Source organism: Pacificoceanicola niger (assembly GCF_048553275.1).
GTDB lineage: Bacteria > Pseudomonadota > Alphaproteobacteria > Rhodobacterales > Rhodobacteraceae > Pacificoceanicola.
Genome location: NZ_JBLZMW010000001.1, coordinates 334,648 through 391,775, shown reverse-complemented (window position 1 = coordinate 391,775; position 57,128 = coordinate 334,648). Strand labels below are relative to the sequence as shown.

At 62.0% G+C, this 57,128-nt stretch carries 48 protein-coding genes and 1 riboswitch (2 of these 49 only partly in view); of the genes, 19 read left to right on the top strand and 29 right to left on the bottom strand.

Translation table 11 applies throughout. The features are described 5' to 3' along the window. The 5 genes from ACN2XU_RS01845 to ACN2XU_RS01825 all read right to left on the bottom strand — a co-directional run. Positions 1-923, bottom strand: the 5' portion of a protein-coding gene (locus ACN2XU_RS01845; RefSeq protein WP_419408678.1) for an ABC transporter permease. Its footprint begins 61 nt before the window's first position; only the first 923 of its 984 coding nucleotides appear in the window; its start codon is at positions 921-923; the stop codon falls past the left edge of the window. Further along, a complete protein-coding gene (locus ACN2XU_RS01840; RefSeq protein WP_419408677.1) occupies positions 920-1,900 on the bottom strand; it encodes an ABC transporter permease in 981 nt (326 codons plus the stop codon). Before ACN2XU_RS01840 ends, ACN2XU_RS01845 begins: the two co-directional genes overlap by 4 nt. Beyond that, a complete protein-coding gene (locus ACN2XU_RS01835) occupies positions 1,897-3,390 on the bottom strand; it encodes a sugar ABC transporter ATP-binding protein (RefSeq protein ID WP_419408824.1) in 1,494 nt (497 codons plus the stop codon). Before ACN2XU_RS01835 ends, ACN2XU_RS01840 begins: the two co-directional genes overlap by 4 nt. 121 nt (positions 3,391-3,511) lie before the next feature. Further along, positions 3,512-4,516 carry a rhamnose ABC transporter substrate-binding protein gene (gene rhaS, locus ACN2XU_RS01830; protein WP_419408676.1) on the bottom strand — a complete coding sequence of 335 codons (1,005 nt, stop codon included), beginning with the start codon at positions 4,514-4,516 and terminating at the stop codon, positions 3,512-3,514. Positions 4,517-4,550: 34 nt separating this feature from the next. After that, entirely contained in the window at positions 4,551-5,351 is an 801-nt protein-coding gene (locus ACN2XU_RS01825) for a DeoR/GlpR family DNA-binding transcription regulator (RefSeq protein WP_419408675.1), read from the bottom strand. Between the two features lie 189 nt (positions 5,352-5,540). Here ACN2XU_RS01825 and ACN2XU_RS01820 point away from each other — a divergent pair, with 189 nt between their 5' ends. Further along, on the top strand, positions 5,541-7,643 hold the full coding sequence (locus tag ACN2XU_RS01820; RefSeq protein ID WP_419408674.1) for a bifunctional rhamnulose-1-phosphate aldolase/short-chain dehydrogenase: 2,103 nt from the start codon (positions 5,541-5,543) through the stop codon (positions 7,641-7,643). Between the two features lie 58 nt (positions 7,644-7,701). Beyond that, a complete protein-coding gene (locus ACN2XU_RS01815) occupies positions 7,702-8,940 on the top strand; it encodes an L-rhamnose isomerase (RefSeq protein WP_419408673.1) in 1,239 nt (412 codons plus the stop codon). A gap of 92 nt (positions 8,941-9,032) precedes the next feature. On the opposite strand, the gene ACN2XU_RS01810 is transcribed toward ACN2XU_RS01815, so the two are convergent. Then, on the bottom strand, positions 9,033-10,685 hold the full coding sequence (locus ACN2XU_RS01810; RefSeq protein ID WP_419408672.1) for an ABC transporter permease: 1,653 nt from the start codon (positions 10,683-10,685) through the stop codon (positions 9,033-9,035). A 121-nt stretch (positions 10,686-10,806) separates the two neighbouring features. On the opposite strand from ACN2XU_RS01810, the gene ACN2XU_RS01805 reads away from it, so the two are divergent. Beyond that, positions 10,807-11,688: a lysophospholipid acyltransferase family protein gene (locus tag ACN2XU_RS01805; protein ID WP_419408671.1), complete on the top strand. Its 882-nt coding sequence runs from the start codon at positions 10,807-10,809 to the stop codon at positions 11,686-11,688. Between the two features lie 78 nt (positions 11,689-11,766). Here ACN2XU_RS01805 and ACN2XU_RS01800 read toward each other — a convergent pair whose 3' ends face one another. Together ACN2XU_RS01800 and ACN2XU_RS01795 are read right to left on the bottom strand one after the other, a co-directional pair. Next, complete coding sequence (locus tag ACN2XU_RS01800) at positions 11,767-14,841, bottom strand: FG-GAP-like repeat-containing protein (RefSeq protein WP_419408670.1); 3,075 nt, start codon at positions 14,839-14,841, stop codon at positions 11,767-11,769. Between the two features lie 131 nt (positions 14,842-14,972). Beyond that, positions 14,973-15,380, bottom strand: coding sequence for a hypothetical protein (locus tag ACN2XU_RS01795; protein ID WP_419408669.1), 408 nt, complete (start codon positions 15,378-15,380; stop codon positions 14,973-14,975). Between the two features lie 221 nt (positions 15,381-15,601). On the opposite strand from ACN2XU_RS01795, the gene ACN2XU_RS01790 reads away from it, so the two are divergent. Beyond that, positions 15,602-17,221, top strand: a complete 1,620-nt coding sequence (locus ACN2XU_RS01790) for an alpha-glucosidase (protein ID WP_419408668.1) — start codon at positions 15,602-15,604, stop codon at positions 17,219-17,221. Positions 17,222-17,322: 101 nt separating this feature from the next. Here ACN2XU_RS01790 and ACN2XU_RS01785 read toward each other — a convergent pair whose 3' ends face one another. The 9 genes from ACN2XU_RS01785 to ACN2XU_RS01745 all read right to left on the bottom strand — a co-directional run bounded on the left by ACN2XU_RS01785 (position 17,323) and on the right by ACN2XU_RS01745 (position 30,215). After that, positions 17,323-19,713: a glycogen/starch/alpha-glucan phosphorylase gene (locus ACN2XU_RS01785; RefSeq protein ID WP_419408667.1), complete on the bottom strand. Its 2,391-nt coding sequence runs from the start codon at positions 19,711-19,713 to the stop codon at positions 17,323-17,325. A 74-nt stretch (positions 19,714-19,787) separates the two neighbouring features. After that, on the bottom strand, positions 19,788-21,872 hold the full coding sequence (glgX, locus tag ACN2XU_RS01780) for a glycogen debranching protein GlgX (protein WP_419408666.1): 2,085 nt from the start codon (positions 21,870-21,872) through the stop codon (positions 19,788-19,790). Positions 21,873-21,876: 4 nt separating this feature from the next. After that, positions 21,877-23,301: a glycogen synthase GlgA gene (glgA, locus tag ACN2XU_RS01775; RefSeq protein WP_419408665.1), complete on the bottom strand. Its 1,425-nt coding sequence runs from the start codon at positions 23,299-23,301 to the stop codon at positions 21,877-21,879. Further along, positions 23,298-24,554, bottom strand: coding sequence for a glucose-1-phosphate adenylyltransferase (gene glgC, locus ACN2XU_RS01770; RefSeq protein WP_419408664.1), 1,257 nt, complete (start codon positions 24,552-24,554; stop codon positions 23,298-23,300). Before glgC ends, glgA begins: the two co-directional genes overlap by 4 nt. A 23-nt stretch (positions 24,555-24,577) precedes the next feature. Beyond that, positions 24,578-26,545, bottom strand: coding sequence for a 1,4-alpha-glucan branching protein GlgB (gene glgB / locus ACN2XU_RS01765; RefSeq protein ID WP_419408663.1), 1,968 nt, complete (start codon positions 26,543-26,545; stop codon positions 24,578-24,580). Positions 26,546-26,744: 199 nt separating this feature from the next. Next, positions 26,745-27,371, bottom strand: a complete 627-nt coding sequence (locus tag ACN2XU_RS01760) for an alpha/beta family hydrolase (protein WP_419408662.1) — start codon at positions 27,369-27,371, stop codon at positions 26,745-26,747. Between the two features lie 4 nt (positions 27,372-27,375). Then, entirely contained in the window at positions 27,376-28,293 is a 918-nt protein-coding gene (locus ACN2XU_RS01755; RefSeq protein WP_419408661.1) for an MYG1 family protein, read from the bottom strand. A gap of 954 nt (positions 28,294-29,247) precedes the next feature. Continuing rightward, a complete protein-coding gene (locus ACN2XU_RS01750) occupies positions 29,248-29,559 on the bottom strand; it encodes an ETC complex I subunit (protein WP_419408660.1) in 312 nt (103 codons plus the stop codon). Positions 29,560-29,753: 194 nt separating this feature from the next. Beyond that, positions 29,754-30,215, bottom strand: coding sequence for a hypothetical protein (locus tag ACN2XU_RS01745; RefSeq protein ID WP_419408659.1), 462 nt, complete (start codon positions 30,213-30,215; stop codon positions 29,754-29,756). A gap of 496 nt (positions 30,216-30,711) precedes the next feature. Here ACN2XU_RS01745 and uvrB point away from each other — a divergent pair, with 496 nt between their 5' ends. From uvrB to ACN2XU_RS01725, 4 genes are all read left to right on the top strand, one after another. After that, entirely contained in the window at positions 30,712-32,904 is a 2,193-nt protein-coding gene (gene uvrB, locus ACN2XU_RS01740) for an excinuclease ABC subunit UvrB (protein WP_419408658.1), read from the top strand. Between the two features lie 753 nt (positions 32,905-33,657). After that, positions 33,658-33,993 (top strand): hypothetical protein, encoded by a 336-nt coding sequence (locus ACN2XU_RS01735; protein WP_419408657.1) that lies wholly within the window; start codon positions 33,658-33,660, stop codon positions 33,991-33,993. Positions 33,994-34,091: 98 nt separating this feature from the next. After that, positions 34,092-34,277, top strand: coding sequence for a PLD nuclease N-terminal domain-containing protein (locus ACN2XU_RS01730; protein WP_419408656.1), 186 nt, complete (start codon positions 34,092-34,094; stop codon positions 34,275-34,277). 196 nt (positions 34,278-34,473) lie between these two features. Next, complete coding sequence (locus ACN2XU_RS01725; RefSeq protein ID WP_419408655.1) at positions 34,474-34,860, top strand: VOC family protein; 387 nt, start codon at positions 34,474-34,476, stop codon at positions 34,858-34,860. A gap of 4 nt (positions 34,861-34,864) precedes the next feature. On the opposite strand, the gene ACN2XU_RS01720 is transcribed toward ACN2XU_RS01725, so the two are convergent. Next, positions 34,865-35,416, bottom strand: a complete 552-nt coding sequence (locus tag ACN2XU_RS01720; protein ID WP_419408654.1) for a hemerythrin domain-containing protein — start codon at positions 35,414-35,416, stop codon at positions 34,865-34,867. A 30-nt stretch (positions 35,417-35,446) separates the two neighbouring features. After that, positions 35,447-35,860: a universal stress protein gene (locus tag ACN2XU_RS01715; protein ID WP_419408653.1), complete on the bottom strand. Its 414-nt coding sequence runs from the start codon at positions 35,858-35,860 to the stop codon at positions 35,447-35,449. Positions 35,861-36,148: 288 nt separating this feature from the next. Between ACN2XU_RS01715 and ACN2XU_RS01710 the strand changes: the two genes are divergently transcribed. The 4 genes from ACN2XU_RS01710 (at position 36,149) to ACN2XU_RS01695 (ending at position 39,463) form a co-directional block, all read left to right on the top strand. Then, on the top strand, positions 36,149-36,841 hold the full coding sequence (locus tag ACN2XU_RS01710; protein WP_419408652.1) for a winged helix-turn-helix transcriptional regulator: 693 nt from the start codon (positions 36,149-36,151) through the stop codon (positions 36,839-36,841). 155 nt (positions 36,842-36,996) lie between these two features. Continuing rightward, positions 36,997-37,707 (top strand): DUF484 family protein, encoded by a 711-nt coding sequence (locus ACN2XU_RS01705; protein ID WP_419408651.1) that lies wholly within the window; start codon positions 36,997-36,999, stop codon positions 37,705-37,707. Between the two features lie 74 nt (positions 37,708-37,781). Next, positions 37,782-38,708, top strand: a complete 927-nt coding sequence (locus tag ACN2XU_RS01700) for a tyrosine recombinase XerC (protein WP_419408650.1) — start codon at positions 37,782-37,784, stop codon at positions 38,706-38,708. A 152-nt stretch (positions 38,709-38,860) separates the two neighbouring features. Continuing rightward, positions 38,861-39,463: a glutathione S-transferase gene (locus ACN2XU_RS01695; protein WP_419408649.1), complete on the top strand. Its 603-nt coding sequence runs from the start codon at positions 38,861-38,863 to the stop codon at positions 39,461-39,463. Between the two features lie 47 nt (positions 39,464-39,510). Here ACN2XU_RS01695 and ACN2XU_RS01690 read toward each other — a convergent pair whose 3' ends face one another. Beyond that, positions 39,511-40,176 carry an outer membrane protein gene (locus tag ACN2XU_RS01690; protein ID WP_419408648.1) on the bottom strand — a complete coding sequence of 222 codons (666 nt, stop codon included), beginning with the start codon at positions 40,174-40,176 and terminating at the stop codon, positions 39,511-39,513. A 214-nt stretch (positions 40,177-40,390) separates the two neighbouring features. Here ACN2XU_RS01690 and petA point away from each other — a divergent pair, with 214 nt between their 5' ends. Genes petA through ACN2XU_RS01675 form a run of 3 tightly spaced genes read left to right on the top strand, consistent with a single transcriptional unit; the run spans position 40,391 to position 43,118 of the window. Then, entirely contained in the window at positions 40,391-40,954 is a 564-nt protein-coding gene (gene petA / locus ACN2XU_RS01685) for a ubiquinol-cytochrome c reductase iron-sulfur subunit (RefSeq protein WP_419408647.1), read from the top strand. 12 nt (positions 40,955-40,966) lie between these two features. Beyond that, entirely contained in the window at positions 40,967-42,304 is a 1,338-nt protein-coding gene (petB, locus tag ACN2XU_RS01680; RefSeq protein WP_419408646.1) for a cytochrome b, read from the top strand. Between the two features lie 19 nt (positions 42,305-42,323). Beyond that, positions 42,324-43,118, top strand: a complete 795-nt coding sequence (locus tag ACN2XU_RS01675) for a cytochrome c1 (RefSeq protein ID WP_419408645.1) — start codon at positions 42,324-42,326, stop codon at positions 43,116-43,118. A 127-nt stretch (positions 43,119-43,245) separates the two neighbouring features. On the opposite strand, the gene ACN2XU_RS01670 is transcribed toward ACN2XU_RS01675, so the two are convergent. Genes ACN2XU_RS01670 through thiB form a run of 3 tightly spaced genes read right to left on the bottom strand, consistent with a single transcriptional unit; the run spans position 43,246 to position 46,413 of the window. Further along, on the bottom strand, positions 43,246-43,953 hold the full coding sequence (locus tag ACN2XU_RS01670) for a thiamine ABC transporter ATP-binding protein (RefSeq protein WP_419408644.1): 708 nt from the start codon (positions 43,951-43,953) through the stop codon (positions 43,246-43,248). Next, positions 43,946-45,457: an ABC transporter permease family protein gene (locus ACN2XU_RS01665; RefSeq protein WP_419408643.1), complete on the bottom strand. Its 1,512-nt coding sequence runs from the start codon at positions 45,455-45,457 to the stop codon at positions 43,946-43,948. Before ACN2XU_RS01665 ends, ACN2XU_RS01670 begins: the two co-directional genes overlap by 8 nt. After that, the gene (gene thiB, locus ACN2XU_RS01660; RefSeq protein WP_419408642.1) at positions 45,433-46,413 is read right to left on the bottom strand and encodes a thiamine ABC transporter substrate binding subunit; all 981 of its coding nucleotides are present in this window, start codon (positions 46,411-46,413) and stop codon (positions 45,433-45,435) included. The genes ACN2XU_RS01665 and thiB overlap by 25 nt, the downstream gene beginning before the upstream one ends. Before the next feature lie 46 nt (positions 46,414-46,459). Then, positions 46,460-46,570: riboswitch (TPP riboswitch) on the bottom strand. A 91-nt stretch (positions 46,571-46,661) separates the two neighbouring features. Here thiB and aroC point away from each other — a divergent pair. After that, the gene (gene aroC, locus ACN2XU_RS01655; RefSeq protein ID WP_419408641.1) at positions 46,662-47,768 is read left to right on the top strand and encodes a chorismate synthase; all 1,107 of its coding nucleotides are present in this window, start codon (positions 46,662-46,664) and stop codon (positions 47,766-47,768) included. Between the two features lie 19 nt (positions 47,769-47,787). Here the strand turns inward: aroC and ACN2XU_RS01650 are convergent, their stop codons facing one another. Both ACN2XU_RS01650 and ACN2XU_RS01645 read right to left on the bottom strand, forming a co-directional pair. Further along, positions 47,788-49,776: a methyl-accepting chemotaxis protein gene (locus tag ACN2XU_RS01650; protein ID WP_419408640.1), complete on the bottom strand. Its 1,989-nt coding sequence runs from the start codon at positions 49,774-49,776 to the stop codon at positions 47,788-47,790. Positions 49,777-49,901: 125 nt separating this feature from the next. Next, positions 49,902-50,777, bottom strand: a complete 876-nt coding sequence (locus ACN2XU_RS01645; protein ID WP_419408639.1) for a DMT family transporter — start codon at positions 50,775-50,777, stop codon at positions 49,902-49,904. Between the two features lie 132 nt (positions 50,778-50,909). On the opposite strand from ACN2XU_RS01645, the gene ACN2XU_RS01640 reads away from it, so the two are divergent. Next, positions 50,910-51,362 carry a YbjN domain-containing protein gene (locus ACN2XU_RS01640; RefSeq protein WP_419408638.1) on the top strand — a complete coding sequence of 151 codons (453 nt, stop codon included), beginning with the start codon at positions 50,910-50,912 and terminating at the stop codon, positions 51,360-51,362. 127 nt (positions 51,363-51,489) lie between these two features. Here ACN2XU_RS01640 and ACN2XU_RS01635 read toward each other — a convergent pair whose 3' ends face one another. From ACN2XU_RS01635 to ACN2XU_RS01620, 4 genes are all read right to left on the bottom strand, one after another. Further along, positions 51,490-52,605 carry a site-specific DNA-methyltransferase gene (locus tag ACN2XU_RS01635; RefSeq protein ID WP_419408637.1) on the bottom strand — a complete coding sequence of 372 codons (1,116 nt, stop codon included), beginning with the start codon at positions 52,603-52,605 and terminating at the stop codon, positions 51,490-51,492. Between the two features lie 90 nt (positions 52,606-52,695). Beyond that, a complete protein-coding gene (gene rnhB, locus ACN2XU_RS01630) occupies positions 52,696-53,325 on the bottom strand; it encodes a ribonuclease HII (RefSeq protein WP_419408636.1) in 630 nt (209 codons plus the stop codon). A 211-nt stretch (positions 53,326-53,536) separates the two neighbouring features. Next, complete coding sequence (groL, locus tag ACN2XU_RS01625; protein ID WP_419408635.1) at positions 53,537-55,183, bottom strand: chaperonin GroEL; 1,647 nt, start codon at positions 55,181-55,183, stop codon at positions 53,537-53,539. Positions 55,184-55,252: 69 nt separating this feature from the next. Beyond that, positions 55,253-55,540, bottom strand: coding sequence for a co-chaperone GroES (locus ACN2XU_RS01620; RefSeq protein ID WP_419408634.1), 288 nt, complete (start codon positions 55,538-55,540; stop codon positions 55,253-55,255). Between the two features lie 271 nt (positions 55,541-55,811). On the opposite strand from ACN2XU_RS01620, the gene ACN2XU_RS01615 reads away from it, so the two are divergent. Together ACN2XU_RS01615 and ACN2XU_RS01610 are read left to right on the top strand one after the other, a co-directional pair. Next, positions 55,812-56,300, top strand: coding sequence for a GNAT family N-acetyltransferase (locus ACN2XU_RS01615; protein WP_419408633.1), 489 nt, complete (start codon positions 55,812-55,814; stop codon positions 56,298-56,300). Between the two features lie 303 nt (positions 56,301-56,603). Then, positions 56,604-57,128 carry the 5' portion of a DMT family transporter gene (locus tag ACN2XU_RS01610; RefSeq protein WP_419408632.1) on the top strand. Its footprint extends 396 nt past the window's final position, so 525 of the gene's 921 nt are visible here — the first part of the coding sequence; it begins with the start codon at positions 56,604-56,606; its stop codon lies beyond the right edge, outside the window.

Genomic DNA, 57,128 nt, shown 5'->3' with positions numbered 1-57,128 from the left:
ATAAAGATGCTCATCACGATTCCGGGCACGTTGAGCAGGCCAAGGCCGAAGGTCACGAGCCCCATGACAAAGGCTGCGATCACCACGCCGGGAATGCTGCCCGATCCGCCAAGGATATTCACCCCGCCAAGCACCACCATCGTCACCACTTCAAGCTCCCAGCCGACGGCAATCGACGGGCGCGTCGAGCCCAGCCGTGAGGTCAGGCAAACCGCAGCGACACCGGCCATAAGCCCCGTCAGCAGGAAAAGAATGAACTTCACACGGCCGACCCGGATGCCACTGAAGAGTGCCGCCGTCCGATTGTTGCCAATGGCATAGACCATCCGCCCAAAGTTCGTCCGGTGCAGAAGCACGCCGTAAATCACCGCCAGAATGGCGAACAACACCAGTTCAACCGTGATGACCCAGAACACGTACCCCTGTCCGAACCACGCGAAATCAGAGGGATAGCCCTTGTAGACCTGATCGCCGAGGACGATGTAGCTGATCCCGCGAAACAGGCTCATTGTGCCGATCGTCACCACGATCGAGGGCAGGCCGAGGCCGGTAACCAGCACACCGTTGAACGCCCCGCACAGAAGGCCCACCCCCAGTCCGATCAGCACCAGAACCGGTACGCCGACCTCCATCTGTGCCGCCGCTCCCATCGCCGTCGAGGCCAGCGCGATGATTGACGCCACGCTGAGGTCAATCTCGCCGGCGATGATCAGCATCGCCATGGCGAAGGCGATCATCGCCTTTTCGGTGAAGTTGAACGTCGCATCGGAAAGGTTCCACGCGTTCAGAAAGTAGGGCGAGGCCAGGGAATTGGCGATGAAGATCGCCACAGCCACGGCAAGCAAAAGGCTTTCCCAGCGTTTCAGCAGCCGCGCGGCGCGGCTCTCCAACCGATCCGGAATATGTCTTGCGACATCGCTCATGCCGTGCCCTCCGCGCGCTTAAGGATAATCCGGCCCTTTGCCCGGCCGCTCTTGGTGTTGAAGGCCACGGCAATAACAATGGCGGCACCGGAAATCGCCAGCTGCCAAAACGGCGAGATGCCGACAACGGGCAGCGCATTCTTGACGATGCCAAGGAACAGCGCGCCGAGGATGGTGCCAAGGATCGTTCCGGCGCCCCCGGCGATGGAAATCCCGCCGATCACACAGGCCGCGACCACCTCAAGTTCAAACCCCCCGGCGATGTCCACATAGGCCACCGAGTAGCGCGCCACCCAAAGATAGCCTGTCAAACCGGCCAGGGTGCCCGACAGGACAAAGGCCCAGAACTGCGTCTTGCCCACGTCCAGCCCGGTATAGACCGCCGCACCGGGATTGCCGCCAACCGCATAAAAGGCCCGCCCGAGCGGCGTGCGCGCGATCATGACTACAAAAAGCGCAGCCGCGACGATCGCGATCCAGCTCAGCACTGGCAGCCCGAGAATGACCGCCCGTGGAAAGCCTGTGAACGCCGCGCTCATCTCATGGCTGTTCACCCATTCCCCGCCGGAAATCACAAAGATGAATCCTCGGTAGATCGTCATGGTGCCAAGCGTCACCACAATCGGCGGGATCGACAGACGCCAGACGAGCAGCCCGTTGACCGCACCCATCATGGCTCCCATCGCCAGCGCCAGAACCAGGATCACCGCCAAGGGGACGCCGGGATAGGCGGCGTTCAGCATGGCACAAACCATGCCGGTCAACGCCAGGTTCGCCGCAACCGAAAGATCGATACAGCGCGTCAGGATAACCACGGTCTGCCCCAGCGCCAGAAGCAGCAAGGGCGATGTGTCGTTAAAGACATTCACCAGATTCGCCGGTGCGATGAACGCCGGAAACCGTGTGGCGATCACCACCAGCAGCACCGCGATTACCCCGACAAGGAGCGCCTCGCGCGATTTCAAGAACCCGCTCATCCCTTACCCCCGATCCCGGCCGCATGGCGCACCAGCACCTCCGGCGTCAGTTCATCCCCGGACAATTCCGCCGCAATCAGCCCTTCGCGCATCACGATCACCCGGTCGGACATGCCCAGCACCTCCGGGATTTCCGAACTGACCATGATCACGGCCAGCCCTTCCGCCGCGAGTTCCGCCATGAAGGCATGCACGGCGGCCTTCGATCCGATGTCGATGCCCTTGGTCGGCTCATCAAGGATGATCACCCGCGGTTTCGTCGCCAGCCATTTGGCAATGACCACCTTTTGCTGATTGCCGCCGGACAGATTGCCGACGTCCTGATCGAGCGCCGCCGCCCGCAGGTCGAGCCGTTCGACATAGGCCCGCGCCAGCGCAAACTCTTCCGCCAATTGCAAAAACCCGTTGCGCGAGGTTTGGACCAGCGAAGGCAACGTCACGTTTTGAAAAATCGGCAAGCCAATGACAGCGCCCTGTTTGCCGCGATCCTCCGGGACGTAGACAATGCCGTTTTCGATGGCTTCGGCAGGCGATCGGATCACCCGTACATTGCCATCAATGCGCACCGCGCCCTTCGATGGCCTGGTTATGCCGAACAAGGCCTGCATCAGCTCCGATCGCCCGGCCCCGACCAACCCGTAAAATCCGAGAATTTCGCCCTGTTTGAGGTTGAAATTGATCTCGTCGAATTCGGTCGGATGGGCATAGCCCACCACTTTCAGGACCTCGTCGCCAACCACATGGTCGCTCTTGGGGAAAATCTGATCCACGTCGCGCCCGACCATCAAACGGACCAGTTCCGCCTCATCGACATCGGCCATCAGCCCGGAGCCGACATGCTGGCCGTCGCGAAACACCGTGTACCGATCCGCAATCCGGAAAATCTCGTCGAATTTATGGGAAATGAACAGGATCGCCCGCCCCTCGGCCTTCAGGCGACCAACCAGCTCATAAAGCTCTTCGATCTCTTTCTGGCTCAGCGCGGCGGTGGGCTCATCCATGATGACCACCCGCGCATCCACGGACAAAGCCCGTGCAATCGCCACCAGATGCTTGCTCGCAATCCCCAGTTCGCGCAGCGGCGTCATGGGGTCCAGGGGCGCGTCGATCCGCTTGAGAATCTCCGCAGCCTTCCGCCGCATCTCCGCCCAGTCGATCAGCCCGAACCGCCCGCGCGGCGCATGACCGATAAAGATATTCTCGGCCACGCTCAGCTCATCGAACAGCACCGTTTCCTGATGGATCGCGGTGATCCCGGCCTGTGTCGCATCCTGCGCTCCTGCGAAATGCACCGCCGCGCCATCCACCGCGATCTCGCCGCCATCGGGACGGTAGATTCCGGTCAGCACTTTGACGATGGTCGATTTTCCGGCGCCGTTCTCACCGACAAGCGCCGTCACCTGTCCGGGATACAACTTCAGTGACACGCCATCGAGCGCCTTGACCCCGGGAAAGGTCTTGGTGATCCCGGACAGGCGCATCACGGGCATGACCCCATCCAGCGCCACCCGGTCAGAGGGTGCGGTTTGCAACATCAAAGTGCCTGTCTGCCCTGTCTTGAAATCGGGTGCCCCGGGGCAGCGCACCGCCCCGGAGATTTGGGTCAAAGGATCAGAAGATGTCCTTGAACGCTTCGATATTCGACGCATCGTAAACGAACGGATCCGCCATCGCGCCTTCGTTGTTGTCATCAAGCGTGAGCGCGCCCATGCGGCCCATCGGGATCTCTGCACCCGGCTCGGCCGTCGCCTTTTCCGTGGCGAGATTATAGGCCAGCATCGTCGCCGAATAGCCCAGGTCAATCGGGTTCCAGATCGCAAAGGACTTCGATGCGCCGCTCTCGATCGCACCGGCCATTTCGGACGGCAGGCCAAGCCCGGTCACGTTGACCTGACCAATCTTGCCCGCATCCGCCACCGCCTGCGCGGCAGCCACGATGCCCACAGAGGTCGGCGCAATGATCGCGTCGAGGTCCGGATAGGTCTGCATCAGGCCCTGCGCCTCGCGATAGGATTTGTCCGCAAGATCATCGCCATAGACAGTCCCGACAACCTCGATGCCCTCGTAGTTGCCCATGACCTTGTTCATCTCTTCGATCCAGATGTTCTGGTTCGTGGAGGTTGTGGTCGCGGAGAGCACCGCCACCTGGCCACCCTCGGGCAACTCATCCGCAGCCAGCTTGATGATCATATTGCCGATCAACGGGTTGGACGACGGGTTAAGGTGCAGCTGACGGCCCTCCGGCGCCACGCCGCTGTCCCAGGAAATCACCGTGATCCCACGCTGCATCGCCTTCTTCAGCGCCGGAACAAGCGCGTCTGTGTCGTTCGCCGACACGGCAATCGCATCCACCTGCTGCGCGATCAGGCTGTTGATCACTTCGATCTGGCCCTCTGCGGTGGTGTCGGTCGGACCGGTATAAATGATCTCGACGTTGCCAAGCTCCTTCGCCGCCTCTTCCGCGCCTTCGGCCGCCGCTTCAAAGAAGCCGATGCCCAAAGCCTTGACCACCAGCGCAATGCGCACCGGCTCGTGGCTTTCGGCAAAGGCTGCGCCGCTGGCCAACATCAGCGATGCAACTGCAGCGCCCCCGAACAATCTTCTTGAAATACCCATGATGTCCTCCCTGATGAGCAATGATCTGAACCGTTTACGCGGTCCCCTGTTCCGCCGCGGCGCCCTCCTGCGCCACGATCAGCTTTACATCCGCCGCCTCCAGCATCGCTGCGGCGCGGTCGGAAATCTTGTCGTCCGTGATCACCACGTCGATCTTTTCGAGCGGGCACAGGACAAGCGATGAGCGATTTTCGAACTTCGAGCTGTCCACCAGAACAACGAGTTCATCCGCCTGTCCGATCAACTTCTGTTCCGCCTGGATCAGCAGCGGATCGGCCTCCATCAACCCGATCGGCCCCAACCCCTGTGCGCCCATGAACATGCGGCGGGCATAGAAGTTCCGCGTCACGTCATTGTCGAAAGGGCTCAGAATGATGTTCTGCTCGCGGTAGATGGCACCACCGGACAGCATGATGGTATTCTTCGAATGCTTGAGCAGATGCTCGGCAATCGGGAAAGAGTTGGTAAAGACCTGAAGTCGCCGCGACGCCAACGGATGCACCATCTGGAACGTTGTCGTCCCGCCGTTGATGATGATCGGCTCACCATCCTCGCACAGATCGACCGCCGCGCGCGCAATCGCCTGCTTCTCACGGGTTTTCATGGTCTCGTTGACCGAAAAAGGCCGCCCCGCCAGCGGCGCGAATTGCGGCGGTGTGATCGCTTCCGCTCCGCCGCGCACCCGGCGCAGCTTCTTTTGCATATGAAGCTGCGCGATGTCACGCCGGATCGTTGCCTCGGAGACCCCGGTCAGGTTGCACAGGTCCACCACGGTCACGACCGGACGGTCCTGAACCGCCGATAAAATGATCCTGTGGCGCTCTTTCTCGTGCATGGTGTCCTCCCCTTGATGCGTCAGACTGTCCAGATTCGCCCCACACGTCAATCATTTTCTCTCAAGTTCAATCATTTTGCGCCGCAACATGATTGTTTATGATCGTTATTGATTGACATTCTGACGCACTCCGCGCAACTTTGCGCCGAGGATTATCATAGGGGCCATCGCGCCCGGCGGGAGGACTTCATGCTGAAAACAAATGAAAATCAGCGACTTGTGAATGCGTGGGACGCAGAGACGGCAGCCGGGATGAGCGAATCCGAGAAATTGCTCTACCGCTCGAACCTGCTCGGCTCTGACAAGCGCATCACCAATTATGGCGGCGGCAACACCTCCGCAAAGGTCATGGAGCGCGATCCGCTGACCGGCGAGGCGGCCGAAGTACTCTGGGTCAAGGGTTCCGGCGGCGATGTCGGCTCCATCAAGATGGACGGTTTTGCCACGCTCTACATGGACAAGCTGCGCGCACTGAAGGGTATCTACCGCGGTGTCGACTTTGAGGATGAGATGGTCGGCCTCCTGCCGCATTGCACATGGAACCTGAACCCCCGTGCGGCTTCCATCGACACGCCGCTGCATGCCTATGTGCCGAAAAAGCACGTCGATCACATGCATCCGGACGCGATTATCGCCATCGCCGCCTCAAAGAACTCGCGCGCGCTGACGCAGGAGATTTTCGGTGACACCATCGGCTGGCTGCCGTGGAAACGACCGGGGTATGAACTCGGGCTCTGGCTGGAGAAATTCTGTCTTGAGAACCCGGAAGCCAAGGGGGTTGTCCTTGAATCCCATGGGCTTTTCACCTGGGATGATGATGCCCGCGCCTGCTACGACCTGACGCTCGACGTCATTCAAAAGGCCATGGATTGGTTCGCGACGCGGACGGCGGACACGCCTGCCTTCGGGGGCGCAATCCACGAAAGCCTGCCCGGAGAGGAGCGCCGCGCCATCGCGGCCCGGCTCATGCCCGCCATCCGCGGCTTTGTCTCCGGCAATCAGCACATGGTCGGCCATTTTGACGATTCAGACACGGTTCTGGATTTCGTCAATGGCAGGGAAATGGCCGCGCTCGCCGCGCTCGGCACATCCTGTCCGGATCACTTCCTGCGTACCAAGATCCGTCCGTTGGTCGTGGATTTCGATCCGGCAAAAAACAATCTCGACGCGGTGCTGGACGGCTTGCCAGAGCAAATCAAAGCGTATCGTGAAGACTACGCCGCCTATTACGAACGCTGCAAACATGCCAACAGCCCGGCGATGCGCGACCCGAACGCCGTGGTCTACCTGATCCCCGGTGTCGGGATGATCACCTTTGCCAGGGACAAGGCCACCGCGCGCATATCCGGCGAGTTTTATGTCAACGCGATCAACGTGATGCGCGGCGCATCCGCCGTCTCCGAATACCGCGGCTTGCCGGAACAGGAGGCTTTTGACATTGAGTACTGGCTTCTCGAAGAAGCAAAGCTGCAACGCATGCCGGCGCCAAAATCGCTGGCCGGTCGCGTGGCGCTGGTCACTGGCGGGGCGGGTGGCATCGGTGCCGCGACAGCGGCACGATACCTCTCCGAGGGCGCCTGTGTCATGCTTGCCGATATTGACGAGAGCACGCTCGCCGCGACCTCAGAGGCGCTCAGCGATCGTTTCTCGAAAGACGTCGTCCGGACGGTTTCGATGAACGTCACCAGTGAAGAGGAAGTGATCCGGGCGTTCGAAACCTGCGCGGTGGAATTCGGCGGCGTCGATATCCTGGTCTCCAATGCAGGCATCGCCTCCTCGGCCCCGGTCGAGCAGACCAGTCTTGCGCTTTGGAACAAGAACATGGACATCCTGAGCACCGGCTATTTCCTGGTGAGCCGCGAGGCGTTCAAATTGATGCGGGTGCAGGATATCGGAGGCTCCGTGGTGTTCGTCGCCTCCAAGAATGGCCTCGCCGCCTCTCCGAACGCCTCCGCCTATTGTACCGCGAAGGCCAGCGAAATTCACCTCGCGCGCTGCCTGGCTCTGGAAGGGGCAGAGGCGGGCATTCGTGTGAATGTGGTCAATCCGGACGCCGTGCTGCGTGGCTCCAAGATCTGGGAAGGCGAGTGGCTCGATCAACGCGCCTCAACCTACGGCACCGACAAGGAGGGGCTGGAAGAGATGTACCGCAACCGCTCGCTGCTCAAACGATCGGTCCTGCCGGAAGATATTGCCGAGGCCGCCTATTTCCTGGCGTCGGACAAATCGGCGAAATCCACCGGAAACATCATCAACGTCGATGCGGGCAATGTGCAGGCCTTTACCCGCTAAGCGGGACAGTCCGTAGGGCGGGGCTTTGCCCCGCACCCCCTCTGGGAGGAGATCCACCATGACTTATGAAAGCGCCAAGGCGCAATTCGCCGACTGGGGCGTCGACACCGAAGCCGCCATTGCGGCACTGACGCAGATTCCGATTTCCATGCACTGCTGGCAGGGCGACGACGTTGCCGGATTTGAAGCCAGGACCGGCACCTCCGGCGGCGGCATTCAGGCAACCGGCAACTTCCCGGGCCGCGCCCGCACGCCAGACGAGCTGCGCGCCGATCTCGATTTTGCCTATGGTCTTCTGCCCGGCAAACACCGGCTGAACCTGCATGCGATGTACATGGACACGGACGAGACACCGGACCGTGACGAAATCGAAGTGCGCCACTTCCAGCCCTGGCTCGACTGGTCGCAGACGTCGGGCGTCGATCTCGATTTCAACCCGACCTTCTTCGCCCACGCCAAGGCCGACGATAATCTGACGCTGGCACATCCGGACAGGGGCATCCGCGATTTCTGGATCGAACATGGCAAGCGCAGCCGCGAAATCGCCGCCGCATTCGGCGCAGCGCAGGGCAACGCCTGCGTCAACAACGTCTGGGTCCCGGATGGGTTCAAAGACACCCCTGTCGACCGCATTACCGCACGGCGGCAGCTGGAAGCTTCGCTCAACGAGATGCTCGCCCCCGAACAAGATCCGGCCCGGATGCGCGACGCGGTCGAAAGCAAGCTCTTTGGCATTGGGGTGGAGGCCTGCACCGTTGGCAGCCACGAGTTCTATCTCGGGTATGCCATTCGCAAGGGCACACTGCTCTGCCTCGACATGGGCCACTTCCATCCCACGGAGAACATTGCAGACAAGCTGAGCGCGGTGGCTCTTTCGGTGGACGAATTGCTTCTGCACGTCTCGCGGCCGATGCGCTGGGACAGCGACCATGTCATCCTGCAATCGGATGACATTCTGCAAATGGCACAAGAGCTTGTCTTTTCCGGCCTGCTGGAGCGCACACGGATCGGCCTTGATTTCTTTGACGCCACGATCAGCCGCACGGCGGCTTGGGTCATTGGCACACGCAATATGCAAAAGGCGCTGCTGCGTGCGCTGCTCCTGCCACAGGACGCGTTGAAGTCGGCCGAGCATCGCCTGGACCACAACGCCCGCTTCATAATGACCGAAGAACTCAAGGACCTGCCCTTTGGGGTTGTCTGGGCGGAGGTCTGCGCGCGGCATGACATGCCTGTCGGGCGAGCGTTGATGGCGGAACTGGATGCCTATCAGGCCAGCGTCGCGGCTCGGGGGTGACCCCCCAGCCGGGACATCAGTCCGGGTTGGGGGCACGGCCCCCTTCCCTGCGGTCGTCCCCGATAAAGTTTTGGATCGTTGAAAGATCGCAATCAGCGGTTCGCGCGGGCCAAGAGCCCCACAGCCAGAAGGCCGACCCCGATCACCAGCACCGCCGCCGGGGCCGCACCGCCAAGGTTTTCCAGTGATGCCTGTTCGTGAACCCGTGTCGCGAGCGTTTCGTAATTGAAGGGCCGTAGCAACAACGTTGCGGGCAGCTCCTTCACGCAATCGACGAACACCAGCAGCAACGCCGAGGCCACGGAGGCGCGCATCAGCGGATAGTAAACCACCGCCAGCACTTGCCCTTGCGTGCGGCCGAGCGAGCGCGCCGCCGCCGAGAGGTTGGGCGACACGCGACCCATGGCGGCATCCGCAGCCCCCTGCCCGATGGCAAAGAAGCGCACGCAGTAGGCCAGGATGAGGGCAAAGGAGGTGCCTGTCATGAACAGGCCCGGATCCCAGCCAGTCGCCCCCCAGATCGCATCCGCGATGGTATTGTCCAGCGCAGCAAGCGGAATAAGGATACCGACACCGAGCACGGCTCCCGGCGCCGCGTAGCCAATCGTTGTGACCGGCATCAGCAGGCGCGGCAGCGGCCGGCGCGACACGCGCACCCCGTAGACCAGAAAAACGCCCGCCGCGACGGTGATCACCGCCGCCAGACCACCAACCGTGAGCGTGTGCAACCCGGCTTGCCACAACTCGGAATCTCGCCAGTGATCGGCATTTGCCACCGCGTGGCTGAGGATGACAGAAGCGGGCAGGACAAAGCCGAAGGCAAACGGCAGCGTACACGCCAGTGTCGAGAGCCATGCCGCACCACCGCCGAGGTGTTTGCGGCTGACCGGACGATGACGCGTCGACAGGTTGAAAAAGCGCATCCGGCGCCGCGAGGCCTTTTCAATCAGAACAAGGAAAATCACCAGGAACAACACGACGCTGGCGATCTGCGCAGCGCCGCCCGCGTTGTTGGCCTGCAGCCAGACGCTGAAGATACCTGTCGTCAGGGTCTGCACCGCGAAATAGTCCACCGTGCCGAAATCATTGACACTTTCCATCATGGCGATGGCCATGCCAGCAGCGATGGCCGGACGCGCAAGCGGCAAGCCCACCCGCCAGAACCGGCCAAACCCGCCCGTACCAAGAGACTGTGCAACCTCTTCGGAAGCGCCGGATTGCTCGCGAAAGGCGGCGCGCGTCAGCAGGTAGACATAGGGAAAAAGTGACCCGGTCAATACGAAGATCGCCGCGCCCATGGACCGGATCTGCGGGAACCAATAGTCCTGTGCGCTGGTCCAACCGAACAGCCCGCGCAGCGCGCTCTGCACCGGACCGGCATATTCGAGGAAATCCACCAGCGCATAGGCACCCACATAAGCCGGTATTGCCAGCGGCAACAGCAGCAGCCACTCCAGCCAGCGCCGCCCCGGAAACTCGTAGCGCGACACCAGCCAGGCCGCCCCGGTGCCGACCATGGCCGACAGAATACCGACCCCAATCATCAGGATGCCGGTGTTCATCAGGTAGCGCGGCAGCGTCGTCGCAAGCAGATGCGGCCAGATGTTTTCGGATGGGAACAGCGCAATGCCCAGCACCGACAGGATCGGTGCGACGACCACCAATGCGATGACGACAGCGCCCGCGGACCACGGGTTTATGCGCATCGGGCGCGAGGGGGCGGGCGTGCTTTCGGTGACACTCATGGGGAGGCCTTCACGGACGGGAGGTTTGCTTTGTGGCGAGACCGGGTATAGTCCAAGGCCGAGCCAGTAAAAAGACCCTGCCGCGCGGGCCCGCCCGGCCAATGGCAGAGAAGAGAGAGCGATGCAGGTCATTCTTCATCTCGGCGTGCATTGCACCGATGACGACAGGTTGCTCAAGGGCCTTTTGCGCAACGCCGATACGTGGCGGCATGAAGGCGTGGCCATTCCCGGCCCCTCGCGCTACCGCGCCCTGCTGTCGGAGGCGGTCAACTCGATCTCCAGCGGCCGCCCGACGCCGGAGGCGCGGGAAATCCTGCTGGATGCCATCCTGTCGGAAGATCCCGACGATGTGAAGCGGCTGGTCCTCAGCCATCGCAATTTCCTCTGTGTGCCACGTCTCGCCTTGCAGGACGGGCTTCTTTACCGACTGGCGGAACGACGCCTGCGGACACTCCGGGGGCTGTTTGAGGAAGATGACCTGGAGTTGCACATCGGGCTGCGCGATTTCGCCACCTGGCTGCCGGCCCTGCTGAGGGACAGCCCGAATGACGAGCCCGGTGCCGTCTTGCACGGCGCCGATCCGATGCAGCTGCGCTGGTCGTCGTTCCTGCGCCGCATCCGCGCCGATCTACCCGATGTGCCGATCACGGTCTGGGCCAATGAAGACACGCCTCTGATCTGGGGTCAGCTTCTGCGCCGGATGGCCGGCGTTCCGCTCGATCGCAAGATCACCGGGGCGTTCGATATGTTGTCAGCCGTGATCGCGCCGGAGGGGATGCGGCGGTTCCGGGCCTTTCTCAAGGAAAACCCGGACCTGCCAGAGCCGCAGAAACGCAAGGTCATGGCGGCTTTCATGGACAAATACGCCCTGACGTCAGAGGTCGAGGAAGAGCTCGACATGCCTGGCTGGGACGCGCCCTATGTGGACATGCTGAGCGAGTTGTATGACGACGATCTCGACCGGATTTCCCAGATTGACGGCGTTACCCTTGTGATGCCGTGACCAATCCAGATGCGACGCGGCCCCGGATGTGCTCCGAGGCCGCAATACCCTGAAATCACCCTGCCCCAGGGCGGCGCCTTACTGGCGGGTCACAGTATACTGCCGCCCCGGCAGGATCGGCCCGGCGAGAACGGTAACCGCGCCATCCGGCCAGCGCACCCGCGCTTCTGCCGCACTCTCTGCCGCGCCCAACCCGAAATGAGCCACCGGCGCGTCAAAGCTCATGAAGCCACCGCCAAGCTGCAATTCGCGCGACTGCACTCCGCCGTCTTGCCCGACAAGAGTCACGCGCGCGCCGATGCCATCCACGTTGCCCGCACCATCCTGCAAACGGATCGCCAGACCCGGCTTTTGAGTGTTGTTGCGAAAGACAGCCAAAGGCCCGTTGACCGGATGCGTGATCATGTCGAGATCGCCATCCCCGTCCATGTCGAAGGCCGTTGCGGAAGCGGTCATCAGGTAATCCTCCAGACCGAACGGCCCCGAGGCCTCTTCGAATCCGGTGCCGGTGTTGTGGAAGAACAGATTGGAGGGCGAGACCTCGTTGGGCACCCAGGTACCATTGACGATGTACATGTCCTGCAGACCGTCCTGGTCGAAATCGGCGATCTTCGTGTCCCAGCTCCAGCCGCCCACATCAAGGCCGCGTTCAGAGGCCGTGTCTTCAAATTTCCCGTCCTGCCATTCCAGCATGACGTTGGATCGCAGGATCTGCTGATGGGTCAGTGCGATCTCTTCCGGCAGAGGCTGCCGCGCCGGTTTGAAGTGCAGCGTGCAATAGGCCGCCGGGATCGGCTGATCCGCCGGAATCAGATCGCACAGACCCGGATCGCGGCGCTGGATCGCCAGATCCTTGATCAGCATGGCCTTGCATTCGGTCTTGTACCGCCCCTCCAGTTCCTCGCAGCGCGAGGCATAGGTCGGATCAAAGCTGTTGCCGCTGCGATACCATGTCTTGATCGCCATGTTCCGCTCGCAGACTCCCCTGGCGTCGCTGTCGGCGATGCCATCGCAGTACCGCCCAAGCGGCTGCATCTTCAACGTCCGCGACACCCCCGAAGAGCGCCCCGCGATCTGCGCAAGGTAGATGCCGGAATGGCCCTCGTTGAACATATCCGCGGATTTCACCGCCATCGTCGTGGTCGTGGTGTGCGGGATGAGACCCTCCGGCTCGGTGATCATGTCGAGGCCACCCTGGCCATCGCCGCGATAGAAGTAATCGGGAACATCGAAATCATTGCCGACGATCAGGTCCTGTGTGCCGTTGTCATCGAAATCGCTGAACAGGATCGACAGCGTCTCTCCGGGAATGCCGGGCAGCGCTGTCACCTCGGCCTGATCAAGCGCGCCAGTCTTGTTCAACAGTACGGCATTGCGCGATTCCTCGCCCGGTATGCGCCGATACCAGCCTGCCGCCCAATTGCCCAAAGCGACGTCCAGATACCCATCGCTGTCAATGTCCGCGAGGCTCACCGCCATGGAGAGCGGCGCTTCGGGAATGTTCGGCACCTTTTTGGCAGGCTCGGCGCCAAAGCTGCCCTCGACATTGCGCAGCCAGTAGTTGCCATCAAGATAGGTTGCCAAAAACAGATCCTGCCAGCCGTCATTATCCAGATCCGCCAGAACAGCGTTGAAAATCGGCATATCGGCGAGATCGCCAAGATCCACGTCTACGCGCGCAAACTGGCCGCTGCCGTCGTTGGCATAGAGGTAAAGCCCGACTTCGGTCGAGGCGACGGCAAGATCCGTGTCGCCGTCATGATCATAATCCGCCGAAGACAGGCTGCGGCCTTCCCAGAACGGCGGCCACATGTCCCGCATGGTGAACTCGACCGGTTTGTCGATGCCGATCTCGCTGGCCTCCATACGGGTAAAGCCGGTCCCGGCCGCCGGGCTTGGCGGCACGAAGGGTTTTGCGTCGACGGTGATGCGATCCGCATCCTCGGAGGTGACGTGCGGCAGATCCGCCATGCCCGCCGCCTGCGCAGCCCCCCACATGTAGGGGGCAGGCCTGGCTTGATCCGCCTCGCCCGTCAGCAGGCGCAGGGCCTCCTCCGTGCGCCATTCCTGATAGGCGTTGGCACCGATCCCGGCCCCGAAACCAAGCACCGCAATGGTCGCGGCCATCATGACGGCCGCGCGCGGGCCAATCGCCTGTGTGACGATGAAGAACGAATAGATCGAGAAGCTGCCAAGCGTGAAGACCAGCGCCATCACATAGCCATGCGACAGGCCGGCCGCGATCAGCGCCCCGGCCAGCACCACGTCAAAGGCAATCGGCACCGGCATGAACAGGCCAAACAGCGTCACAAGCGCGAGAATGCCGATCCCGAACCCCAGGTTCATCACCAGATCCTGCGGCAGGAGCGTGCCCACAACCGCCCCGAGGAACCCGGCCAGGATCATCAAGGGCACGGTCAGCTTCAGAATGTACCAAAGGTTCTTGAGGTAGGCGAGCACCACGGCCACCGCCGCCTTGAAGATAGACTCTCGCTCCGCGCTGAACTCGTCCACGGCCCAGGGCACCGGTTTGATCTTGCTCGCGTCTATCTGGGTGCTGGGCAGGGCCCGGCAGATCAGCGGCACGGCGATCAGGATCACGAAGATGCTGAGCGCGATCTTGGTCACCGCCATGTAGAACGGCAGAAGGCTGAACAGCATCGACAAGACCACGATGTTGAGCGTCGGAGAGGCCACCATGGTCGACAGGGTCATCTCGGCTCGCATCCCCGACGAATACATCCCCTTGCCGATCGGCGCGACGCAGTTGGCGCACACACCCAGCGGCGCGCCGATGAACATACCCATGAATGAATTGGCAAAGCCGTTCTTGAAACTGCGCTGCCGCAGATAGCCCATGGCCGTCATGAACGCCGCCGCGAACAGCAGGCCAAAGGTCATGCCCTTCTTGTTCGTGTTGATCCAGTTGAGCGTCGAGTAATAGATCTTCTCGACCGTGCCCATCGCGGCGGTCAACGGGTATTTCGCCTCGAAACTCAGCGGATCCTCAAGCTGGATCGCACCCGACATCATCGCCTTTTCGTTGAGGGCCGGATAGCGCGAGCCCGTCCAGAATAGGTAAGCCAGTACCGCGACAATCAGAACCGCAAGGAAAAACCGCTTTTGATATGGCGGAGAGACAAAGGTGTCCATGCTGACACTCCCGTTAGGAAAATGCGAAAAACACAAAAATCACCGGGGATCAGATCAAACCGAAGACGCCCCCTGCCCGGCCGGACAAAAGGTCCGGCCCATGCGTGCCGGACCTTTTTTTTGCCGCCGGGTTATTCTTCCCGAACCTCTTCGGGAGTGATGATCACACCGCGCGAGACGACGAAGTGACCGGTCATGTAGAACGGCTTCTTCATCGTGGTCTGCGGTTCGCCGCGACCATTGTCGATCGGGTTGACGATCTCCACGTCCTCTTCCGTCGCGGCGCGCAGCTCAAAGCGATAGACGCCGTCCTGCGCATCGGCACGATCGAGCTCGTAGACCGGGGTGCCACTTTCGGCGCGGATCTGGCTGATCCGGCCATTGGGGGCGGCCACCACCATGGTGGCGTTGCTCAGGCCAATCCAGTTCTCGAACCACACGGCGTTGGAATTGTGCTGCTGTACCGGATCGGGGTTGTTCGCCCAAACCGCGCTGGCCAAGCTCAGCGCCACAGCAGTCATGATCGAGAGGCTTCGCATAATTCAGCTCCTGCAAAAGAATTTGTTCGGGGGTGGTCACCGGGGCCAATACCCCGCCCTCCTGCACCACTCTACCCGTTATCGACCAAAACACAAAATCTTTGGCGCGAGGTCAAGCATCCCAGAGGGCGGAACAGAAAAACTCAACCCGCCGGCATCGTCCGGACTTTTCGATAACGGTAACTTCTGTAGGGTGATCCGAAACAGGAAAGGATATCGCCATGCAAGAATGGTGGCGCGACGCGATCATCTACCAGATCTATCCCCGCTCCTATCAGGACGACAACGGCGATGGTGTCGGCGATCTGAGGGGGATCACCCGCCGCCTGCCCTATGTGGCGGAGCTCGGCGCGGATTGCATCTGGCTCTCTCCGATCTTCGCCTCGCCGCAGAAGGACATGGGCTATGACGTCTCCGATTATACCGCCATCGACCCGCTCTTTGGCACCATCGAGGATTTCGACGAGTTGATCGAAACCGCCCATGGCCTTGGGCTCAAGGTCATCGTGGATCAGGTCCTGTCGCACACCTCCGATCTGCACCCATGGTTCAAGGAAAGCCGCAAAAGCCCGGACAATCCCTATGCGGATTGGTATGTCTGGGCCGACCCGCTCCCCGACGGCAGCCCGCCGACGAACTGGCACAGCCATTTCGGCGGTCCGGCCTGGGAATTCGAACCGCAGCGCGGCCAATACTACTTGCACCACTTCCTCGGCTCTCAGCCGGACCTGAACTTCCATAATCCGGCGGTGGTGGATGAAATCCTGCGCACCTGCAAATTCTGGCTCGATCGCGGCCTCGATGGATTCCGGCTCGACACGGTGAACTACTATTTCCACGATCAGTCGCTGCGCTCCAACCCACCGGCACAGACACGCCCGCAGGTCATGGCGACCGACCTCTACGGGATGCAACACAACCTCTATAACAAGACCAGACCCGAAAACCTTGGGTTTCTCGAAAAGCTGCGCAGCCTGACCGACCGCTATGAAGAGATCATGATGGTCGGCGAGGTCGGAGAAATGGGGGCGCGCTCCATCGAAATCATGGGCGAATACACCGCTGGCCATAACCGCCTTCACATGGCCTACAGCTTTGCCATGCTCGGGCCGGATTATTCCGCCGCGCATTTCCGCTCCTGCATCGAAGGGTTTCAGAAAGGCGCGCCGGATGGGCATCCCTATTGGTCCTTCTCCAATCACGACGTGCCCAGGCAGGTCAGCCGCTGGGCCGGGCATGCGGTCAGCGAAGAGGACATGGCCCGCCTGACCTGTGCCATGCTGATGAGCTTCGAAGGCACTATCGGCATTTATCAGGGCGAAGAGCTGGGCCAGACCGAAACCGAGCTGGTCTACGAAGAATTGACGGACCCGCCTGCGCTGCGGTTCTGGCCGGCGGTCAAGGGGCGCGATGGCTGTCGCACGCCGATGGTCTGGGAGAAGGATGCGCCGAACGCAGGATTTTCAGAGGGCACCCCCTGGCTGCCGGTCAAGGCACCGCAGGCCGCCAAGGCCGTCGACCAGCAAGGCAACGACAGCATTCTGAGCTTTTACCGGGGCACCATCGCCTTCCGCAAATCAAGCAACGCGCTGCGCTATGGCAAGACCGTTTTCATCGACCTGCCTGAACCTGTCCTCGCCTTTCACCGCCGCGCGGCGGAGCAGTCCATAGCCTGCGTGTTCAACCTCGGCAAAGAACCGGTAACGCTGACGCTCTCTGGCGAGGCGGCACTGACCGGGCCGCGCAATGCGCATCTCACCGGGGATATGCTGACCCTGCCGGGCAATGGTTTTGCCTATATCGAGAACACCGGTGATCTTAAGCTCTCGGCAACGGCATGACAACGCGCGCCCAGGCATCGAACCGGGCGCGCCACCCAAAGCGCAGACCTTTGATTGTCTGAAAATCGCGCCGGAAACTGCCAGAGTTTCCGGTGCCCACGTCACAGCAGGCTCTTCGCGCCCCAGACCTGATCCATATAGCCCCGGATCGTCCGGTCGGAGGAGAAGAACCCCGATCCGGCAATGTTCTGCAATACCATCCCGTCCCAACGGTCCTGATCCGCATACACCCTGTCCACATAGGTCTGGCATTCGCCGTAGGCGACGAAATCGGAGGCCACAAGGAACGGATCGTGGTTCCACGTCTGATCCAGCAGGCCATGATAGCGCGAGACCTCTTCCGGCGAAAAACGCCCCTCGGCCAGCATCTGCAACACATCCTGCAGGTCCTGGGATTGCAGGATCGCCTTGCGCGCATGATCCGCCACCCGGTAGCGCGCCAGCACCTCCTCTGCCGTCATCCCGAAGAGAAAGAAGTTCTCCGCGCCCACATGGTCGCGGATTTCCACGTTAGCCCCGTCCAGCGTGCCGATGGTCAGCGCGCCGTTCATGGTGAATTTCATGTTCCCCGTACCGGACGCTTCCTTGCCCGCCGTGGAAATCTGCTCTGACAGATCCGCTGCCGGCATGAGCCGCTGCGCCATGGAAACGTTGTAATTCGCCGGGTAGACCACCTTGAGATAGTCGCGGGTGACCGGATCGTTGTTGACCACCTTGGCCACATCGTTGATCAGCCGGATGATGATCTTGGCAGTGAAATAGCCAGGCGCGGCCTTGCCGCCGAAGATCTTCACCCGAGGCACCCAACCGGCACCGGGGTTCTTGCGGATCGCATTCCAGCGCGCAATCGTCTCAAAGACATTCAGCAGTTGGCGTTTGTACTCGTGGACCCGCTTGACCTGGACATCGAACATCGCATCCGGGTCAAGCCGCAGACCCATGCTCTGCTGCACCCAGTTCGAGAAAGCGACCTTGTTCGCCCGCTTCGCCGCGCGGATCTTCGCGCGCAATTCAGGGCTGTCCGCCTCGCGCAGCCCCGCGAGCCGGTCGAGATCATTTTCCCAGCCCGAGCCAACTGCCTCAGTGATTACCGCACTCAAACCCGGGTTCGACAGCTTGAGCCAGCGCCGCGGCGTCACGCCGTTGGTCTGGTTCAGGATCCGGCCCGGATAGGCCTTGTTCAGATCGGCAAAGACCGTCGTTTTCATCAAATCGCTGTGCAGCGCCGACACGCCGTTCACATGGCTGGCCATGACAAAGGCGAGCGTGCCCATATGGACCTGATCGTGATGCACGATGCGCAGGTCCGGGCCGCATTGCGTTGCGGCCTGATGTTCCGCGTCGATGCGCTCGATGATCTGCATGTGCCGCGGCAGAACCCGGCCCATCAGCCATGTGGACCAGGTTTCCAGCGCCTCCGGCAGCAGCGTATGGTTGGTATAGTTCAGACAACCCTGCGCCAAACGCTTCGCCCGCGCCCAGGCCACGTCATGCTCATCCACCAACAGCCGGATCAGCTCGGGCCCGGCCAGCGCCGGATGCGTGTCATTCATCTGGATCGCGACCTTCTGCGGCAAAAGGTCGAGATCGTCGTATTCGCTCAGAAACCGCCGCAGGATGTCCTGCAGCGCCGCCGCTGTCAGGAAGTACTCCTGCTTGAGCCGCAGCTCCTTGCCGCTTTCGGTGGTGTCCTCGGGATAGAGAACCCGGCTCAAGGTCCGCGCCAGCGCTTCCGGTGCCGCCGCCGCCGTGTGATCCCCGGAGTTGAACCGCTCAAGATCGAACAATTCTGTCGGATGCGCGCCCCAGAGCCGCAGGGTGTTGGCCCAGGCCCCCTCCCAGCCGACCTGTGGCGTGTCATAGGCCCGCGCCAGAACCGTCTCGCCGGGATGCCAGACCGCGCGCCCATCGCGCGTCTCGACATGCCCCTTGAACGGGATGGTATAGGACGCCTCGGGGCGGTCGAATTCCCAGGGATGCGGCTGGTTCAGCCAATCCTCCGGCGTCTCCACCTGCCGCCCGCCTTCGAACCGCTGCCGGAACAGCCCATGTTCATAGCGGATGCCATAGCCAAAGGCCGGACAGCCCAGCGTCGACAGGCTCTCAAGGAAACAGGCCGCCAGCCGCCCAAGGCCGCCATTGCCCAGCGCCGCGTCCGGCTCGTCTTCCACCACATCCATCAGCGATACACCCTCGGCGCGCAGCACCTCTTCGATGCGCTCGTGCAGACCGAGATTGATCACCGCATCCTCCAGAATGCGCCCGATCAGGAACTCCATCGACAGGTAGTAGACCCGCTTGCCCTGCTGCTCGTAGGTGCGCCGCGTCGCTTCGAACCAGCCGTCCACGATCATATCCCGCACCGTATGGCTCACCGCCATGCGCCAGTCATAGGTGCTGGCGTGTGCCTTGTCCTTGCCCATGGTGTAGGTCAGGTGCTGGGTGATCCGCGCCCGCAACATCTCTGCGGACATGTCGTTCAATGCGTTCATGGCTTGGCACCGTTATCGTTATCACTATTAAAGATCTGCATTAGGCCAGCCATGCCCCTCTGTCAAAGCTGCGCTCATCCGACGGGCTTTTCTTCAAGCACAAAGACGACAACGGCATCGTCCGCGATCAATGTACCCGCAAAATCGCCCACAGCCTCAGGCTCGGCCGTGTCGAAGCGCCGCTTCCAGCCCTGCCCCTTCGGCACCTGTGGCAGTATCACGTCAACCGCCACGCCGCGGTTGAGCACAACCAGCAAGGCACCCTCGCGCTCCACGTATTCCGGCGTGCCCGAGGCCATGCGCAGCTCCGCCATGACAAGCCGCCCCTTCGGATCGTCCCAGTCCGCCTGCTCCATGGCCTTGCCATCCGCTCGGCGCCAGAAGAGGTCCGTCGCACCATCCACCAGCCGGGAGCGCGAATGCAGGAAACGCCGCTGGTGCAGGATCGGATGGGCTTTGCGAAAGGCAATCGCCTTGCGACAGAAGTCAAAGAACGCCTGATCCGCCACCGCCCAGTCGATCCATCCGATCTCGCTGTCCTGACAATAGGCGTTGTTGTTGCCACCTTGCGTATTGCCGAACTCGTCTCCGGCCAACAGCATCGGCGTGCCCTGGCTCAGCATCATCGTCGCGATCATGTTGCGCCGCCGACGGGTGCGCGCCGCGATGATGTCCGGATCGTCGGACGGCCCCTCGACACCCATATTATCCGAGATATTGTCCGAATGGCCGTCGCGGTTGCCCTCGCCATTGGCCTCGTTGTGTTTCTCCGAATAGCTGACCGTATCCATCAGCGTGAAGCCGTCATGCGCCGTCAGAAAGTTGACCGAAGAGGTCGCGGCGCGTCCGTCATGGTCAAAGAACTGCGCCGATCCTGACAACCGCGCCGCTATGCCCGACACCGTCCCGTCATCCCCGCGCCAAAACCGGCGCACATCGTCCCGGAAGGTATCGTTCCACTCGGCGAAAGGCGCCGGATACGCGCCAAGCTGATAGCCGCCCGGACCGATATCCCACGGCTCTGCAATCAGTTTCACGCGGTTGAGCACCGGGTCCTGCCGCACCGCACGCAGAAACGGTCCGTCACGATCGAAAACCCCATCCGTACGCCCCAGCGTCGAGCATAAATCGAAACGAAAGCCGTCCACATGCATCGTCTCGACCCAATAGCGCAGGGAATCGGTCACCAGGCGCAGCGTAAACGGATTGTCGAAATCCAGCGTGTTCCCGCAACCGGTGTCGTTGACATAGTAGCGCGGATCGTCGGCCAGCCGGTAATAGCTGGCATTGTCCAGCCCCCGGAAGGCCAGCGTAGGGCCACGTTCGTCGCCCTCGGCGGTATGGTTGTAGACCACGTCAAGAATGACCTCGATCCCGGCGCTGTGAAACCGTGCCACCATCTGCTGGAACTCGGCGATCTCGCCGTTTTGCATATAACGCGGGTCAGGAGCAAAGAACCCGTAGCTCATATAGCCCCAGTAATTGGTCAGCCCCTTGTCCACGAGGAACTTGTCGTTGATGAAGGCCTGCACCGGCAGCAATTCGATGGCCGTTACGCCCAGCTCCGTCAGATGCTCCAGCATCGGATCGGAGGCCATGGCCAGATAGGTCCCCGCCTGCGGCACATCCTTGCGCATCCGGGTCAGCCCCTTCACATGCGCCTCGTAAAAGATCGTCTCGTCCAGCGGGCGCTGCGGTGCTTGGGTCGTGCCCCATGTAAAGGCCGGATCGACGACGACGGAACGCGGCATGTAAGGCGCGCTGTCGCGTTTGTCGAAACTCAGATCCGCCCTGTCGTCGCTCACGTCATACCCAAACAACGCATCATGCCAGATCGGATGACCCGTCAGCTTCTTGGCATAGGGGTCGATCAGCAGCTTGTAGGGATTGAAGCGGTGGCCTTCTTCGGGATTGTACGGCCCGTGCATCCGATACCCGTACTGCTGGCCAGGCCGCATCCCGGATATATAGCCGTGCCAGACATGGCCCTGCCGTTCCGGAAGCGGGATGACCTGAACCTCCCGTCCGTTGTCATCGAACAGGCTCAGGACAACCCTGGTCGCATGTTCAGAGAAGACGGCGAAATTTACGCCGTCGCCATCAAAGGTCGCGCCGAGGGGGTATGGCCGCCCGGCGCGGATCGGAAAGGCACCTGTCATGGTTTCAGCCTGCTAATACATCTGCGTAAAGAGAATGATACGCTTCGGCAGACGTTCCCCATCCCACGGGCTGCTTCATCGCATTTCGCTGCATTGCAGCAAAAACCTTCGGCTGTGCATAGAGATCGCACAGCCGCGAGACAGCATTGCCCAAGGCATGAGCGTTTATGGGAAAGAACTGCACACCGGTGGCCACCCCCCGCGCCAAAGCCGCGGGACTGGCATTGATCACCGTATCGGCCAGCCCCCCGGTCAGCGCCACCAGAGGAACCGTGCCATAGCGCAGACCGTAAAGCTGCGTCAGCCCGCAAGGCTCGAAGCGCGACGGGACAAGGATCACATCGGCCCCGGCCATCATCCGGTGCGAGAGCGCCTCGTCGTAGCCGATCCGCACGCTCACGTTTTCATGCGCCAGCGCAGCGTCCCGCACTGCGCCTTCCAGAGCCGGATCACCGGAGCCGAGCAACGCCAGTTGCCCCCCCCGCTCCAGCAGTGTCGGCAGTGCCTCAAGCAGCAGGTCGATGCCCTTCTGCTCGGTTAGGCGCGAGACGAGAATACACAGCGGTCCGTCGGCTTGCGGCAGGTCGAATTCCGCACGCAGCGCCGCCTTGTTCGCCGCCTTGCCCTTCGGTGTCTTGTAGGGCTTGATCTCCGGGTCGGCCTCCGGGTTCCACACGCCGGTGTCGATACCATTGACGATGCCGCTCAGCACGGCTTGCCGGTCCCGCAACACGCCATCCATGCCGATGCCGAACTCTTCGGTCAGCAGCTCTTCGGCGTAGGTCTGGGACACGGTGGTGATCCGCGCCGCACCCATAAGCCCGGCCTTCAGCGCGGAAATCTGGCCCCAATATTCGTAGTGATCGGGCGTAAAACGCCAGTCATCCAGCCGCAGGGACGCCATGCGCTCCGCCGCCGCGTTGCCATGAAAGGCGATGTTGTGGACGGTAAAGATGAACGGAACGGCGCACTCACGGGCAAACAGGTACTCCGGCACGAGCCCGGCCTGCCAGTCATGGCCATGGATCACCTCTGGCACCCAATCCCCGGCCTGACCCGCCGCGATTTCGGCGGCCACCCAGCACAGCGCCGCGAAGCGTTCCGGGTTGTCCGGCCAGTCCTGCCCCTGCGGCGTCAGGTAAGGCCCGCCTTCGCGCTCATAAAGATGCGGTGCCTCCACCACCAAGAGCGCAAGCCCCGAAGCATTGGCCGACAGCAGCCGCCCCGCCCCGCCAAAGAGATCGTCCCAGGCCGCGACCTCCCGGACGGTCTCCAGCTTTCCCATCACCCCCGGATAGCCCGGCAGCAGCGTGATCATCTCGTCCCCAAGCGTGGCAAGCGCCCCGGGCAACGCACCCACCACATCCGCCAGCCCGCCGGTCTTTACCAGCGGGACGGCTTCGGAGGCGACGGAAAGAATACGGCTCATAGGCTTGCGGCTCTCCTGTCCAGCATGTCCTGCGTGATCAATGTCGTGCCCCGCTCCGTGACGCGGAACCACTTGGCGTCTTCAGTCGGATCCTCCCCGACAACAAGCCCCTCCGGGATGATCACGCCACTGTCGATCACCACACGCCGGAGCCGCGCCGAGCGGTTCACCACCACACGCGGCAACACGACGGCCTGATCCAGCACCGCGTAGGAATTGGTGTGCACATTGGTAAAGATCACCGAATTGCGCACCTCCGTCCCGGAAATGATGCAGCCGCCGGACACCATGGAGGAAATCGCCATCCCGCGCCGGTCGCGTTCGTCATGGATGAATTTCGCGGGCGGGGTGCTTTCGGAATAGGTCCAGATCGGCCAGCTCTTGTCCCACAAATCCAGTTCCGGCGTGAAATCGGTCAGGTCGATGTTGCTCTCCCAGAACGCATCCACCGTCCCGACATCCTTCCAATAGGCCGGAGCGCCCTCGGCCCGCACGCAGCTTTCATCAAAGCGATGCGCCATGGCCTTGCCGTTCTTCACGATGTCCGGGATCAAGTCGTTGCCGAAATCATGGCTCGAATTGGGATCCTCCGCGTCCTTCTCCAGCAAGTCGCGCAGGAAGGACCATTTGAAGACATAGATCCCCATCGAGGCCAGCGCCTTGTTCGGGTCTTCCGGCGTTGCGGGCGGGTCGGCCGGTTTTTCGAGGAACGATGTGATCTGCCCGCCGGCATCCGTCGCCATCACGCCAAAGGCCGTCGCCTCCTTGCGCGGCACGGTCAGACATCCAATGGTCACATCCGCGCCCGTCTCAACATGCTGGCGCAGCATGATCTCGTAATCCATCTTGTAGATGTGATCACCCGCCAGAATAACAACGTAATCAATGCCATAGCTGTCGACGATGTCGATGTTCTGGGTCACCGCATCGGCCGTGCCCATATACCAGTTTTCATTGCCGGACCGCTGCGATGCCGGCAGGATATCGAGGAATTCGTTGCGTTCGGCACGGAAGAAGTTCCAGCCGCGCTGCATGTGCCGGATCAGACTGTGCGCCTTGTACTGCGTCGCAATCGCCATCCGCCGGATGCCGGAATTCATCGCGTTCGACAGGGCAAAGTCGATGATCCGCGTCTTGCCGCCAAAGTAGACGGCCGGTTTCACCCGCCGGTCGGTCAACTCCTTCAAACGGCTGCCCCGGCCTCCCGCCAGAACAAAGACCATCGACCTCTGTGTCAGTCTCGTCGTTTCCATGCTCACCCTCCTCCCAAAGTCAGTCAGTCTGTCTGGCGCAGCCGCAGCACCACCACCGACAGCGGCGGCAGGGTCAGGGTGACCGAGGCGCTCTTGCCGTCGCAAGGCTCTGCAAGGCTGTCGACACCACCAAGGTTGCCGCGGTTGCCGCCACCGTAGATCTCGGAATCGGTGTTCAGCACCTCTTCCCAATGCCCCGGTCGCGGCACGCCAATGCGGAAATTCTCTCGCGTGACTGGCGTAAAATTGCACATCACCACCACCGGCGCGTCTCCGGTCCGGCCAAAGCGGATGTATCCCAGCGTCGACTGCTGCGGATCGCCGTTCAGCCACTCGAAGCCCTCCGGCTGACAGTCGTTCACATGCAGCGCGGGGGTGCCCCGATAGAGCGTGTTGAGATCACGCACCAACTGCTGCATCCCGGCATGTTTCGGCGTCTCCGCCGCGCCCCAGTTCAGCTCGCCATTGTGGTTCCACTCTTCGGGCTGCGCAAACTCGCAGCCCATGAACAACAGCTTCTTGCCTGGATGCGTCCACATGAAACCGTAATAGGCCCGCAGGTTGGCGAATTTCTCATCCTCGCTGCCCGGCATCTTCGCCAGCATCGAACCCTTGCCATGCACCACCTCGTCATGGCTGATCGGCAGGATGAAATTCTCCGAAAAGGCGTAATGAATACCGAAGGTCAGATTGTCCTGATGGTATTTACGATGGATCGGATCGCGCTGCATGTAGCTCAGCGTGTCGTTCATCCAGCCCATGTTCCACTTGTAGCCAAAGCCCAGCCCGCCGAAATTCACCGGACGCGAAACGCCGGGAAAGGAGGTGCTTTCCTCCGCCACCGTCAGCGCATCGGGAAAGGCGCCATAGACCGCGACGTTCATTTCCTTGAGGAACTCGATCGCCTCGTAATTCTCGCGCCCACCATCCTTGTTGGGGATCCACTGCCCCTCCGGACGGGAATAATCGCGGTAGAGCATGGAGGCCACCGCATCGACGCGCAGCCCGTCGAGATGGTATTCTTCCATCCAATACAGGGCGTTGGAGACCAGATAGTTCTTCACCTCCGTGCGCCCATAGTTGTAAATCAGCGTGTTCCAGTCCTGGTGGAACCCCTCGCGCGGATCTTCATGCTCATAGAGCGCCGTGCCATCGAAACGCGCCAGCCCATGATCGTCGGTTGGAAAATGGCCCGGCACCCAATCCAGCAAAACGCCGATTTCCGCGTCATGCGCCGCCTCGATCAGATCGCGGAACTCATGGGGCGGACCAAAGCGGATCGTGGGTGCAAAAAGCCCGACCGGCTGATAGCCCCATGAGCCATCAAACGGAAATTCCGATACCGGCAGCAGCTCGATATGGGTAAAGCCCATATGCTTGACGTATCCAATAAGATCGCGCGCCAGCTCCTTGTAGGACAGCGGCCTGCCCTCCTCGTCCCAGCGCCGCCGCCACGATCCCAGATGAACCTCGTAGATCGAGATCGGCGCCTCGCGCGAGGCCCGCGCCTGCCGCGTGTCCATCCAATGGCCATCGGCCCAGCCATACCCCGCGATATTGCGCACCACGGAGGCCTTCTCCGGCGGGTGCTGCGAGCCGAACCCGACCGGGTCCGCCTTCAGCCGCAGAGCGCCATCCGCCCCCTGCACCTCAAATTTGTAGAGATTGCCCTCGCCGACATCAGGGACAAAGACTTCCCACGATCCTGTCGTGCCCACGCGCCGCATCTCATGCGCCTTGCCATCCCAGCCGTTGAAGTCGCCTACAACCGCAACGCGCTGCGCATTCGGCGCCCAGACCGCGAAATGCGTGCCCATCACGCCCTCATGTTCGAGCACATGCGCGCCGAGCGCCCGCCACAACTCGCGGTGCGTGCCCTCGCCCATCAGGTATTGATCGAAATCGGTCAGGATCGGGCCAAAGCCGGCCTTGGTCGCAGCGTCGTCCAGAGGCTCAGCCCCGGCTTTCGGTCCGGTCTTCTTTGCCGCCATGTCCAGTCCTCCCCAAACGGTTTTGGCCCGTGTTAGCGCAAATGCACTGCAGTAAAACCGGCGATCCGCCGTTCGGCCAGAGTCCGCCTTTTGGCCCTGTCATTTTCAGTACAGTAGACCAAAGCGTTAAAATGTCACGTGTTTCCCACGCCCCGGCGGCGCGCAGCCCGATTGCTTCGCTACGCAACGAGTACGGGCGTCACAGCGCCTGGGCCCAGTGCGCCGCGACGCGCGCTGCTTCCTTGAGGTGATCCTCTTGCGTCAGCCCTGTCACACGCTTGCGCGGTTTGAAATCGTGATCGCCATCGTTCAGCCAATGCACGGTGATCTGTTCGGCAAGGACATAGCCCGCGACCTCGGCCTGCGTCCCGAACGGATCACGCGTGCCCTGGCAGATCAACGTCGGACAAGCCATGTTTTCCAAATGCGCGGTTCGCAGTGTCTCCGGCTTGCCCGTGGGATGGAATGGATAGCCAAGGCACAACAGCCCCTGGACCTGCCCTGGTGCGTGGAGATCCCCGGCAATCAGGCTCGCAACCCGGCCGCCCATGCTCTTGCCACCGATGATCAGCGGCCCATCACAATCCAGCGCCGCGATGGCCTCCCGAAACTCGTCCTCAAGCAGATGCACTTTCGGCGGGGGGCGCCGCGACCCGCCGCTCCGCCGCGCAGCCATATAGGCAAACTCGAAGCGCACAACGCGCAACCCCTCCGCGGCCAGCGCCCCGGCGATGCCGGTCATGAACGGCGTATCCATCGCCGCACCGGCCCCATGGGCCAGCAGCACCGTCGTGCCCGCCCCCTCACCGGTTCGCAGGACCGTCACCGGCTCACTCTGCCGCCGCAACGGCCAGCGCGGCCATCTTCAGGATCGCTTCATGAGTCCCCGCAACCGCGATGAACCGTGCGTTGTGACAGAACTTCGCCCCCGTCACCCCAGACGCCGTCTCCAGCGCCTCATCGCTCAACCCCGCCCAGGCCTCCGGCAAATCGGCGCGGCTCTCGAAGGTGTCGCCACCTTTGCGGATTGTCGTCAGGGCCCAATCCTTGTCCCTTGGGTGCACCACGAATAGCAGGTGATCGGCGGCAGCCTTTTCAACCGCCGCGCGGAACGGCATGCCCATCGGCAATTCAAGCACCCTGGACGTGCCAGCCTGCGCAATCGCCGCCATCACCATGGCCTCCGCCCGCCGCTTCGCTGCCTTGCCCCGCACTGCCGCCTCGACAAAGGCCCGCGCAATCGGCAGCGCCGCCATGAAGGCATCATCGTCTGCCTCGGCGCTGCGGTCATCGAACGCGGGCTTCAGGGTTTCCAGCAGCACAGGCAGCGTCATCCCGGCCAGCGGCCCGGCCACCCCAGGCTCGATCGCACCATTGTCGAGCAGGTCGACGGGGAGCACAAAGCCCGCGTCAATACTCTGATGCACCGCCGCGACATCCGGCTCCGGCACGCCCTGCGACCGCAGATAGGCCTCGCCGAAATGCCGCCAGATCAAGCCAAAGGAACTGTACGGCTGGCCATCGTCGCGCAGCGGGTTCGGGCGTTGGTGATGATCGAAAATCGCGGCTTCCGCCTCATAGGCCCGGCCCACGTCATAGATGATCCGGCCCTCTCCCGGCGAGATCCACGCCGGATCCCGGCTGCGCACGAGTGCCGCGTCCGGATAAAGCCGCGTCAGGATCACCGACGACAACAGCTCGTCCGCGTGAAACCCGCCGGAATGGGTGACGAGATGGGTGATGCTCATAGGGCCGCCTGCCTTCGCGCTGATCGTCCAAAAGACGCGCGGCCGGAATAGCCGCCGATGCTGAATCCGAATTCCCGAGGAGTGGACGCGATGGCTTGCCCGCCTGACAAGCCCTTGCGCACCGAAGGTCGGAAAATCCACGGAGAACTACTGCAGAACCAATCCCCGGCGCAAGCAATCAGCGTTGGTCATGCGCCGTATGACGCCACGTGTTTCTCACGTGACAACCCGGGTGACGTTACATGGGACTCGGGCCAAAGACCCCGCGAGGTCGACTTGCCCCAATAGATTGCCCCTCAAGCCTGCGATGCTTCCAAATACTGAATGGGCGCGGTCGTTCTGATAGCGGTTTCCGGTATCGCTGAAACGCGCGGTGCGGTCCACGAAACCAGAAGAACGGAATAATTTCGCGTGCTCTCGTCGAGTACAGTCCCGTCAAGATCACAAGCCGGGTCAGCGACCGCATCAGGCACTTGGTTCTCCAACAACCGTTCCCCGGATGCGCCGCCTTTCGATTGGCTTGACCGCCGCAGTGAAGCCATGGCTCCAGGCCCGATCCGCGACATCCGGCGCGATCATATCGTGAGGCACGCACCTATCGCTTCCGGAGCAACGCTTCCGGAGCTGGAGCGCACCGGACGGTTCGAGGACACTTTCACGGATACTCTGGACGGCCTGACCTCAGGGGTCGCCATTCAGAAAATTCGGCACCTCAGCGACTTAAGTTGATATCAGAGCCGGATCTCCAGCCGGACATCGCCTGCTCCCCGCGATCTTCCTCGATCAAATCCCCTTCGGCAGGATTGTTATCGCCGGTTCACGTGGTGCGCTGACAGATCGCCCGATCTTCGCGGGATATCTTCTCGCACTTCCGAGTGACCGGAAAATAGCGAATTGATTTTGCTTATACTTCCGAGATCTCGCGAGGCAACGGCTACCAGTGCCTCAACACGCTCAGTGCGTCCACGCGCCCTTGCGATCCACCGCGAAGTTCTCGGCATAGCCGCGCGGCCGCACGTTCGGGCGACGCTTGTTCGGCTCCATGACCTGCGCATCGATGCCATGCTCCCGGGCGTAGGCCTCGGCGGCGTCCTTACTGTCGAACCGCAGGCGCACCTGGCTTTGCGTGTCATTGCTCGACGTCCAGCCCATCAGCGGATCGACCTCGCGGGCGCTGGCCGGAGCGAATTCCAGGATCCACACCTTCGTCTTGCCCTGTCCGGAGGACATGGCGGTCTTGGACGGCTGAAAAATACGTGCGCGCATGCTGGGTCTCCATCTGTGCGATCCGCGTGGGCGGACTGCCGGAACTCATATATCAAGGCCGGTTATCATAGATTTGCGCATCGGGAGCAAGCGTTCCATCCGCGTCATTTGTTCAAATCGTCGGGCCCAGACGGTTAACTACAGCAAACGAAAACCGCGCACCGATGCCGAGCAGCAATCAACCTGTCCAGAGCCTAATGCCGCAATCGGTTGTCCATCCACCCCAGCGCGTCGTCGAAGGCGTAGGTGACATAGAGGTTATCCATATCCTCTGCGCCATGCCCCGCGACGACTTCCTGTAGCATCCGCATGATTCCGTAGCCTACTTCCGAATCGACCACGAACGCCCGCAGCGCGCCCAACCGCTCCGGCCGCGCCATGCAGCCCGGCGCCTCCCGGCGGCATCGGCCAAGGTCATAGGTTTCGAAATCGAACCCACGAAAGTCCCACAATGTCGGCATCCGCAGATTCAGGCCCGGCGTTTCGGCGACCCGCTCGTGCACCGCGACAACGGCCTGTTTGTCGATTGTCTCGCCCGGCTTTAGCTGGATATAGGCCGCGCCGCTTGGCAAAGATCCGAAGTGGAGCTCAACCCGCTCGGCCGGAGCGCGATCTGGATGGGGTGCAGTCTGGCCTGTGCCTTGGCCTCTGTGCATGACGATTTTCCCGGATAGAGATGGTGAAAGTGATCTGCAGCTGATCTGGCAAAAGGTTTCGCGCCCGACAATACACGCTATAGGTGTTACGCGACGTCACAAAATCTATTCAAGCAAAATGCGGCAGAACGGATACAGGTTTAGCCGAAGCCTACCGATAATAGGTCCGCCGAGGGGCCACGGTCGTAGCAAAAATAGCCGACCTCCTATAATGTAGACAACCTCTAGGGGCAGAGCGGACGCCGTACGACAGATCCGGGCCATTGATCGCAACGTCAGCGCACCCGGCCGGGATCAACCCCAATGTGCCGCCCTTTCTCGGCGGCATGAACACGTAAATCATCGGCTGTGGAGAGCGCCGCGCATCGCCCGCCCCGTGTTGCGCCATAAGGCGTCTGCATTGAAGGTCACGACACCAATGCTGACAGCCGCTGTCACCAGTGGCCCTTGCATCCGCAGCATCCCGTGCCACATTTGGCACTCAAGGAGACGCCCGATGCACAATAACAATCCTCAAAACATGCCAGTCCTGCACGCCGCCGCCCCGGATGTGCGCGAACGGGAAAAGCTCGAGGGGGGCAAATCCTTTGTCATGCACACGGAATTCAACGCGGCAGGCGATCAGCCGACGGCGATTGAAGAACTGGCAAGCGGCATCAAGACGGGCGAACGCGATCAGGTCCTGCTCGGCGCGACCGGCACCGGCAAGACGTTCACCATGGCCAAGGTGATTGAGGAGACCCAGCGCCCGGCCATCATCCTTGCCCCGAACAAAACGCTCGCCGCCCAGCTATATGGCGAGTTCAAAGGCTTCTTCCCGGACAACGCGGTCGAATACTTCGTATCCTACTACGACTATTACCAACCCGAGGCCTACGTTGCGCGCTCGGACACTTACATCGAAAAAGAATCGCAGATCAACGAACAGATCGACCGAATGCGCCACTCCGCCACCCGCGCGCTTCTGGAACGTGACGACGTGATCATCGTGGCTTCGGTCTCCTGCATCTATGGCATCGGTTCGGTCGAAACCTATGGCGCCATGACGCAGGACCTTTTCGTCGGTCGCGAGTACGATCAGCGCAAGATCATGGCCGACCTCGTCGCCCAGCAATACCGACGCAACGATCAGGCGTTTCAGCGCGGCAGCTTCCGCGTGCGCGGCGACAGCCTCGAAGTCTGGCCCGCCCACCTCGAAGATCGCGCGTGGAAGCTGTCCTTCTTCGGCGAAGAGCTTGAGGCGATCACCGAATTCGATCCGCTCACCGGATCGAAGACCGACACCTTCGAGCGCATCCGCCTCTACGCGAATTCGCACTATGTCACGCCCCGCCCGACGATGAATCAGGCGGTCATCCACATCAAGAAAGAGCTGCGCCAACGGCTCGACCAACTTGTCGGCGAAGGCAAGCTGCTCGAAGCCCAGCGCCTCGAACAGCGCACCAATTTCGATATCGAGATGCTTGAGGCCACCGGCGTCTGCAACGGCATCGAGAACTACTCGCGCTACCTCACCGGCCGCGCCCCCGGCGAGCCGCCCCCCACGCTCTTCGAATTCATTCCTGACAATGCCATCGTCTTTGCGGATGAGTCCCACGTCTCCGTCCCGCAGATCGGTGCCATGTACAAAGGCGACTATCGCCGCAAATTCACGCTGGCCGAACACGGCTTCCGCCTGCCGTCCTGCATGGATAACCGTCCCCTGAAGTTCGAGGAATGGGACGCCATGCGCCCGCAATCCATCTTCGTCTCCGCCACCCCGTCGAAATGGGAAATGGATCAAGCCGGCGGCGTCTTTGCCGAACAGGTCATCCGCCCCACCGGCCTGCTCGATCCCGAAGTCGAGATCCGACCGGTCGACATGCAGGTGGACGATCTGTTGGACGAAATCCGCAAGGTCGCCGCCAGGGGCATGCGCACGCTGGCCACCACCCTGACCAAACGCATGGCCGAGGACCTGACCGAATATCTGCACGAACAGGGCATCAAGGTGCGCTACATGCACTCCGATATCGATACCATCGAGCGCATCGAGATCCTCCGCGACCTGCGCCTCGGGGCCTTCGACGTGCTCGTCGGCATCAACCTGCTGCGCGAGGGGCTCGACATTCCCGAATGCGGGCTGGTCGCAATCCTCGACGCCGACAAGGAAGGGTTTCTGCGCTCGGAAACCTCGCTGATCCAGACCATCGGCCGCGCAGCGCGCAACGCCGAGGGCCGCGTCATCATGTACGCCGACCGCATGACCGGCTCCATGGAGCGGGCGCTAGCCGAAACAAACCGCCGCCGCGAAAAGCAGATTGCTTACAATGAGGAACACGGCATCACCCCGGCGACGGTCAAAAAGAACGTCGAGGACATCCTTGCCGGGCTGTATCAGGGCGACGTGGACATGAACCGTGTCACCGCCAAGATCGACGACAAATTCTCCGGCTCCAATCTCAAGGCGGTTCTGGATGGACTGCGCAACGACATGCGCAAGGCTGCCGAAAACCTCGAATTCGAAGAGGCCGCACGCCTGCGGGACGAGGTCAAACGGCTGGAGGCGGTCGATCTGGCGGTTTCGGACGATCCCCTGGCGCGGCAACAAGCCGTCGAACGTGCCTCCGCCGAGGCCGTAAAGGCCAAGGGGCGCTCAACAGCCGGCAAGCCGGGCCAAAGGGGGGGAGTGAAACGGCGGAAACGGTGACTTAAACATTCGAAATGTACAGATCATAGTCATTCGATTTCAGGAGATGATATGATTAAATGTATATACAAAGTCCTTGATAGGTTCTTTTTTCTACTCGCTTCCGGTATATTCATTCAGGTACTCGATACTGTAAAATTAGAGCTATCTGAGAATTCAAGCGACGAATCCGAGCTTTCAGACCGAACCTGGCAGCCCCTATCGATTATCCAGCACGGAACGGCAATCACGAGCCGCGCTGGAATTTTGTTGGGATTCCTCTCGCTGATGTCGATCTTGACTACAAACATTTACATTCAGCTGCCCGACGACGACCCGTGGAGAAACCCTACTCTTTTTGTATTCTCTGTTTACTTTTTCTGTATAATTCTCTGCCTGCGGTGCATACGCGCCATTGGCTTTGATGAATTCACACCTACCAAGAGCTTGTCCAATAAATTGAAAGATGACAGTTTTTTCCCTCATGATCGAAAATACTTGGGTGACATTTGTTTGCGTTACTGCTTGTACCGGTGGGCACTTGTGTTAGGAATTTTGATCAGTATTTTGTTTTTCCTAGGCACCATTCTCGCAAGCACAGTCCGGATCGTGTCGTAATTATTAGACCCACACCACTCAGAGGCGAATAGCTTGACCGAAATACAATCGAAAATTTGCAATATAGCACTCGTGCTGAGTGCAACCCACCTTCTCGCCACTCCAGCCCTTGCCTGGGAAGAGCCTCAGCGCGGTACCGCCGCCCGTGGACAGATCATGTCTGCCATTCGTCCGCATATCGAATGGACGCTTGGCGCGCCTGTAGAGTTCGTCGTTCAGGATTTGCGACGCGACGGCGACGCGGCCTTTGCCAGCCTGATGGCCCAGCGGCCGGGCGGCGCACCGATCAACCTCTACAACACCCCCGGCGCCTTGCGCGGTGAGATTGATCCCGAGTACATGGACGGTTCCGCCGTGCAGGCTTTGCTGCAGAAATCAGGCGACACATGGGTCGCCGTCCATCATACCATCGGCGCCACGGAAGCGTGGTGGCACTGGGAAGAACACTGCCCGATCTGGCACCGCGTCATTCCTGAGGCTTGCGGCGGCTAACCGGTCCGCGCCTCCCTTTCAACACGTCCGGGAACCATTTCGTGAACTCCGGGTTGTGTGTGCAGACGAACAACACACACAAGAGCGGAGTTCAAACAATGGAATATGGTCTTCTCGGTCTTCTGATCCTTATCGCTGATCTCTACGCAATTTATCAGGTCCTGACCTCGGGCGCCTCCACTGTCGCCAAGATTATCTGGACCCTTGCCATTCTGATCCTGCCGGTTCTCGGCTTTATCGCGTGGCTTGTTGCCGGTCCGCGAGGCCGCGCCGCGCGGGTCTGACAGACTGCACATTCTGCGAACTGACCGTGGGCCTCCAATCGGGGGCCCATCGTCGTATCCAGCCTGAGAAGACATCCCCGATTGCGGATCGCGCGTCGTTCCAGCCGGCCTGCGGAACAAGCCGACCAATTTTCCCTTGATTTCGATGGTCTCCGCGGCCTTAACCTGATCCGGCACATCTGGAACGGACGACTTTATGCCCCTCACTGCTTTTGATCACGTCAACATCCGCACCACTAACCTTGCGGCCATGGTTGACTGGTACGGTCGCATTCTCGGCCTTTTTCCGGGCGCTCGGCCGCCATTTCACATCGGCGGCGCATGGCTGTATCTCGGGGATCAGCCCTTTGTGCATCTTGTCGAGGTTGTGAGCGATCCACAGTCCGGGGGCGACATTACGCTGGAACATTTTTCCTTCCGCGCTCAGGACATGCCCGCCTTCATCGCCCTGCTCAGGGAGGACGGGATCGAGCACAGCATCGACCCCGTTCCCGAATTCCCCATCGTACAGGTCAACTTCCGCGACCCGGACGGCAACCACATCCACATCGACTTTCACAAGGACGAAATGACCGCGCTCTGAAGCCTCATTGCAGACCATCCGGCCCATGCTTGAGAATCACCGGAACGATGAGGTCCTCCTCATCCTCCAGATGCCGGAGCAGCATGGCTTCGAAGGAAAGAACCTCCTCGCGGAAGGTCCCCGGCTCGGCCTGACCCTGCAGGACACCATTGGCCGACCGGGTGAACCGGTCGAGCAGACCGTCCATCGCGTGATGATCCCGATCAAGGATGTCAAAACCCCGCTGCAAGGCGGTTTCCTTGGCGCTTAGCACTGGAAAATAGTGCATATCTTCGATCTGATGATGCCCGTGCAGCTGTTGCACAAGCATGCCGCCAAAGCGCGAAATTCGCGGGTGAAGCTGCTCCGGCCGCATCTTGCCATCCACCGCCGCCTCCGCATCGGTCCGCAGCGCCTCCGACAGGCGTCGGAACATCATGTGCCGGTCCAGCCAAAACGCCACAAGCCCCGCGAAATTCGCGTGCGCCTGCCATTCATCGCGGGGGAAATCCGCGACCAGCACCCGCAAGGCTTCAGGCAGCCCCGTCCGGGTCTTCAGATCAAGTGTGTTATCCATACGGTCAAAGTGGTGAGACCCGGCACGATGTCAACGCAGCACATGCACAGCACATCTGGCGTGGCGCACAATCTGCGTCGCGGTAGAGCCCAGCAGCAAGTCCTGCATCCCCGGCTGGTGCGAAGCAATGACGATCAGATCGGCGCCCTTTTCCTCCGCCCATTCCAGAATGGTGCGCCCCGAATGGCCATCCACCACCTCCGTCACCGCCCCCGGTACCCCCTTGGCCAGGCTCGTCAATTCGCTCTCGATCGCCAGTCTGGACTGGGCCGAGAAATCCGCCGGCAGGTAATTGATCGCATAGCTCGGCACTTTTTCCATCACATGGATCAACGTAATCCGGGCGTCTGCCCCGGCCAGCGCCCGAGCGATGGCCAAGGCCGCAATCGCCTTCTCATTGCCCTCCGCTTCGAAGGCAATCGGAACAAGAATACTTTTGTACATGTCTGTCCTCCTGTCAGGCTGGCCGCACACACATGCTAGCGGACCAGCGTCGCATCCGCTCTTGTCGCACACGTCTGACGATTGATCCTTGACGGAGATCATGCCTGAATTGCTCCACAATTCAGACATATTCAGCAATTACTTCTTCCGCCTGTAACAGAACGTTATCCGACATTGATCGCGCTTCCCCGTCAGAAGGCCGGCACGATCCATAAATGCCATGTGGGTGGCCCGTTAAGGGTCATCCGGCCCACAGGGCTCCCGTCAAACATTACGAGGAGCAAGCGGATGCGTTATCTGATCGCCGAAACAAGTTGGGACATGATGACTCTGGCACAGGAGTTGGTGACCAATGGGACGTTGCTGACCCGGACGGATCGTCCCGAAGATCTTGAACACTATGCCAAAATCGGCGAGGTCGATCTCATCATCCTACCTGCGACCCAGCTCGGCCACGATGGGGTCACACTCGATAGCCTGCGCGCCGCCAACCGCCGTGCGCCCATCGCGCTGATTGCCCGGAATGCCAGCTCGGAGCAGAGGGCGAAGTGGCTCACAGCCGGAGCCGACACGGTGATTGATCCCAGCGGCGACCATGACGAAGCCCTGGCTCGCCTGCAGGCCCTCGCCCGCCGCGCCCACGGACTCGGCCGTCCGGTTCTGCAATACGGCCCCCTGCGTATCGACCTGATGCACCGCCGGGCACATATCGGCGATGTCCGCCTGAAGCTGACCCCGAAGGTTTATGAGCTGCTGGAATTCATCGCCCTGCGGCCCGGTCGCCTCGTCACCCGTGAAAGCCTCCTATCGCATATCTATGGTCTGGAGAACGAACCCGACCCGCGTGTCTTCGACGTGTACATGTGCAACCTGCGCGCTCAGCTCTCCGCCTCCGGCGGTGCCGTGGATATCGAAACCGCGCGCGGCTCCGGCTTCCGCTTCGTGGCCGAATGTCTCGACGAAGCGGCTATCGCAGCCTAACAGGCACACGCCGTTGCACACGATCCGCTCTGCACGGGTTTCTGGTCATTTCGCCCCGTTTTCCTTGACAGGTCAGGGACTGCGGGGCCAAACAAAGTCGGACCAAAAAACCGATCGCCTCCCAGAAAGGCGGCCCGAGCAGCATTGAGACGCCCATGACCAGCAGCAGCCAGCGCATCGAAGATTCGATTCGGGAAACCATCATTTCCCAACCGGATATCATCCTCGACGACAAGGATCTGATGCACGCGCTGATTGCCGCGAACGAGCGCGCGATGGGCGGCAACATCATCGACCTCCGCGGCATTGCCATGGAGCGGCTGGAGACCCGGCTGGACCGGCTGGAGGATACCCACCGCTCCGTCATCGCCGCCGCCTACGAAAACCTTGCGGGCACCAATCAGATACACCGCGCCGTGCTGCGCATGCTCGATCCGGTCGAATTCGAACCTTTCCTGCACGATCTGGCCGGTGAAGTGGCACAAATCCTGCGGGTCGACAGCGTCCGCCTTGTCCTCGAAAGCGCCAATGCCGAGGGCGAAGTCGCCGTGCAGCGGCTCGGCGATGTGCTGTCGGTGGCCGAACCGGGCTTCGTCGGGGACTATGTCTCCGAGGGCCGCGAGGCACCGCTGCGCCCGGTCACCCTGCGCCAGATCGAGCAAGGCAACGCCCAGATTTTCGGGAACAAAGCCGATTGGATTCGCTCCGAGGCCTGCCTCAAGCTGGACTTCGGCCCCGGTCGCCTGCCCGGCCTTCTGGTCATGGGGTCCGAGGATCCGCATATGTTCACACCGCAGCAAGGCACGGATCTGCTTGCCTTTTTCGGCGGCGTCTTCGAGCGCGCCATGCGCCGCTGGCTGAACTGACCCATCCACCCGCTGCCACGGGTTTCGCAACGTGAAACAGGACGCATCCCGCCGCGGGTGCGAGACGTGGCCCCATGACGCTCGACATCTCTCCCGCCGCCCGCGACGCGCTGGCCACCTGGCTTGGCCAGACCAAGGCGCTCAAGGACGCCTCACCCAACACCATCACCGCCTATCAGGGCGACGTGATTGATTTCATCGCCTTCCTGACCGCGCATCACGCCGAGCCGCAGGGGCTCGCTCCCCTCGCCCGCATCACCACTTCGGACATGCGGGCATGGATGGCACATCTGCGCGGCACCGGTGTCGCCTCGCGCTCGATGGCCCGCAAGCTCTCGGCAGTGAAGACCTTCTACCGATGGCTCTCCGAGCGCGAAGGCTTCGAGCCCACTGCCGTGCTCTCCGCGCGCGCGCCGAAGTTCCAGAAAAAGCTGCCCCGACCACTGACCGAAGACGCCGCCCGCGCGATGATCGACACGGTGGAAATGCAGTCCACCCAAGGCTGGATCGGCGCGCGTGACGCCGCCGTGATCACCTTGCTATACGGCTGCGGCCTGCGCATCTCGGAGGCGCTCGGCCTGAAGGGACGCGATCTGCCGCTGGGCGAGTCGCTTCGCATTCTCGGCAAAGGCAAAAAAGAGCGCATCGTCCCCGTGCTGCCCATCGCGCGCCGCGCCGTGGGCACCTACCTGTCGCTCTGTCCGCATTCCATGGCCCCGGACCTGCCGGTGTTTCGCGGTGCGCGCGGCGGCGCGCTCAACCCGCGCCTGATCCAGAAGGTCACCGAGCAAGCCCGCATGCAGCTTGGCCTGCCCGCCACCGCCACGCCACACGCCATGCGCCACAGCTTCGCCACGCACCTGCTCTCCGCCGGCGGCGATCTGCGCGCCATTCAGGAACTGCTAGGCCACGCCTCGCTCTCGACCACGCAGGCCTATACCTCCGTCGATCAGGTCCATCTGATGAAAGTCTACGAAGCCACACACCCAAAGGCGAGCTAACGCGCGCGCCCCTGCTTCTTCTCTTTGAAAATACTCGAAAAAACGACGGCCCGCCCCCCGGCGCGGCGCCAATCCAGGGCCATCACCCTCCCGCTTGCGCCGTCCACGACGCCAGCCTAGGCTCGCGCCAGAAACCGACACAGGACAGACCCATGCAACTGATCAAATCCGATGCCTCGCCCTTCGTGCGCAAGACCGTCGTCACCCTGCACGAAACCGGCCTTCTGGACCAGGTCACGCTGGTCGATGTGGCAACCACGCCGCTCGCCTCGGACCCGGCTGTTCTCGCCGCAAATCCCATCGGTAAGATCCCGGCGCTGGTGCGCGACCACGGTCCGGCCCTCTACGACAGCCGGGTCATCTGTCGCTATCTCGACGCAAAGGCAGGCAGCGGCCTCTACCCTGAAAGCCGCCTGTGGGAGGTTCTTACGCTCGAAGCCACCGGTGACGGCATCATGGAGGCTGCGCTCGCCATGACTTACGAAGCGCGCTTCCGCAGCCCGGACATGATCTCCACCGATTGGGTCGAGGCACAATGGTCCAAGGCGGCCCGAGCGCTCGACGCGCTGGAGACCCGTTGGATGAGCCACCTCAACGGTCCGCTCGATATGGGACAGATGGCCGTGGGCTGTGCGCTTGGCTACATCGACCTGCGCCATGACGCGCGCGGATGGCGCACTGGGCGTGATGCGCTCGCCGCATGGTTCGAGACCTTCTCCGCACGCGAATCGATGATCGCCACAAAACCTGCCTGAGGTTCCGCGAGACAGCGTGTAGGGCGGGGTTATACCCCGCCTGCCGCTCAGAAGTTCAGTGAAAGACCGATGTTCAGCGCGTTGGTCTTGATATCCGTCTTGAACGTCCCGCCATCCTCGAACTCGCCTTCGTTCGACGAATAGGTGAACTGATACTCCCCAAAGACCGAAAAGCGCTCGGAAATCGGATAGCTCGCGCCCGCGGTCAAGCGCATCGCCGGACCGGTGACCTGAAAGCCATAGGTCCGGCTGCCGGTGTTGTGCTTTGCGTCCACATGCGGAAAGGCAATGCCGAGGCCGCCCCCGACGTAAGGCGTGATATCGCCCCACCGGTCAGGCCAGCGCCGCATGACGTTGGCGGTCAGCACGTTGTGCCCGTCCGAGAATTCAAGCCGCGAAAAGCCCAGCGTGGATTTCACGTCATCCGGCGCATAGGCCTTGGTGTGCGTGTATTCGACACCGAACCCAAGGGTCTCGCTGCGCCACCACGTCGCGCGCGCGCCGTAATACGGGGGCATCTGGAACGATTTCCCGTCCCAGCCAACCAGTTCGTCATAGCTGCCCGCGTTGTTCGGCAGCTCTCCGGACAGGCGGCTGTGCGGCAGGGTCTGCCAACCGGTGTACAAAGACAGCTCGATCTCCGCCGCAGCCGGACTGTCCAGCGCCGCGAGCAGGGCCGCACCGGCGGCTGTGGATAGAATCAGGTGTCTCATGTTGGCGCCTTCGCAATGTCTCGACGGGTAGATAATCATCGCAGGAGGGGCGTTTCAACCGCGACACATCCGCGCTTATTGCATTGCAAGGCTTTTGTGTGCTGGACGCCTCACGCCTGGCTCGCTAAGTACCGCCGCGGAACGGCTGCGTTTTCGGCGCGGCCTTTGGTTGTATTGCGGCCAATCAAGGCCCCGAAGCAATGGAGCGAATCTCGTGTCACACGCAGAAGATCACCAAGGCACCCGTAGAGACTTTCTCTACTATGCCACAGCAGGCGCCGGGGCCGTTGCCGCGGGCGCGGCCGTCTGGCCCCTGGTGAACCAGATGAACCCCTCGGCAGACGTCCGGGCGCTTGCGTCCATCCGCGTCGACGTCTCGGGCGTCTCGACCGGAACGCAGCTGACAGTGAAGTGGCTGGGCAAGCCTGTCTTCATCCGACGCCGCACCGAAACCGAGATCGAAGAGGCTCGCGCGGTCGCTCTGGCCGACCTCGTCGACCAGAACGCCGAAAACGCGAACCTCGACGCCGCGGCCCCCGCCACGGACGAAAACCGCACGCTTGACGAAGCCGGCGAATGGCTTGTCATGATGGGTGTGTGTACGCACCTCGGCTGCGTGCCGCTCGGCGATGGCGCCGGCGATTACGACGGCTGGTTCTGCCCGTGCCACGGCTCTCACTACGACACCGCCGGCCGGATCCGCAAAGGGCCCGCGCCGCGCAACCTTCCGGTGCCGAAGGCCGAGTTCGCTGACGAAACCACAATTCTGCTGGGATAAGGAAACGCGCATATGTCCGGTATTCCACACGACCATTACGAACCCAAGACCGGTGGCGAGAAGTGGCTTCACAAGCGCCTCCCGATCCTCGGGCTTGCCTACGACACCATCATGATCCCCACCCCCAAGAACCTCAACTGGATGTGGATCTGGGGGATCGTCCTTGCCTACTGCCTGGTGCACATGATCGTCACCGGTGTGGTTCTGGTGATGCACTACACCCCGCACGTGGATTACGCCTTTGCCTCCGTCGAGCACATCATGCGCGACGTGAACGGTGGCTACATGATCCGCTACCTGCACGCCAACGGTGCGTCGCTCTTCTTTGTTGCCGTCTATCTGCACATCTTCCGCGGTCTCTACTACGGCTCCTACAAGGCCCCTCGCGAGGTGACGTGGATCATCGGCATGCTGATCTACCTGGCGATGATGGGCACCGCCTTCATGGGCTACGTTCTGCCCTGGGGTCAGATGTCCTTCTGGGGCGCGACCGTGATTACCGGCCTGTTCGGGGCGATCCCGCTCATCGGTGAGCCGATCCAGACCTGGCTGCTCGGCGGACCGGCCGTGGATAACGCCACGCTGAACCGCTTCTTCTCGCTGCACTACCTGCTGCCCTTCGTGATTGCCGCCCTCGTGGCCATCCACATCTGGGCGTTCCACACCACGGGCAACAACAACCCGACCGGTGTCGAAGTGCGCCGCACGTCGAAAGCAGATGCCGAGAAAGACACCCTGCCCTTCTGGCCCTACTTCGTGATCAAGGACTTCTTTGCTCTCGTCGTGGTTCTGGTTGTCTTCTTTGCCATCGTTGGCTTCATGCCGAACTACCTTGGCCACCCGGACAACTACATCGAAGCCAACCCGCTGGCGACGCCCGCGCATATCGTGCCGGAATGGTACTTCCTGCCGTTCTACGCGATCCTGCGGGCCTTCACCTCCGAAGTCTGGGTCGTGCAGATCGCGTCCTTCGTGACCGGCGGCATCATCGACGCCAAGTTCTTCGGCGTGCTGGCGATGTTCGGTGCGATCGCCGTCATGGCGCTGGCGCCGTGGCTCGACACCTCCTCCGTCCGCTCGGCGCGCTACCGCCCGATGCTGAAGTGGTGGTTCTGGCTGCTGTGCGTCGACTTCATGGTGCTGATGTGGCTCGGTGCCATGCCCGCCGAAGAGCCCTACGCGTCCTTCTCGCTCATCGCCTCGGCCTACTGGTTTGCGTACTTCCTCGTCATCCTGCCCCTCATGGGCGTGATCGAGAAGCCGCTGCCAACGCCCGACACGATCGAGGAAGACTTCAACAATCACTATGGCAAGGCCAAGGGTGACGCAGCCGGCACCCCGGCTGAGTAATTCGAAAGGACCGCTTGAGATGTTCAAGAAACTCACCCTCTCGGCCCTGACGGCCCTGACACTCTCGACCGGTGGCGCATTTGCCGCCGGAGCCGAGGGTCACATCGAAGACTTCGACTTTTCGTTCGAAGGTCCCTTCGGCACCTATGATCAGAACCAGCTGCAGCGCGGCCTCCAAGTCTACACCGAGGTTTGCTCCGCCTGTCACGGCCTGAAATTCGTGCCCTTCCGCTCCATGGCGGAAGAGGGCGGCCTCGGGTACTCTGACGCTGAAGTCCGCGCTTATGCGGAACAGAACTTCGAAGTGTTCGATGCCGAACTGGATGACTTCCGCCCGGCCAAACCGGCGGATAACTTCCCGACCAACACCGCCGTGGGCGCCCCGGACCTGTCGCTGATGGCGAAAGCCCGGGCCGGTTTCCACGGTCCCTACGGTCTCGGCATCAACCAGTTTGTCAACGGAATCGGTGGCCCCGAGTACATCGCCTCCCTGCTGACCGGATACACTGGCGAGACCATCGACCAGGCCGGTGTGACGCTGTACGAAAACACCGCCTTTCCGGGCGGCTGGATTTCGATGGCCCCGCCGCTCTACGGCGAGGATGTGGAGTATGCCGACGGCCACTCGAACGAACTGCACCACGAGGCGCAGGACGTCGCGGCCTTCCTGATGTGGACCGCAGAGCCCAAGATGATGGCCCGCAAGCAGGCCGGCTTCACCGCCGTTCTGTTCCTGGTGGTTCTCTCTGTGCTGCTGTACCTGACCAACAAGCGCATCTGGAAGCCCGTCAAGAAGGGCGCCAAGCAGGCCTGAAGCTGACACAGCCACCTGTGGAAAAATAACAAAGCCCCGCCATGCCGGCGGGGCTTTTTCTTTGCTCCGAAGTCTCTTGCGGTGCTGTCACATGACGACCATCGCGCGAGACAGCCTGTCGGTCGGGCTACCCCGCACCCGAGCCAAGATAGGCTCTCAGCGCCTCTGGCGGGTTGGCAAACAGGCTCTGCGTGTCCACCGGCGCATGCACGCGCCCCTCATCGACATAGACCACCTCCTGCGCAAAGCGCCGCGCGTCCGAGGGGTCGTGGCTGACCAGCAAGACGAGGGCCTCCGCAGCACCGGCAACCGCTTCGACCTCCTCCAGCATTTCTGTCCGGAGCGCAGGCCCCAGCGCCGCAAATGGCTCGTCGAGCAGGATGATCGGCCGCGCCTGCAGAAGCACCCGTGCGAGTGCCCCGCGCGCCTGTTGCCCGCCCGACAACGCCCCGGGCCTGCGTCCGCCAAGGTCATCAAGCCCCATGCGGCGCAGGGCGTCCGCCACAAGGCCCGCCTGCGCAGCGCTCAACCGCCCGCCATCGGGGCGCAGCGCCAATCCAAGGTTCCGCTCCAACGTCAAATGCGGAAACAGGTTCTGATCCTGAAAGAGCATCGACACCGGCCGCGCCTGCGGCGGGAGCGCGCCGATATCCGTCCCCTGCCAGCGGAGCGCGCCCGCCTGCGGCGCACGAAATCCGGCAATCACATCGAGCAGCGTCGATTTGCCCGCGCCCGACGGGCCAATCACCGCCACCCGCCGTCCCGCGTCCAGCCGCAAATCGCCCGCCAGCGAAAAGCCATTCTGCGCCACGCGCATCCCGGTCAACTCAAGCACCCACGCGCCCTCCCCTGTCCATCAGCCAGAATAGCCCGAGGCTGAGGCACAGCAGCAGCAGCGAGGCCCCAGCCGCCGCTTCCATCTGGTAGGACCCCATGAGGCGATAGACCTGCAGCGGCAAGGTCGCGCGGTCCGGATCGGCAAAGAGCGCAATCACCCCGAGATCGCCCATCGCCAACGCTGCTGTCAGCCCCGCCGCGAATCCAAGCGGCCTGCGCAGACGCGGCAGCAGAACCAGTCGCGCCCAGGCCCCGGGCGTCAGCCCGACAGTCGCCGCCAACCGCCCGTAATCCGCACGAATCTCTTCCGCCTCCGGTCGCAGGATCCGCAGGGCGAAGGGCAGCGCCATCAGCGCGTTAACCAGCCCCGTCACCGGCAAGGCCATGCTGAACGGGTTCACGAAAGGGCGCAGGATGAGAAACAACCCGGTGCCCAGAACCAGCGGCGAGATCGCGATCGCCGAGAGCGCCAGCAACTCGCCGCGCCGCGTCGCCAGTGGCAGCGCCCAGATCAGGCAAAGCGCGGTCGAGCAAAGCGCAACAACCAAGGAATGCCCGGCTGCACGAAATGTGTCGGGCCCAAGCATCAGCAGCCCCGGCGCCCCCCGCCAGACCACCAGGGCCAGCGGCAACAGCAGGAAAACCGCCACAAGGCCGATCCAGAGGCCATCCCAGAGCCGCGCCAGCAATCCCTGCCCGTCCCAGCGCGGCTGCACCCGGTCGAGCCCCGCACCAAAGCCCGCGCCCAGTGACACCCGCCACGCCACCATCCCGGCCGTCAACGCCAATGCCAATTGCATCCCGGCGAGCAATGCCGCGCGTCCAAGGTCGAAATCGAAGCGCATCGCCTGGTAGATCGCCAGCTCCACCGTCGTCGCGCGCGGCCCGCCGCCCAGCGTCAAAGCCACCGCAAAAGACGTCAGACAGATCACGAAGATCACCGCAAAGGCGCCCGGCAGGATGCGCAGCAGGAGCGGCCACTCCAACACCCGGAACTGCGCCCAGGGGGTCAGGCCAAGCGAGGCGGCCAGCCGCAAACGTTCGGACGGGATGGCCAGCCAGCCTTGCAGCAGCATCCGTGTCGCCAGCGGCAGATTGAAGAAGACATGGGCCAGCACAACCCCGTGCAGCCCGTATATATCAAAGCGCGGCAAACCCAGCGCAGCAAGGGCCGCATTGACCAACCCGGCACCACCGAACACCGCAAGCAGCCCCATCACCGCCACGATCACCGGAAGAATGAAGGGCGCCCCAAGCAGCGCAACCAGAACCCCGCGCCCGGCAAACCGTCGCCGCGCAAGCGCCCGCGCGACCGGAACTGCGAATACGCAGCTGAAAAGCCCGGACAAAAGCGCCTGCCACAGGGTGAACCGCAGCGCGGCCAGATCACCGGGCCGCAGGGCACCAAAACCCTCCGCCCGAATCAGGACCACGGCAATCGGCCCCAGCGTCAGGAGCGCCAGAGCCGACCCGGCGGTTATTGTGACAGCGCGCTGCGCCATGCCTCGATCGCTTCGTCCCGCAGGGCCGCAGCCTCATCTTCGGAGTAGAAAAGCACCTTTTCCGGCAGGTCGAGCTTCTGGAAGCCCTCCGGCCACTTGTCCCTGGACAAGGCCGCCGGGATCGACCAGTTGCCCGTCGCGATCATGCTCTGGAACGCCTCCGTCAGGATGAAATCCATGAAGTCCTGCGCCAATTCCGGTTCGTCGCTGCCCGCCAGCTTTGCCGCCAATTCCACCATGAAGTAGTGGCCTTCGGGGAAGATCGCCGCCTTCTTGGTCTCGTCGCCCTCGGCAATGATGTGATAGGCGGGCGAGGTGGTATAGCTGAGCACCATGTCGGCCTCGCCATCGGTAAAGAGGCCGTAGCTCTCGGACCAGCCGCGCGTCACCGTGACGATCTTCGGTGCCAGCCTGGTCCAGGCCTCCTTGGCTTTGTCGCCATAGACCGCCTGAACCCACAGAACCAGCGCCAGCCCGGAAATCGACGAACGCGGGTCCTGAATAACCAGCCGCAGATCGTCCGGCGCGTTCAGCAGATCCTCGAACGACGCCGGCGGGGTGTCGATCCTCGTAGTGTCATAGACGAACGCCGTGTGGCCGTAGTTGAACGGCAGGAACACATCATCGCTCCAGTCGATCGGCAGCGTCAGCGGCGACAAGTCCACACCATGCGGCGCAAACAAACCGCTTTCACGGGCCTTTCGGGTCACATCGGTATTGAGGCCGATGACCACATCCGCCTCCGTTCGCGCGCCTTCGAGCAGCAGGCGGGGCAGCAGATCGCCAGGCTTGAACTGCAGATCGCAGCCGCAGCGCGCTTCGAACAGCTCTTCGATCTTCGGACCCGGCCCCCATTCGGAGGCAAAGTAATCAGGGGCATAGACGGTGAGAACGGGCGTGTCCGCCAGCGCCGCGCTGGCTGCAAACAATCCCGCTGCAAATGTGAGGGCCTTCATGGCGCGTCTCCTATCTGCGGCGAAAGGCAAGATAAGGGGCCATGTGCGGCTGTGTCCCGACCTTCCCTCCGCCGGTGTTAACCGGTTCAGGTTCAACGGGTTGATGCGATTACGCAAATCTCAGGCAGATCAGGCTCTACCACCCCGAGGTAAGGCGCAAACTAGGGCCGCATCCACGACGGTTCAAGCGGGAAATGGCTTGAGGGCAGGACCCCGCTGGCCTAACAGATGCGCAAAGGAGACCCCGCATGAGCCTCAACAGTTTCGGACATCTCTTCCGCGTCACCACCTGGGGAGAAAGCCACGGACCCGCGCTTGGCGCCACAATCGACGGCTGCCCGCCGGGGGTCACCATCGACGAGGCCATGATCCAGCACTGGCTGGACAAGCGCAAACCCGGTCAGAACAAATACACCACACAGCGGCGCGAGCCGGATGCCGTGCGTATCCTCTCCGGCGTCTTCGAAGGCAAGACAACCGGCACACCGGTCCAGCTGATGATCGAAAACTCCGACCAGCGCTCCAAGGATTACGGCGACATCGCCGAAAAATTCCGCCCTGGTCATGCCGATATCACCTACTGGCAGAAATACGGCATTCGTGACTACCGGGGCGGCGGACGGTCCTCGGCGCGGGAAACCGCGGCCCGCGTCGCGGCAGGGGGGCTTGCGCGGGCGGCGCTGGACCATCTCGCGCCGGGCATCGAAATTCAAGGCTACATGACCCAGATGGGGCCGCATGGCATCGAGGGTGACCGGGACCTCGCCCAGATCAACGAAAATCCGTTCTGGGTGCCCTCGGCACAGACCGCGGAAACCTGGGCCGCCTACCTTGAACAGTTACGCAAGTCCGGAAATTCCGTGGGCGCGATCATCGAAGTGGTTGCCCGGGGGGTGCCTGCCGGTCTCGGCGCACCGGTCTACGGTAAGCTCGACACCGACCTCGCGGCCGCGATGATGTCGATCAACGCCGTCAAGGGCGTCGAAATCGGCGAAGGCATGGCGGCGGCGATGCTCACCGGCGAAGACAACGCCGACGAGATCTTCATGGGCAACGATGGCAAGCCGGTCTACAGCTCGAATCATGCGGGTGGCATTCTGGGCGGCATCTCGACCGGGCAGGACATCGTTGTACGCTTTGCCGTAAAGCCGACTTCCTCGATTCTGAAAACCCGACAGACGATCACCAAATCCGGCCAGCAAACCGAAATCATCACCAAGGGCCGACACGATCCCTGCGTCGGCATCCGCGCGGTCCCGGTTGGCGAAGCCATGTTGGCCTGCGTGATCCTCGATCACCTTCTGCTGCATCGTGGTCAGATCGGCAACTCCGGTGGCAGGATCGGCCCGGCCTGACCCGGCCGGGCCAGCGATCCTAGAAATCGCTCCAGAGTCCGGGCGCTTCATTGACGCTCCTTGGTCGTTGTGGCGCGGGCTCGGGCGGGAGGATTGCGGCCTCCTCCCAAGTGCCTGGGACCGCCTCCAATGGCTCCGGCTCGACCTCCAGATCGCTGGACCCCAGAGCGCTGACCGGACGGTCCCGGACCGGTGTGTCATCCACCACCGACATTGCTTGCTCGCCTGTATCGCCTTTGATTTCAGCCTCCGGCGACCGCGCAGGCGTGGCCGGCTGTGCCGGATCGGCCCCGGAGAATCGCGCCAGGATCGACGACAGGCGCTCCGCCTCCGCGCTCAACTCGCGGCTGGCCTCTGTCGTGTCGTTGACCATCGCGGCGTTTTGCTGCGTGGCCTTGTCAAGCTCGGCAACGCCGACGTTGATCTCCTGAACGCCTTGCGCCTGCTCCTGCGCAGAGGCCGAAATATCCGCGACAAGGACCGACACCTCATTCACGCTCTCGACGATGTCCTTGAGCGTCACTGACGTCTCTTCGACAAGCCGTTCCCCCGCCGATACCTGTGCGGAACTGTTGGAAACCAGTTCCTTGATCTCGCTTGCCGAGATCGACGCACGCTGCGCCAGCGAACGCACTTCCGACGCCACCACGGCAAAGCCGCGACCCGAATCGCCAGCCCGTGCGGCTTCAACCCCCGCGTTCAGCGCCAGGAGATTGGTCTGAAAGGCGATATCGTCGATGACCCCGATGATCTGGGTGATCTGTTCAGACGACTTGGCGATGGACCCCATGGCCGATTGCGCCCGCGCCATCACCTCGCCGCCGCGCTCAGCACGCTCACGGCCCGTTACGACCTTTTCATCGGCACTCCTGGCTCGCTCAGCGGCGGACTGGACACTCTGCGCCAGTTCTTCGAGCGCGGCGGCGCTTTCTTCAAGCGTCGCGGCCTGCAATTCAGAGCGGCTGGACATTTCTACAGACATCCGCGACAGGTCACGCGAATTGGCATTAACCATGGCGCCGCTTTGACGCAATTCCCCGACAAGCGCCCGCAACCCACCAGACAGTGCATTGAAGTCATTGCAGAGTTTAACATAGTCCGCGCCAAGATCACTCCAGTTTTCGGTGCGTATTTCCTGATCCAGTTTGCCCTCCTTGAGCGCGGTCATGGCCAGACCAAGCTCATCGAACAATGCAATCCGGCTTTCGTTGTCTTTTCGCTCGCGTTGTGCGGCGTCCTCCGCCTTCGACAATTTGTCGCGCAGGGCCGCGAGGCTGCGGGCAATTGCGCCGATCTCATCGCGGCGTTCGGTGCCCGCGATCTCGCTGGTGAAATCCTCATCCGCCAGCGTTTTCACGGACTCGGTCAAGGTGCGGATCGGCTTTGCCAGGATATGACCGCTGAAAATCGTCACCACGGCCCCGATCAACACGGCGACGGCACTGACGACAAGCTGCCACATGGCGGCATCTTGCATCACAGACTGCATGGACTGCTCGATTTCCGCCGCTTCCACCTCCGTGCGCCGCACGATTGAGCCAAGCTTGAACATCGCTGTGCGCAAAGCCCGATCCGCCTCATCAGCAATCGCCGCGCGCTCGTCCTGTGTCGTCGCCGCCCCGGCTCGTGCACCAAGCGCGGTGACAAGGCGAAGCCCATCTCCAATCTGGAGCAATTCCTGGCCGGTGGGCGTGTTTGCCCAGCTCAGGTTGGGCACGCTTTCGAGCGTCGCAGCGACCTCCTCCATCGCAGCGTCGACCGGGTTCCAGCGCGCTTCTGGATCGGAGAGATAGCGCAGAACCTTCGTTTCCGCCGATGAGATCGACACTTCCAGCGATTGGAGCATGGCGCCCTTGTCAAACATCGCCCGCAGGTTCTCTCCACTCCTGCTGAGCTGACGCTCGACAAGCAGGGCCATCGCGGACACCACGACAAGCGCGACCATCAGAACAAGCGCGGACAACAAAAGCTGAATCCGCACCGAAAACTTACTCAAAAACCGACTCATGTCGCACCTCACGTCAGATTAGCAACCGTGGTTTCCACCACGCGTTGTTCCCGGTGCTTTATCGGTCGCGCAGGTTAATAATACCTCGCCCGCCGCTACTTCCGATCAATAAAATTCTGACTTTTTTAAACCGGTTTTCGCTCGGGAATTTTCGACAGCTGAACCGCAAGGATTCCGGCTGCGATAATGGCGACACCGACCATGTCGAGTGGCCGAAGCGCCTCTCCCAGCATTACCGCGGCGATGGCTACCCCAAAGAAAGGATTGAGAAAATGGAAGGTTGCCGCGCGTACCGCGCCAATTCGGTTGACCAGAACAAACCACACCAATGTCGCCGCAAGGCCCGGCACCAGAGTCGTGTACACAAAGGCCACGATCAGCGTGAGCGACCATTGCACCTCCAGGGTCTCGAATGCGGCGAACGGCATCAATGCGGCGCTGCCAATCAACATTTGCAGGCCCACGACCATCAACATGTTGCCCCCGGACGTCGCGCCACGCATCGACAAGGTCGCCACCGTCAACGCCACCACACCGACCACACAGAGCGCCACGCCATAGGCATCGAAACCGCCGCCAAAACGCGCGCCCATGATCAAGGCAACCCCCGCCACACCGGCCAGCAGGCCAAGCGCGCTCAGCGGCCTCAGACGATCCCCGAGGACAAGCCAGCCAGCCAGCGCCACAAGGAGCGGCATGGTCGAGGCGATGATCGCCGCCAGCGAGGCTTCGACGGTCTGCATGGCGACAAAATTCAGCCCCAGATACAACGCGTTCTGGCAAATCCCGAAAATCACCGTTGCCCGCCACTGGCCGCGCGTCAGGCGCCACGTCTGCCCCAAGGCCCGCGCAATGATCACGGCCAGCAGGCCGGAAATCAGGAACCGCAAGGCCAGCGCCGACAACGGCGGCGCTGCCGCCACGATGATCCGGGCCGAGGTGAAGGCGGAGGACCACATGACCGCAAAGGCCAGTCCCATGAAAAGCGCGCGTAAATCCATGACGAACCTGTAGAACGTCAATCCCGCAGAGGAAACCGCTTTTCGACACAGGACCCCGGTCGGGCCAGCGTTGCCGCACCACCCTGTTGCCGTTAGCATGGTGCGTACATTCTGATCAGGCGAGGTCCAGCCATGAAACCCATTGTTCTCACGTTCGCGGCGCTCCTTGCCGCGCCTGCTTTTGCCGATGTCGATGCGTCGAATCCGGCCCGGCTCTACGATCTGCTGCGCTCCGAAGGCTACGCAGTCGAACTGGGCCGCGATTCGGTGGGAGATCCGAAGATTTCCGTCAAATACGAAGGCACCGGTTTCCAGATCTTCTTTTATGATTGCAGCGACAACGTCGAATGCCGCACCATTCAATACCAGACCGCATATGATATGACCGATGGCATGGCCTATGCCCAATCCAATGAATGGAATGCCACCAAACGCTATGCGACCGTTTATCTCGACGATGAAATGGACCCGTTCCTGCAAATGGATGTGAACGTCGATTACGGCGTCTCCGAGAAGAACTTCGTCGACAATTTCAAGATGTGGACCCGCGTGATGAAGGACTTCGAGGACTATATCGACTGGTAAGCGCACCACGCACCAAAACGAAAAAGCCCCGCCTGACACGCAGGCGGGGAAAGTTGGCGCCTCGGATGACACTCACGAGGCACCGGCGGTGTTCTTGAATTTCTGAAAACCCGGAAGGGCGCGCGCCTTAGCTCGGACGCTCTTCCATCTCCGCGCGAATCTGCTGGCGCAGCACGTCGATCGGAACCGTCTTGCCGTCACGCTTGAAGCACCAGTAGGTCCAGCCGTTGCAGCTCGGCGCGTTCTCCAGCGCCGCGCCCACCTGGTGGATGCTGCCCTTCACGTCGTCGCCGATCAGTGTCCCGTCGGCACGGACCTTGACCCGGTGACGGCCATTCATGCTCCAAAGCTGCTCGCCCGGGCTCAGCATGCCGCGCTCGACCAGCTGCCCGAACGGCACGCGCGGCGCGGCGCGTTTGGACTGGGTGACCTCAAGGCAAGATTTGTCGAAGGGACGGATATCTGCAATCCGCTTCTGTGCCACCGTGCGATAGGCTGCCTCGCGCTCGATCCCGATCCAGTCGCGGCCCAGCATCTTGGCCACGGCACCGGTCGTGCCGGTGCCAAAGAACGGATCGAGCACCACGTCGCCGGGCTTCGTGCTGCCCACCAGAACCCGATGCAGCAGGCTGATCGGCTTCTGCGTCGGATGCGCCTTTTCGCCGTTCTGGTCCTTCAGCCGCTCATGGCCGTTGCAGATCGGCAGGACCCAGTCCGAGCGCATCTGGATGCCTTCGTTCAGCGCTTTCAAGGCTTCGTAGTTGAACGTGTACTTTGCGCCTTCGCTCTTGGACGCCCAGATCATCGTCTCATGGGCGTTGGTGAACCGCTTGCCACGGAAGTTCGGCATGGGGTTTGCCTTGCGCCAGACCACATCGTTCAGGATCCAGTAGCCTTCATTCTGAAGCGCGGCCCCAACCCGAAAGATGTTGTGATAGGAGCCGATGACCCAAATTGCCCCGTCGGGCTTGAGCAATCGGCGCGCCGCCTTGAGCCAGTCCTGGGTGAATCTGTCGTAGGCGGCAAAACTCGAAAACTGGTCCCAGTGGTCATCCACCGCGTCGACACGGGAATTGTCCGGTCGGTGAAGATCGCCTTTCAGCTGAAGATTGTACGGCGGATCCGCAAAGATCAGGTCCACCGACGCCTCCGGCAGACTGTTCATCATCTCGATACAGTCGCCATCCAGAATCGTGTTGAGGGGGAGCGCCTGCGCGCTCTTCAGCTTGGTCATCTTCGTCATTCTCTGCCTCTGTCCCGGCGCTTTTTGCGCTCTCGTAGATTGGCTTTGAAATTGAATCCTAACCGATTCGCCGTCAATTTCCTTTTTTAATCAGTCGCTTGAGAAATTATCTTGATACAAGATATTGTGGACCGGTTTGAACGAACGTCTATGGTGTGGGGTCACCCCCAGATTTCGAAGTGCATCTTTGTGACACTTGGTGGGGTAACCCGCGTTTGTTTCCCAACCATATCCTGGAAACTGTGTCGCGATCTCTTTCATGACATTATCGCGCCATGTTTTGGCCACAATTGAGGCCGCCGCGATGGAGGGTGATTTGCTGTCGCCCCTCACGATCGGGGTCGCCGGACAGGGCAGAACCGCCGGAAGGCGGTTGCCGTCGATCAACAAATGGTCGGGCGGGTGAGGCAGGTTTTCAATCGCGCGTTGCATGGCGAGATAGGTCGCCTGGAGAATATTGATGGCGTCGATCTCCTCGACCGTGGCCATCCCGATGCCCACCTCTGCCTGCTGCCGGATCAGCAGGGTCATCGCCTCGCGGCGTTTGCCGCTCAGGGTCTTGGAATCGCGCAGACCCTCGGGAAAGGCTTCGGGGTTCAGCACCACGGCGGCGGCCACGACCGGACCGGCCAGCGGCCCCCGGCCGACCTCATCTACGCCCGCCACGCGCCTGCCATGGCGCCAGTGGGGCGACTCGAAATGTGTGTTCAACGGCTTCATGCCCCCGTGAAACCGCAATCCGGCGCGGCGGGCAAGCCTCGGACCCGGTTCCGCGCCACTTCCCCGCACGCGACCGCAGCGCGACACACGCCAGCCCGCCGCCCTGCCCGCCGGTCCCGCGGGCATTCCACCCTCCGAAACGCAACAAAGGCGCCCGAGGGCGCCTTTGTCCTGACAGTCGTCAGTATTTCCGCAAGGGTGCGGGGGCTGATTACATCATGCCGCCCATGCCGCCCATGCCGCCCATGTCGGGCATGCCGCCACCGGCACCTTCTTTCGAAGGCTTGTCGGCCACCATCGCTTCGGTGGTGATCAGCAGGCCAGCAACGGAGGACGCGTCTTCCAGAGCGGTGCGGACAACCTTCGCCGGGTCGATGACGCCGAACTTGAACATGTCGCCATATTCGCCGGTCTGCGCGTTGTAACCGAACTTCAGGTCGTCGGATTCGCGCACCTTGCCTGCCACGACGGAGCCGTCGACGCCTGCGTTGGTTGCGATCTGACGCAGCGGCGCTTCCAGAGCGGCGCGGATGATCGCGATGCCACGATCCTGATCGGCATTCTCACCGGTCAGACCGTCAAGCGCCTTGGCACCCTGAACCAGGGCAACACCGCCGCCGACGACAACGCCTTCCTGCACGGCTGCGCGGGTCGCGTTCAGAGCATCGTCCACACGGTCCTTGCGCTCTTTCACTTCCACTTCGGTCATGCCACCGACGCGGATCACGGCAACACCGCCTGCCAGTTTGGCAACGCGTTCCTGTAGCTTCTCACGGTCGTAATCGGAGGTGGTCTCTTCGATCTGGGTGCGGATCTGGGAAACGCGCGCCTGGATCTCTGCCTTGTCGCCATGGCCGTCGACGATGGTCGTCTCGTCCTTGGTGATGGTCACGGTCTTGGCGGTGCCGAGCATGTCCATGGAGACATTCTCAAGCTTCATGCCGAGATCCTCGGAGATCACCTGGCCGCCGGTCAGGATCGCGATGTCCTGCAGCATGGCCTTGCGACGATCACCAAAGCCCGGTGCCTTCACGGCTGCGATCTTCAGGCCGCCGCGCAGCTTGTTGACCACGAGGGTCGCCAGCGCTTCGCCTTCGACGTCTTCCGCGATGATCAGCAGCGGCTTTTGCGACTGGATCACCTGCTCCAGCAGCGGAACCAGCGGCTGCAGCGACGAAAGCTTTTTCTCGTGCAGCAGGATCATACAGTCGTCCAGCTCGGCAATCATCTTGTCCGGGTTGGTGACGAAGTAGGGGCTCAGGTAGCCACGGTCGAACTGCATGCCTTCGACGACATCGGTCTCGGTTTCGAGGCCTTTGTTCTCTTCGACGGTGATGACACCCTCGTTGCCGACCTTCTGCATCGCGTCGGCGATCTGACGACCGATCTCGGCCTCACCGTTCGCGGAGATGGTGCCAACCTGGGCGACTTCGTCGGAGTTTTCGACGGTGCGGGCTGCGTCCTTGATGGCCTGAACAACCTTGGAGGTCGCCGCGTCGATGCCGCGCTTGAGGTCCATCGGGTTCATGCCGGCGGCAACCGCCTTCATGCCTTCCTTGACGATGGCCTGAGCCAGAACCGTCGCGGTGGTGGTGCCGTCACCGGCTTCGTCGTTGGTGCGGGAAGCGACTTCCTTCACCATCTGGGCGCCCATGTTCTCGAACTTGTCTTCCAGCTCGATCTCTTTGGCAACCGAGACACCGTCCTTGGTGATGCGCGGTGCGCCGAAGGACTTGTCCAGAACCACGTTCCGGCCTTTCGGGCCGAGGGTCACCTTCACCGCGTCGGCGAGGATGTTGACGCCACGAAGCATCTTGTTGCGGGCGTCGGTATCGAACTTAACGTCTTTTGCAGACATATCATGTTCTCCTGAATGGAATTGCGTTTAGCAGAGTGCGTCGGCGGGCACCGGGCCCACCGCGGCTCCTCAGGCGATAATGCCGAGGATGTCGCTCTCTTTCATGATCAGCAGCTCTTCGCCGCCCACGGTCACCTCGGTGCCGGACCACTTGCCGAAGAGCACCTTGTCGCCCTCTTTCACGGCCATCGCGATCAGCTCACCGCTGTCCTTGCGCGCGCCTTCGCCGCAAGCAACGATTTCGCCTTCTGCCGGCTTTTCCTTGGCGCTATCGGGAATGATCAGACCACCCTTGGTCTTTTCGTCACTCTCAACGCGGCGAACCAGCACGCGATCATGAAGCGGTTTAAATGCCATCTTCGAGTCTCCTTGCTCAAAGTTAGTGTTCTTACGCCCCTCTTCCGAGAGGCGTTAGCACTCATCGTGGTCGAGTGCTAACGACGCTTAGCTAGGCACCGGAAGCCGACGAGTCAACAGCGCAGTTTCGAAAAAATTCATCGCCCTGCGCCGTCCCCGTCACAGGTGGTTACCCGCAGCGCCTATTGAAACCCCGGGACGCGGGAAACCGCCGATCTTGCGACCAGCCCGCGCCTCTGGCAAAGAAGACGCGCCCCAAGGAACAGTCGCCATGTCAGACACGCCCTCCCTTACCCTGATCGAAACCGCGCCCACCGATCCACGCGCCATTGCCTGCCTCGAACAGTATTACGCCGAGCTGGCACGCCGGTTCGAAACCGGCTTTGACGTCCATCTCTCCGCCGATCCGGAAGCCACCGCGATGATGCCCCCACGCGGCAGCTTTCTGATCGCCGCGCGCGGCGAGACATTGCTTGGCTGCGTCGGTCTCAAGGGCACGGACAAGGGCTATGCCGAGGTCAAGCGCCTCTGGGTCTCGCCGGAGGCGCGCGGCCTCGGCCTCGCACGCCGCCTCATGGAAGCCCTCGAAACGCGCGCGCTGGCGCTCGGGCATGACGTTCTCAGGCTCGACAGCAATTCCATCCTGACAGAGGCCATCGCCATGTACCGCAAATGGCAATGGACCGAAATCGACCGTTTCAACGATGATCCCTACCCCGACGTCTTCTTCGAAAAACGGCTCGGCCCTGCGCTGCCCTAAGCCTAGACCCCGGCTTTCGCCTTGACGCCCGCGCGGCATTTGCGCAGGATAAGGTCAGGATACATTCCCTTTTCCCGCCTGACCGCCGCCCCGGCGCGAGACCGGCCGCATGACAGCTCTGGCAGGCCCGACGCCCTGCCGCCCCGCCCTCTGCTCCGATCCCCGCCCGGCGTTTCCGAGCGTTGCAGACCCACCCGCCGCCTTGTCAAGCACTCGGCGCGGCGGGTGTCCTGCGGTGCCGGCCCTTGGCGGGATGGGCCTGAGGTCCGCTGACCCGCGCAACGACAAGACCGGACACCCGTGATGCCCATTCAGCCCGCAAGCCCCGTGAACAACGGGCCCGCCCCCTTGGAGCCGAACAACATGCGCGGCATCGTCCTGATGGCGCTTGGGTTCTTCTGCTTCGCCGCCGGGGACATTCAGGCCAAGGTGCTCACCGAAAGCCTGCCCGCCCTGCAGATCACCTGGTTTCGCATGTTCGGCCTGTTTCTTGGCGTGGCTGTGGCGCTCGCCTTCAACCGCGGCCGCGCCCTGCGCACGAAAAACCCGATCCTGCAGGTCAGCCGGGGCATCGCTGCCGCGGGCTCGGCCACCTTCTTCATCATCGCCATCGGCCATGTACCGCTTGCCGATGCCGTCGCCGTCTCCTTTGTCGCGCCCTTCATCGTGACCGTGCTGGGGGCGCTGATCCTGCGCGAACCGGTCGGCATGCGGCGCTGGATCGCCGTCGCCATTGGCTTTCTCGGGATGCTGATCGTCATTCGCCCCGGCCTTGGCGTCTTTCACCCGGCCATCCTTCTGGTCGTCGTTGCCGCCAGCCTCTTTGCC

Bases quoted from the DNA above. Each gene is read 5' to 3' on its own strand.
- ACN2XU_RS01645 (WP_419408639.1), bottom strand. From the start codon at position 50,777: ATGGATTTACGCGCGCTTTTCATGGGACTGGCCTTTGCGGTCATGTGG.
- ACN2XU_RS01810 (WP_419408672.1), bottom strand. From the start codon at position 10,685: ATGAGTGTCACCGAAAGCACGCCCGCCCCCTCGCGCCCGATGCGCATA.
- glgC (WP_419408664.1), bottom strand. From the start codon at position 24,554: ATGGAAACGACGAGACTGACACAGAGGTCGATGGTCTTTGTTCTGGCG.
- ACN2XU_RS01750 (WP_419408660.1), bottom strand. From the start codon at position 29,559: ATGCGCGCACGTATTTTTCAGCCGTCCAAGACCGCCATGTCCTCCGGA.
- thiB (WP_419408642.1), bottom strand. From the start codon at position 46,413: ATGAAGGCCCTCACATTTGCAGCGGGATTGTTTGCAGCCAGCGCGGCG.
- ACN2XU_RS01665 (WP_419408643.1), bottom strand. From the start codon at position 45,457: ATGGCGCAGCGCGCTGTCACAATAACCGCCGGGTCGGCTCTGGCGCTC.
- ACN2XU_RS01755 (WP_419408661.1), bottom strand. From the start codon at position 28,293: ATGAGCATCACCCATCTCGTCACCCATTCCGGCGGGTTTCACGCGGAC.
- groL (WP_419408635.1), bottom strand. From the start codon at position 55,183: ATGTCTGCAAAAGACGTTAAGTTCGATACCGACGCCCGCAACAAGATG.
- ACN2XU_RS01720 (WP_419408654.1), bottom strand. From the start codon at position 35,416: ATGGATAACACACTTGATCTGAAGACCCGGACGGGGCTGCCTGAAGCC.
- rhaS (WP_419408676.1), bottom strand. From the start codon at position 4,516: ATGGGTATTTCAAGAAGATTGTTCGGGGGCGCTGCAGTTGCATCGCTG.
- ACN2XU_RS01835 (WP_419408824.1), bottom strand. From the start codon at position 3,390: ATGCCCGTGATGCGCCTGTCCGGGATCACCAAGACCTTTCCCGGGGTC.
- uvrB (WP_419408658.1), top strand. From the start codon at position 30,712: ATGCACAATAACAATCCTCAAAACATGCCAGTCCTGCACGCCGCCGCC.
- ACN2XU_RS01790 (WP_419408668.1), top strand. From the start codon at position 15,602: ATGCAAGAATGGTGGCGCGACGCGATCATCTACCAGATCTATCCCCGC.
- ACN2XU_RS01715 (WP_419408653.1), bottom strand. From the start codon at position 35,860: ATGTACAAAAGTATTCTTGTTCCGATTGCCTTCGAAGCGGAGGGCAAT.
- ACN2XU_RS01730 (WP_419408656.1), top strand. From the start codon at position 34,092: ATGGAATATGGTCTTCTCGGTCTTCTGATCCTTATCGCTGATCTCTAC.
- petB (WP_419408646.1), top strand. From the start codon at position 40,967: ATGTCCGGTATTCCACACGACCATTACGAACCCAAGACCGGTGGCGAG.
- ACN2XU_RS01650 (WP_419408640.1), bottom strand. From the start codon at position 49,776: ATGAGTCGGTTTTTGAGTAAGTTTTCGGTGCGGATTCAGCTTTTGTTG.
- ACN2XU_RS01635 (WP_419408637.1), bottom strand. From the start codon at position 52,605: ATGACGAAGATGACCAAGCTGAAGAGCGCGCAGGCGCTCCCCCTCAAC.
- rnhB (WP_419408636.1), bottom strand. From the start codon at position 53,325: ATGAAGCCGTTGAACACACATTTCGAGTCGCCCCACTGGCGCCATGGC.
- glgB (WP_419408663.1), bottom strand. From the start codon at position 26,545: ATGGCGGCAAAGAAGACCGGACCGAAAGCCGGGGCTGAGCCTCTGGAC.
- ACN2XU_RS01805 (WP_419408671.1), top strand. From the start codon at position 10,807: ATGCAGGTCATTCTTCATCTCGGCGTGCATTGCACCGATGACGACAGG.
- ACN2XU_RS01745 (WP_419408659.1), bottom strand. From the start codon at position 30,215: ATGCACAGAGGCCAAGGCACAGGCCAGACTGCACCCCATCCAGATCGC.
- ACN2XU_RS01815 (WP_419408673.1), top strand. From the start codon at position 7,702: ATGACTTATGAAAGCGCCAAGGCGCAATTCGCCGACTGGGGCGTCGAC.
- ACN2XU_RS01690 (WP_419408648.1), bottom strand. From the start codon at position 40,176: ATGAGACACCTGATTCTATCCACAGCCGCCGGTGCGGCCCTGCTCGCG.
- ACN2XU_RS01700 (WP_419408650.1), top strand. From the start codon at position 37,782: ATGACGCTCGACATCTCTCCCGCCGCCCGCGACGCGCTGGCCACCTGG.
- ACN2XU_RS01675 (WP_419408645.1), top strand. From the start codon at position 42,324: ATGTTCAAGAAACTCACCCTCTCGGCCCTGACGGCCCTGACACTCTCG.
- ACN2XU_RS01735 (WP_419408657.1), top strand. From the start codon at position 33,658: ATGTCTGCCATTCGTCCGCATATCGAATGGACGCTTGGCGCGCCTGTA.
- ACN2XU_RS01825 (WP_419408675.1), bottom strand. From the start codon at position 5,351: ATGCACGAGAAAGAGCGCCACAGGATCATTTTATCGGCGGTTCAGGAC.
- glgX (WP_419408666.1), bottom strand. From the start codon at position 21,872: ATGACAGGTGCCTTTCCGATCCGCGCCGGGCGGCCATACCCCCTCGGC.
- ACN2XU_RS01785 (WP_419408667.1), bottom strand. From the start codon at position 19,713: ATGAACGCATTGAACGACATGTCCGCAGAGATGTTGCGGGCGCGGATC.
- ACN2XU_RS01615 (WP_419408633.1), top strand. From the start codon at position 55,812: ATGTCAGACACGCCCTCCCTTACCCTGATCGAAACCGCGCCCACCGAT.
- ACN2XU_RS01640 (WP_419408638.1), top strand. From the start codon at position 50,910: ATGAAACCCATTGTTCTCACGTTCGCGGCGCTCCTTGCCGCGCCTGCT.
- aroC (WP_419408641.1), top strand. From the start codon at position 46,662: ATGAGCCTCAACAGTTTCGGACATCTCTTCCGCGTCACCACCTGGGGA.
- ACN2XU_RS01710 (WP_419408652.1), top strand. From the start codon at position 36,149: ATGCGTTATCTGATCGCCGAAACAAGTTGGGACATGATGACTCTGGCA.
- ACN2XU_RS01800 (WP_419408670.1), bottom strand. From the start codon at position 14,841: ATGGACACCTTTGTCTCTCCGCCATATCAAAAGCGGTTTTTCCTTGCG.
- glgA (WP_419408665.1), bottom strand. From the start codon at position 23,301: ATGAGCCGTATTCTTTCCGTCGCCTCCGAAGCCGTCCCGCTGGTAAAG.
- ACN2XU_RS01705 (WP_419408651.1), top strand. From the start codon at position 36,997: ATGACCAGCAGCAGCCAGCGCATCGAAGATTCGATTCGGGAAACCATC.
- ACN2XU_RS01695 (WP_419408649.1), top strand. From the start codon at position 38,861: ATGCAACTGATCAAATCCGATGCCTCGCCCTTCGTGCGCAAGACCGTC.
- ACN2XU_RS01620 (WP_419408634.1), bottom strand. From the start codon at position 55,540: ATGGCATTTAAACCGCTTCATGATCGCGTGCTGGTTCGCCGCGTTGAG.
- ACN2XU_RS01840 (WP_419408677.1), bottom strand. From the start codon at position 1,900: ATGAGCGGGTTCTTGAAATCGCGCGAGGCGCTCCTTGTCGGGGTAATC.
- ACN2XU_RS01795 (WP_419408669.1), bottom strand. From the start codon at position 15,380: ATGCGAAGCCTCTCGATCATGACTGCTGTGGCGCTGAGCTTGGCCAGC.
- ACN2XU_RS01820 (WP_419408674.1), top strand. From the start codon at position 5,541: ATGCTGAAAACAAATGAAAATCAGCGACTTGTGAATGCGTGGGACGCA.
- ACN2XU_RS01725 (WP_419408655.1), top strand. From the start codon at position 34,474: ATGCCCCTCACTGCTTTTGATCACGTCAACATCCGCACCACTAACCTT.